At 58.6% G+C, this 56,104-nt stretch carries 57 protein-coding genes (1 of these 57 cut by a window edge); 28 read left to right on the top strand and 29 right to left on the bottom strand.

All coding sequences use genetic code 11. The annotated features are described in order from the left end of the window. Nucleotides 1-543: the 5' portion of an IS110 family transposase gene (locus PQU92_RS14155; protein ID WP_272748900.1), read on the bottom strand. The gene continues 399 nt to the left of window position 1, outside the view; only the first 543 of its 942 coding nucleotides appear in the window; the start codon lies at nt 541-543; its stop codon lies off the left edge, out of view. Nucleotides 544-784: 241 nt separating this feature from the next. Between PQU92_RS14155 and PQU92_RS14150 the strand changes: the two genes are divergently transcribed. Beyond that, complete coding sequence (locus tag PQU92_RS14150) at nt 785-991, top strand: LysE family transporter (protein ID WP_272748899.1); 207 nt, start codon at nt 785-787, stop codon at nt 989-991. 28 nt (nt 992-1,019) lie between these two features. On the opposite strand, the gene PQU92_RS14145 is transcribed toward PQU92_RS14150, so the two are convergent. Both PQU92_RS14145 and PQU92_RS14140 read right to left on the bottom strand, forming a co-directional pair. Continuing rightward, a complete protein-coding gene (locus tag PQU92_RS14145) occupies nt 1,020-1,433 on the bottom strand; it encodes a hypothetical protein (protein WP_272748898.1) in 414 nt (137 codons plus the stop codon). A gap of 156 nt (nt 1,434-1,589) precedes the next feature. Then, on the bottom strand, nt 1,590-1,973 hold the full coding sequence (locus tag PQU92_RS14140) for a hypothetical protein (protein ID WP_272748897.1): 384 nt from the start codon (nt 1,971-1,973) through the stop codon (nt 1,590-1,592). Nucleotides 1,974-2,193: 220 nt separating this feature from the next. Here PQU92_RS14140 and PQU92_RS14135 point away from each other — a divergent pair, with 220 nt between their 5' ends. Further along, a complete protein-coding gene (locus tag PQU92_RS14135) occupies nt 2,194-2,547 on the top strand; it encodes a hypothetical protein (protein WP_272748896.1) in 354 nt (117 codons plus the stop codon). A gap of 3 nt (nt 2,548-2,550) precedes the next feature. Here the strand turns inward: PQU92_RS14135 and PQU92_RS14130 are convergent, their stop codons facing one another. The 19 genes from PQU92_RS14130 to PQU92_RS14040 all read right to left on the bottom strand — a co-directional run bounded on the left by PQU92_RS14130 (nt 2,551) and on the right by PQU92_RS14040 (nt 21,167). Then, nucleotides 2,551-5,493, bottom strand: a complete 2,943-nt coding sequence (locus PQU92_RS14130; RefSeq protein ID WP_272748895.1) for a conjugal transfer protein TraG N-terminal domain-containing protein — start codon at nt 5,491-5,493, stop codon at nt 2,551-2,553. Nucleotides 5,494-5,502: 9 nt separating this feature from the next. Further along, complete coding sequence (locus PQU92_RS14125; protein ID WP_272748894.1) at nt 5,503-6,888, bottom strand: conjugal transfer protein TraH; 1,386 nt, start codon at nt 6,886-6,888, stop codon at nt 5,503-5,505. Nucleotides 6,889-6,898: 10 nt separating this feature from the next. Then, nucleotides 6,899-7,819, bottom strand: coding sequence for a conjugal transfer protein TraF (locus PQU92_RS14120; RefSeq protein WP_272748893.1), 921 nt, complete (start codon nt 7,817-7,819; stop codon nt 6,899-6,901). A gap of 4 nt (nt 7,820-7,823) precedes the next feature. Beyond that, nucleotides 7,824-9,647, bottom strand: coding sequence for a conjugal transfer protein TraN (gene traN, locus PQU92_RS14115; protein WP_272748892.1), 1,824 nt, complete (start codon nt 9,645-9,647; stop codon nt 7,824-7,826). Beyond that, the gene (gene trbC, locus PQU92_RS14110) at nt 9,644-10,375 is read right to left on the bottom strand and encodes a type-F conjugative transfer system pilin assembly protein TrbC (protein WP_272748891.1); all 732 of its coding nucleotides are present in this window, start codon (nt 10,373-10,375) and stop codon (nt 9,644-9,646) included. The genes traN and trbC overlap by 4 nt, the downstream gene beginning before the upstream one ends. Continuing rightward, nucleotides 10,365-11,375 carry a conjugal transfer pilus assembly protein TraU gene (gene traU, locus PQU92_RS14105; protein ID WP_272748890.1) on the bottom strand — a complete coding sequence of 337 codons (1,011 nt, stop codon included), beginning with the start codon at nt 11,373-11,375 and terminating at the stop codon, nt 10,365-10,367. The genes trbC and traU overlap by 11 nt, the downstream gene beginning before the upstream one ends. Further along, on the bottom strand, nt 11,372-12,004 hold the full coding sequence (gene traW / locus PQU92_RS14100; RefSeq protein WP_272748889.1) for a type-F conjugative transfer system protein TraW: 633 nt from the start codon (nt 12,002-12,004) through the stop codon (nt 11,372-11,374). Before traW ends, traU begins: the two co-directional genes overlap by 4 nt. Then, nucleotides 12,004-12,510, bottom strand: a complete 507-nt coding sequence (locus tag PQU92_RS14095) for a S26 family signal peptidase (protein ID WP_272748888.1) — start codon at nt 12,508-12,510, stop codon at nt 12,004-12,006. Before PQU92_RS14095 ends, traW begins: the two co-directional genes overlap by 1 nt. Beyond that, complete coding sequence (locus tag PQU92_RS14090) at nt 12,494-12,967, bottom strand: TrbI F-type domain-containing protein (protein WP_272748887.1); 474 nt, start codon at nt 12,965-12,967, stop codon at nt 12,494-12,496. The genes PQU92_RS14095 and PQU92_RS14090 overlap by 17 nt, the downstream gene beginning before the upstream one ends. Next, nucleotides 12,951-13,268: a purine-cytosine permease-like transporter gene (locus PQU92_RS14085; protein WP_272748886.1), complete on the bottom strand. Its 318-nt coding sequence runs from the start codon at nt 13,266-13,268 to the stop codon at nt 12,951-12,953. Before PQU92_RS14085 ends, PQU92_RS14090 begins: the two co-directional genes overlap by 17 nt. Next, nucleotides 13,249-15,996, bottom strand: coding sequence for a type IV secretion system protein TraC (traC, locus tag PQU92_RS14080; RefSeq protein ID WP_272748885.1), 2,748 nt, complete (start codon nt 15,994-15,996; stop codon nt 13,249-13,251). The genes PQU92_RS14085 and traC overlap by 20 nt, the downstream gene beginning before the upstream one ends. Then, nucleotides 15,993-16,439, bottom strand: a complete 447-nt coding sequence (locus PQU92_RS14075; protein ID WP_272748884.1) for a TraV family lipoprotein — start codon at nt 16,437-16,439, stop codon at nt 15,993-15,995. The genes traC and PQU92_RS14075 overlap by 4 nt, the downstream gene beginning before the upstream one ends. Beyond that, nucleotides 16,432-17,247: a DsbC family protein gene (locus PQU92_RS14070; protein WP_272748883.1), complete on the bottom strand. Its 816-nt coding sequence runs from the start codon at nt 17,245-17,247 to the stop codon at nt 16,432-16,434. The genes PQU92_RS14075 and PQU92_RS14070 overlap by 8 nt, the downstream gene beginning before the upstream one ends. 7 nt (nt 17,248-17,254) lie before the next feature. Next, complete coding sequence (locus PQU92_RS14065; RefSeq protein ID WP_272748882.1) at nt 17,255-18,583, bottom strand: TrbI/VirB10 family protein; 1,329 nt, start codon at nt 18,581-18,583, stop codon at nt 17,255-17,257. Further along, nucleotides 18,583-19,296 carry a type-F conjugative transfer system secretin TraK gene (locus tag PQU92_RS14060; RefSeq protein ID WP_272748881.1) on the bottom strand — a complete coding sequence of 238 codons (714 nt, stop codon included), beginning with the start codon at nt 19,294-19,296 and terminating at the stop codon, nt 18,583-18,585. Before PQU92_RS14060 ends, PQU92_RS14065 begins: the two co-directional genes overlap by 1 nt. 4 nt (nt 19,297-19,300) lie before the next feature. Beyond that, nucleotides 19,301-19,900: a type IV conjugative transfer system protein TraE gene (locus PQU92_RS14055; protein ID WP_272748880.1), complete on the bottom strand. Its 600-nt coding sequence runs from the start codon at nt 19,898-19,900 to the stop codon at nt 19,301-19,303. After that, complete coding sequence (traL, locus tag PQU92_RS14050) at nt 19,901-20,182, bottom strand: type IV conjugative transfer system protein TraL (protein ID WP_013481206.1); 282 nt, start codon at nt 20,180-20,182, stop codon at nt 19,901-19,903. 155 nt (nt 20,183-20,337) lie between these two features. Continuing rightward, nucleotides 20,338-20,643 carry a hypothetical protein gene (locus PQU92_RS14045; RefSeq protein ID WP_272748879.1) on the bottom strand — a complete coding sequence of 102 codons (306 nt, stop codon included), beginning with the start codon at nt 20,641-20,643 and terminating at the stop codon, nt 20,338-20,340. 122 nt (nt 20,644-20,765) lie between these two features. Then, a complete protein-coding gene (locus PQU92_RS14040; protein ID WP_272748878.1) occupies nt 20,766-21,167 on the bottom strand; it encodes a hypothetical protein in 402 nt (133 codons plus the stop codon). 13 nt (nt 21,168-21,180) lie between these two features. Here PQU92_RS14040 and PQU92_RS14035 point away from each other — a divergent pair, with 13 nt between their 5' ends. The 4 genes from PQU92_RS14035 (at nt 21,181) to PQU92_RS14020 (ending at nt 24,601) form a co-directional block, all read left to right on the top strand. Beyond that, on the top strand, nt 21,181-21,606 hold the full coding sequence (locus tag PQU92_RS14035) for a hypothetical protein (protein WP_272748877.1): 426 nt from the start codon (nt 21,181-21,183) through the stop codon (nt 21,604-21,606). Between the two features lie 197 nt (nt 21,607-21,803). After that, the gene (locus tag PQU92_RS14030) at nt 21,804-22,172 is read left to right on the top strand and encodes a hypothetical protein (protein ID WP_272748876.1); all 369 of its coding nucleotides are present in this window, start codon (nt 21,804-21,806) and stop codon (nt 22,170-22,172) included. Continuing rightward, a complete protein-coding gene (locus PQU92_RS14025; RefSeq protein WP_272748875.1) occupies nt 22,150-23,007 on the top strand; it encodes a transglycosylase SLT domain-containing protein in 858 nt (285 codons plus the stop codon). Before PQU92_RS14030 ends, PQU92_RS14025 begins: the two co-directional genes overlap by 23 nt. A gap of 403 nt (nt 23,008-23,410) precedes the next feature. After that, the gene (locus PQU92_RS14020) at nt 23,411-24,601 is read left to right on the top strand and encodes a helix-turn-helix domain-containing protein (RefSeq protein WP_272748874.1); all 1,191 of its coding nucleotides are present in this window, start codon (nt 23,411-23,413) and stop codon (nt 24,599-24,601) included. Nucleotides 24,602-24,819: 218 nt separating this feature from the next. On the opposite strand, the gene PQU92_RS14015 is transcribed toward PQU92_RS14020, so the two are convergent. The 3 genes from PQU92_RS14015 to PQU92_RS14005 form a co-directional block, all read right to left on the bottom strand. Further along, nucleotides 24,820-26,034: a replication initiator protein A gene (locus tag PQU92_RS14015; RefSeq protein WP_272748873.1), complete on the bottom strand. Its 1,215-nt coding sequence runs from the start codon at nt 26,032-26,034 to the stop codon at nt 24,820-24,822. 829 nt (nt 26,035-26,863) lie between these two features. Continuing rightward, on the bottom strand, nt 26,864-27,223 hold the full coding sequence (locus PQU92_RS14010) for a RepB family protein (protein ID WP_272748872.1): 360 nt from the start codon (nt 27,221-27,223) through the stop codon (nt 26,864-26,866). Nucleotides 27,224-27,233: 10 nt separating this feature from the next. After that, a complete protein-coding gene (locus PQU92_RS14005; RefSeq protein WP_272748871.1) occupies nt 27,234-27,908 on the bottom strand; it encodes a ParA family protein in 675 nt (224 codons plus the stop codon). A gap of 485 nt (nt 27,909-28,393) precedes the next feature. Between PQU92_RS14005 and PQU92_RS14000 the strand changes: the two genes are divergently transcribed. The 6 genes from PQU92_RS14000 (at nt 28,394) to PQU92_RS13975 (ending at nt 37,662) form a co-directional block, all read left to right on the top strand. Then, entirely contained in the window at nt 28,394-29,278 is an 885-nt protein-coding gene (locus PQU92_RS14000) for a DUF7146 domain-containing protein (RefSeq protein ID WP_272748870.1), read from the top strand. Nucleotides 29,279-29,453: 175 nt separating this feature from the next. Further along, nucleotides 29,454-31,508 (top strand): ParB/RepB/Spo0J family partition protein, encoded by a 2,055-nt coding sequence (locus PQU92_RS13995; protein ID WP_272748869.1) that lies wholly within the window; start codon nt 29,454-29,456, stop codon nt 31,506-31,508. A 141-nt stretch (nt 31,509-31,649) separates the two neighbouring features. Beyond that, entirely contained in the window at nt 31,650-35,879 is a 4,230-nt protein-coding gene (locus PQU92_RS13990) for a strawberry notch-like NTP hydrolase domain-containing protein (protein WP_272748868.1), read from the top strand. 99 nt (nt 35,880-35,978) lie between these two features. Then, nucleotides 35,979-36,857 carry an ArdC family protein gene (locus PQU92_RS13985; RefSeq protein WP_272748867.1) on the top strand — a complete coding sequence of 293 codons (879 nt, stop codon included), beginning with the start codon at nt 35,979-35,981 and terminating at the stop codon, nt 36,855-36,857. Between the two features lie 192 nt (nt 36,858-37,049). Beyond that, the gene (locus tag PQU92_RS13980; RefSeq protein WP_272748866.1) at nt 37,050-37,418 is read left to right on the top strand and encodes a hypothetical protein; all 369 of its coding nucleotides are present in this window, start codon (nt 37,050-37,052) and stop codon (nt 37,416-37,418) included. 70 nt (nt 37,419-37,488) lie between these two features. Continuing rightward, complete coding sequence (locus tag PQU92_RS13975) at nt 37,489-37,662, top strand: hypothetical protein (protein ID WP_272748865.1); 174 nt, start codon at nt 37,489-37,491, stop codon at nt 37,660-37,662. 149 nt (nt 37,663-37,811) lie between these two features. Here the strand turns inward: PQU92_RS13975 and PQU92_RS13970 are convergent, their stop codons facing one another. Then, nucleotides 37,812-38,621, bottom strand: coding sequence for a hypothetical protein (locus tag PQU92_RS13970; protein ID WP_272748864.1), 810 nt, complete (start codon nt 38,619-38,621; stop codon nt 37,812-37,814). Nucleotides 38,622-39,093: 472 nt separating this feature from the next. Between PQU92_RS13970 and PQU92_RS13965 the strand changes: the two genes are divergently transcribed. The 4 genes from PQU92_RS13965 to PQU92_RS13950 all read left to right on the top strand — a co-directional run bounded on the left by PQU92_RS13965 (nt 39,094) and on the right by PQU92_RS13950 (nt 43,238). Further along, nucleotides 39,094-40,020, top strand: a complete 927-nt coding sequence (locus tag PQU92_RS13965; RefSeq protein ID WP_272748863.1) for a DUF2493 domain-containing protein — start codon at nt 39,094-39,096, stop codon at nt 40,018-40,020. Between the two features lie 114 nt (nt 40,021-40,134). Continuing rightward, nucleotides 40,135-41,379 carry an AAA family ATPase gene (locus PQU92_RS13960; RefSeq protein WP_272748862.1) on the top strand — a complete coding sequence of 415 codons (1,245 nt, stop codon included), beginning with the start codon at nt 40,135-40,137 and terminating at the stop codon, nt 41,377-41,379. Further along, nucleotides 41,379-41,924 (top strand): hypothetical protein, encoded by a 546-nt coding sequence (locus PQU92_RS13955; protein WP_272748861.1) that lies wholly within the window; start codon nt 41,379-41,381, stop codon nt 41,922-41,924. The genes PQU92_RS13960 and PQU92_RS13955 overlap by 1 nt, the downstream gene beginning before the upstream one ends. Nucleotides 41,925-41,987: 63 nt before the next feature. Further along, nucleotides 41,988-43,238, top strand: a complete 1,251-nt coding sequence (locus PQU92_RS13950) for a HEPN/Toprim-associated domain-containing protein (protein WP_272748860.1) — start codon at nt 41,988-41,990, stop codon at nt 43,236-43,238. A gap of 392 nt (nt 43,239-43,630) precedes the next feature. Here the strand turns inward: PQU92_RS13950 and PQU92_RS13945 are convergent, their stop codons facing one another. After that, entirely contained in the window at nt 43,631-44,383 is a 753-nt protein-coding gene (locus PQU92_RS13945; protein ID WP_272748859.1) for a phosphoribosyltransferase family protein, read from the bottom strand. Nucleotides 44,384-44,597: 214 nt separating this feature from the next. On the opposite strand from PQU92_RS13945, the gene PQU92_RS13940 reads away from it, so the two are divergent. The 8 genes from PQU92_RS13940 to PQU92_RS13905 all read left to right on the top strand — a co-directional run bounded on the left by PQU92_RS13940 (nt 44,598) and on the right by PQU92_RS13905 (nt 49,847). Continuing rightward, nucleotides 44,598-45,170, top strand: a complete 573-nt coding sequence (locus PQU92_RS13940) for an Xre family toxin-antitoxin system antitoxin (RefSeq protein WP_272748858.1) — start codon at nt 44,598-44,600, stop codon at nt 45,168-45,170. Next, nucleotides 45,167-45,643, top strand: coding sequence for an RES family NAD+ phosphorylase (locus PQU92_RS13935; RefSeq protein WP_272748857.1), 477 nt, complete (start codon nt 45,167-45,169; stop codon nt 45,641-45,643). Before PQU92_RS13940 ends, PQU92_RS13935 begins: the two co-directional genes overlap by 4 nt. 72 nt (nt 45,644-45,715) lie before the next feature. Beyond that, complete coding sequence (locus PQU92_RS13930; RefSeq protein ID WP_272748856.1) at nt 45,716-46,138, top strand: antirestriction protein; 423 nt, start codon at nt 45,716-45,718, stop codon at nt 46,136-46,138. Between the two features lie 759 nt (nt 46,139-46,897). Then, the gene (locus PQU92_RS18920) at nt 46,898-47,785 is read left to right on the top strand and encodes a restriction endonuclease (protein WP_272748855.1); all 888 of its coding nucleotides are present in this window, start codon (nt 46,898-46,900) and stop codon (nt 47,783-47,785) included. Nucleotides 47,786-47,854: 69 nt separating this feature from the next. Next, nucleotides 47,855-48,370, top strand: coding sequence for a hypothetical protein (locus tag PQU92_RS13920; protein WP_272748854.1), 516 nt, complete (start codon nt 47,855-47,857; stop codon nt 48,368-48,370). A 261-nt stretch (nt 48,371-48,631) separates the two neighbouring features. Further along, nucleotides 48,632-49,030, top strand: coding sequence for a single-stranded DNA-binding protein (locus tag PQU92_RS13915; RefSeq protein WP_272748853.1), 399 nt, complete (start codon nt 48,632-48,634; stop codon nt 49,028-49,030). 53 nt (nt 49,031-49,083) lie between these two features. Then, entirely contained in the window at nt 49,084-49,266 is a 183-nt protein-coding gene (locus PQU92_RS13910; RefSeq protein ID WP_272748852.1) for a hypothetical protein, read from the top strand. 254 nt (nt 49,267-49,520) lie between these two features. After that, entirely contained in the window at nt 49,521-49,847 is a 327-nt protein-coding gene (locus tag PQU92_RS13905) for a hypothetical protein (protein ID WP_272748851.1), read from the top strand. On the opposite strand, the gene PQU92_RS13900 is transcribed toward PQU92_RS13905, so the two are convergent. Next, nucleotides 49,844-50,617, bottom strand: coding sequence for a hypothetical protein (locus PQU92_RS13900; RefSeq protein ID WP_272748850.1), 774 nt, complete (start codon nt 50,615-50,617; stop codon nt 49,844-49,846). The two genes, PQU92_RS13905 and PQU92_RS13900, sit on opposite strands and share 4 nt — an antisense overlap. A 66-nt stretch (nt 50,618-50,683) precedes the next feature. Here PQU92_RS13900 and PQU92_RS13895 point away from each other — a divergent pair, with 66 nt between their 5' ends. Then, complete coding sequence (locus PQU92_RS13895; RefSeq protein ID WP_272748849.1) at nt 50,684-51,301, top strand: hypothetical protein; 618 nt, start codon at nt 50,684-50,686, stop codon at nt 51,299-51,301. Next, on the top strand, nt 51,298-51,465 hold the full coding sequence (locus PQU92_RS13890; protein WP_272748848.1) for a hypothetical protein: 168 nt from the start codon (nt 51,298-51,300) through the stop codon (nt 51,463-51,465). Before PQU92_RS13895 ends, PQU92_RS13890 begins: the two co-directional genes overlap by 4 nt. Before the next feature lie 1,055 nt (nt 51,466-52,520). Here the strand turns inward: PQU92_RS13890 and PQU92_RS13885 are convergent. Next, complete coding sequence (locus PQU92_RS13885; protein WP_272748847.1) at nt 52,521-53,348, bottom strand: oxidoreductase; 828 nt, start codon at nt 53,346-53,348, stop codon at nt 52,521-52,523. A 130-nt stretch (nt 53,349-53,478) separates the two neighbouring features. On the opposite strand from PQU92_RS13885, the gene PQU92_RS13880 reads away from it, so the two are divergent. Next, complete coding sequence (locus tag PQU92_RS13880; protein ID WP_272748846.1) at nt 53,479-54,363, top strand: AraC family transcriptional regulator; 885 nt, start codon at nt 53,479-53,481, stop codon at nt 54,361-54,363. A 481-nt stretch (nt 54,364-54,844) separates the two neighbouring features. Continuing rightward, nucleotides 54,845-56,023 carry a tyrosine-type recombinase/integrase gene (locus PQU92_RS18915; protein WP_368407116.1) on the top strand — a complete coding sequence of 393 codons (1,179 nt, stop codon included), beginning with the start codon at nt 54,845-54,847 and terminating at the stop codon, nt 56,021-56,023. The last annotated feature ends 81 nt before the right edge of the window (nt 56,024-56,104 follow it).

Genomic DNA, 56,104 nt, shown 5'->3' with positions numbered 1-56,104 from the left:
ACTGGCGAGACCTAGCAAGGCTTTATCAATCGATGCGAGCTGGAGGTTAATTTGACGCAATCGGGCGGCATTTTGTGCGAGGAGAAGGTTGGATTTTAAGGTCTTACGCCGCGTCAGAGTGGCCGTTCGATCTTTAGACAGGCTGCGGCGCGCGACCAATAATTCTTTCATTTCGTCAAGTCGTTGATCGAACGGTTTTGACGGCTTGGATTCAAGCGCGATACCCATCCGTGCGAGAAGTGCCGCGTCCACGCGATCTGTTTTTGCGAGTTTTCCAATGGCCTGCGCAAATCTACGCGCCCTGTAGGGATTGACCTTCGTATACGGCATCCCTCGCGCTGATAGCGCCTGTTCGAAGCTCTTATGATAGGCGCCGGTAGCTTCAAAAACGATGCGAGCGATGGCTCGGTTACCAAGCCAATTAAACAGATCAACAAAGCCAGTTGCTGTGTTGGTCAGTCGTGTTGCTTCTCCGGTTGGCAGCATAAATACGTCGAGATGGTCTTTCGAAACGTCGACTCCAATGTTAAAAATGACGGTCATTTCCACTACCTTTTCTTGTCGTCCGGGCCCTACGCCCAAGTATCCGTTCAGGTCGAAAGGAAATGGCGGAGACGATCTTACTCAGCGGCGGTTCTGATTACCAAGAACTGACACGATCCGTTCTCCGCCCGCCGCCGCTTGTGTTGCGGAGCACTGCGGCGGCGGTCACATCTTGCCAGAGGTGACGCCAAAATCATAAGACAAGAACTGACCCTTAGCCCGCCAAGTGGGTCAGTTCTCAGTGGAAATCAACACGCAGTTTCCACAGTTTGCCATCTTGATCGTGACATTCGCGATGATCGAGGCCTTTTGGTACGTCGTTTATGGTCTGGGCGGACAAAAGCTTGCGACGTATTTGAAGCAGCCGTCACTGAACAAGCTGTTCAACCGCCTCACCGGCACCCTATTTTTTGGGTTTGGGGTCATGCTTCTGAAGGCAAAACACTGAAGTCTGGCGGCTACGGCAGGGCACGACGTTAGGACGGTATATTTCGGGCGAGCAGCCATGCACGCGCCTCTGCCGCCGTTTGAACAATCTTGAATTCTCGGCCAGGCCACAGTTCCTGGTAACCGTCCATGCGCTCAAAAATGAGTGGGTTGATCGAAACGATAGCAACGCCTCGGCCATCATCCTTGCGCTCAACAGCCTCCATCCAGATATCTGCGAACGACTCCAACTGTTCCCAAGGAACAAATCCGTCGAATTCAGACATGTCAGCTATGAGATCATAGTTCCACGGCTCGGAAAGACCTTGGAATGTTTCCAGTATAACATTAGGCAAATTAATATTCGGATTTAAACTGGGGTAGCGAATTTCAACAACATGATGGTCGTGATCAACATAAACTTGGTACTTTGAAAGTTCGGCAACATCTAATCGATCAATCATCTAACTGTCTCGAAATCATTAGCGAGAACGCGCCTTACTTTATCGTTATGGTTGCGGCCGACGGCGTGTGAACGCTAACAGTTCCATCCGCAAAATCTTTCACCTATTGAGTGAGTTATCTCACTGGATACCAAGATTACCCGCCGTACACGCCGGCTACTTCCGACGCCGCTTGATCATTTCGCCTTTGGAAAGGCGGAACCCCGCCGGCAAGTTGATGACTGCCCCTCCGTCATCGCATATCTCACACACGCATTGCACTGCCCCAAACGCGGTAGCCGGTGCCAGTTGAACAGCATCGAGGATGAGACCTCCGCCCTTCCCGGCTGAGGCAAGCTGCCAGTCTGCTTCGCTGTCGGGTACGATACGAATACGCGCCCGACCTGTAGTCTCTGCGAATTGAATTTTGGCCGTCGCCACGCGCCAGCCGAGCTTGTCGACGAGCGGTTTGCCGAAGCGAATGACGATACGGTCCAAAAGGCCAGTGACCTCGACCTTGGGTTTCAGGTCTTCGTTAGAGACGAGATCGAGCCAATCCATTTACACTCCCGAAAATAGAGCTTCGCATATGCGGCAACTCATTCGATCTGCACAGAAAATAGATGTTTGTGAAACGAAATCAATCACTGCTTGATTGGCATGATAAAGCACGATCGAGAGGTTTTGATCAAGAGCGAAAATGATAAAAACTCGCGCTTGAATAGCAGCGCCAGTCCGTCTATATCTCGGAACAAGTCAAGAACCGATGGGAGGGGCCGATATGACCGACGCAAACGATCCGAAACTGTCTCCAGAAGCGGTCAAAATGCTGAACGAGATGGCGGCTGCCCGTACGTTGGGTGTCAATTTGAGCCCGGAAGCTCAAGCCAATCTCGAAAAGCTTTCGAACTTCCACCTGACGCATACCTATCAAGCGCACAAAAACTCTTACCTGATTATGGCTTTAGTTTTATTGGGATTGGGAGCAGGAGCCATCCTTTTCGGTTTGGACTCAATTCTGCGAGACCCACCGACTGATCCCACCGCAGTAACCGCACTTGTCATAATGGGAATGATCCCGGCGGGCTTCGTATTTGGTGCCCGGCATTTCTGGAAGCTGTACCAAAAGCTGTAACGGTTAATTGTCCTTATTCTTTGTTCGTTTGGACAACGTTCGCACCGCATGGAGCGGAGTAAGACCTGGGATAGCAGCCGAGATTGGTGAATCGACAACTTTCTCAAACGTCTCTCGCCCATTATCCACGATAGATTGCTCCGTATCAATGGATTGCCCTTTCAATCTGTTCAACTCGCCTTCCACCCCTCCGCGGCCGCTGCGGACATGTGTCCCGGCGGTGTTCATCATCTGATCAACACCGCCAGCAATCCCACTCCAGCTTAAATCTCCCGAACCCGACGGCGCTTCGCCCTCGACTGCTGGTGTGGCTTTCGAAGTGGATTTTGCTCGGGAACGGCGGGGCGTCCCTGCTGCGCTTGCAGACGTACCGCCATCACTCTGCATCGTTTCGATTTCTCTGGCTGATCGATAGTCCTTGTCGTCCAAGGAGCCGGCTCGCCGTAGGTCTCGCTCGACCTCGGCACTGTCAATTGGCTTCGGCTGCGCGACACCCGTCCAATCGGCCCTGAGGCTCGTGTCGCCAATCTGGTCTGCCTTCCAGTCGAAATACTCCATGCCGTAGGCGCGCCCTGTCTGAAGCGCCTGCGGGGAAACGCCGGCGGCGATTTCGCTTGCCGACATCCGGTCGATTCCCTTCGTGTTCACCAGCCAATCGTAAAAGGCTCGGGTCTCGTCCGACGAAATCGATTCCCCGGAATTCTGGACGTTCGATTTTTCGGCGCTCAGACGGTTGCCCGCGTTTTGATAGGCGTCAGCCGTGTCACTGATCGACCGCGTGCTGGTCCAGGTCGTGGCATCGACGTCTCGCCCACCTTTCCCGGTCGCGCGGAACGACGAATACGATTGCTGGGCCTGATCGGTCGCAATACGCTGGTAGGTATCGGTCAGGGACTGGTTAAACCGTTGGTCCAGGCCAGCGTCTCGACCACTGGACTTCGACTCCGTGCCCGTCGTCTGACCCGTCTTGCTGGCATTGGCGGTGACGGAAGCACCCAAATCCAGGCCTTTTAATTTTCCGCCAGGTGCGCTGAGACCCGCCTGAGCGCCGACGCCCATGCTGCCGGCCGCGATCTGTGCTTTCGCCTCAGACTCGCTCTCGCCGTATCGGGTCTGGCGATATTTCACGGCCTCATCGGCGATGGAGAGCATCTGACCGATTTGCGCCTGATGGCCGCTGTTATTGGAGTTCCGCCATTCCTTTCCCTGCGACCAGTTTGAGAAGGCCTCTTTAATCTGAGAATTTGCCACCGAAGAACCGACCTGCACCGAATGGCGAAGGCCTGTGCCGGTGTCCTGGTAGGATTGGCTCGTTCGTCCAAGGCTTTCCGACCAGCCCTGGTTCGACAGGAGGCCCGTCGCCATCTTCGAGGTGTTCGCCACCATGCCGGTTGAACCGTTCGCACCGTAGAAGGTCTCGTTGCCGTAGCCGTCGACGACACGGGCATTGCCGTTGTCGTGCCGAGCGCTGGTGACCTGCTGGTTGCCGTGGACGTTGTTGAAGCTCGCCGTATCGAGCGTGACATTGCCGTAGCTGAAATTCCCCGTCGTCTGCGAGGATGCCGCCGATTCCGCGCCGGACCTAAAATTGCTCAGCAGGGTCTCCCCCTGCGCACCTACCGCCATGGCGCCCTTGGTCAGCATCCCAGCGATCACCGGGATCATCAGCATCATCGAGCCGGCCAGCGCGCAGACGTCATCATTGGCTTTCGACACCGCGTCCATGTTCATCAGGTTCAGTTCGGTTCCGGACCCCGGCAGATACATCGCCTCGGTCGAACGATTGACCGCGTTGAACATCATGATCTTATGCAGGATTACATACATCGGCCCCCAGAGCTGGAGATATACGAAGCCCGACAGATACCCCTTGATCATGCGCGGGCCGATTTCAGGGAAGAGGAAGATCGGGAAGATGGTCGGGAATATCCCGATGAACAGCAGATCGATCAGGATCTTGAGGTTCACGACGGCTTTTTCGCCGATGACGCCGAGCAGCTTTTGCGCGTTGTGGGTCTGAATTTCCGCCTGCGCAGACGCCAGAGCATCCGAGGTGGTTGGACTGTTACCCAGGCCGTCCTTCAGCATATTGGCGATGACGGCCTGGCGCAGCACATCCGTCGAGTTCTGTGACGCCACGCCCATGGATGTGAGCATGGCGCTCGATGCGCCGGCATTGCGCGTTGTCAGGCTGGCCTCAACCGCATAGGGATCAACATTGCGCTGAATGACTTTCTGCACATTGGTAAGGTCGGCCGCGATCAGCGGCGCCAGAAGTCCGCCCGTGCCGTTACCAACTTCGTCACAGGTTTTGATCTCGCTCGCTGCACCCGAATAATAGAGCATGGTGCGAGCGGGGTTCGGACTGGCTGAGATGACACCCCATAGATCGCTGGATTTGTTGAGCGCATCCGGTGCGATCGTGCCGTCGAGGATGTCGTAGAAAACGCAGTCCTGAATATAGATCTTCAGATTGACGTAGAGCTGCTGATCAATCGGGCGCGCCTCGGCGATCCGCGAATAGAGCTTCGCGCCGAACACCATGCCGTAGCGGGAATATTGCAGGTCGGCCGGGTCAGCAAAGGCTGTCTCTGTCAACTGGATGACCCGGTCCCCTACCCGGCTGACCAGAGAGGCGGTGACTCCGACACCCAGAGGCACATTCGCAACGTTCGCGTAGGTGACCGATGGATTGAGCTTGTCGGTGACCTGAATCGTCACCTTCGGCACCCACATGACGCCGTAGATGATCGCGCACATGATGTACCATTTGACGATCTTGCCGAGGTTCACATCCCAGATGGCTTTGATGATGCCGAAGATCAGGCCGAGAATCATGGCGAGCCCGATCATGGAGCCCGCCGCATCCATGCCCGTCATCAGGGCCACGGCGCTGAAGATGCTGCGATAAAGCTCGCCGCCGCCATAAACGGGTACTTCCCACATGGTTCGGCCCTAGTTCTTGAAGGTGCTGGAAAACATCAGGCTTTGCGCGATCCGCGAATTGCCCTCGGAGAAGATGATCTTCTCGACCTCGCGCGTCTTGGCGATGATCGACTCCATGGCGACGATCCGGTCCTGCACCAGAGCCTGGCGCTGGAAGAGTTCCTGCCGCACGGACTGGACATTCTCCTGCCAGTCGACCAGCAGCTTCTCGTCGACACCGACGAGGTTCTGCGACGCCGCCGTCATTTCGGCCATGTTCTGCGACATCCAGGTCAGGACGAGATCGAGGGCAATGACGTCCGAATAGCGCTCCATCTCAATGGCCGCGAACCCGCCCTGATAGGCGACCTGGACGCTCGCCATCTTATAGACGGGCAGGCTCACCAGTCCGAGGAAGGATTTCTCATCCTCGGACAGGGCCGTGCGAGAGCGGATCTTGTTGACGATCGAGACCAGCATCGCCGACACCCGGCGCTTCAGGCTTCGGTTCACGTCGAGCGTCACATCCCGGGAGTATTTGGTCACCTGCGTACATTCAGTGTTGGCACATTGGTGAACCCGATAGGTGCCGCCATCGAGGAACTTGGTTATCATGCCGTCCTTGTTGGCATCGCCCGGAATGACGTCGATGGAGGTCACCCCGCCGTTCGAGCCGATGACGACTGTCCCGGTCAGGGTCATCATGGTTAGGGCCAGCTCGGTGTCGTCGCGAAACAGGGGGTGCTTTTGAATGGCCTCCCAGGCGACATTGCGATTGACCGGCTTCTGATCCGCCGCGGCCGTTGCCGCTGTCGCTTCAGCCTGACCACCCACCCCGCATTGTTCCTTAGCCTTAGCCCAATCACTGAACAGACCACTCGTCGTGCCGACTTCAGTGCAGGATTTCGCCTGCGCGGCCTGTATCCGGTTGACCGTACCCGCCACCAGATTCTGCGCCGCCTCGCAGCTATTGATATTGACCCCATTGAGGTCCTGCATCTTCTTGAAGGCGTCTTTGATGTTCGAGCCCAGCAGTTCCGACAGCGAGTCGACCGCCATCTGGAACAGCAGGCCCAGCGCGTTTTGAGCAATGGCCTTCATTGTGGCGACGATCTGGTCGGAATTGATAAAGCTGAAGCTGCCGCCGTAAATGTCGATGCCGCCACAGCCCGATTTGACCGACGGCACGCCGACCGAGGCAATCTGAGTGTTCATCTGCGGTGCGCGGTAGCTGTAGTTGCCGAGTGTGTAATACCCCGCTGCTTGTCCCTGATAGACCGACGGTCCTGAGCCGTTGGTTGCCGTCATGGAATCCGACCAGAAATCATCCATGGCGCCGTCGACATCGGCCGTCGCCGGGGTCGCTGCCAGAAGCGTCAGGAAGATGCAGGCGCCAGCCTTCAGATGTGCTCTCACGATACCCCTCCTAAAAATCCTTGCCCGGCTCGGTGGCCAGGGTCACAAAAAGCCGGTCGGCCAGTTCATCGACCGACAGCACGCCGGCGCCCATATAGGTCAGGCACCCCTTCGGGTTACGGCACGGCCGGAGCGTGATCGTCTTGCCATCGGTCACCCGGAACGAGACTGGCTTGATGCCGTCCTTGCCGGTCGCGGTCGGCTTCTGGAAAATCATGTAGGCCGGCGTCACCGCCGAGGTCAGGCCCCAGGCTTTGAGCTGCCCCTTGTCGATCTGCGCATCCGGGAAGTGCGGGTTGGCCCCGCCGTCAGCCGAGATCGCCCTGACCGAAATCCCATACCGGGTGGCAAACTCGCGCACGATCGGGGAGGCGACGCGGCAGGGCCCGCAGTCGCCACGATAGACATAGAAGATGCCGATCTGGTCGTAGGCGGCGCGGAAGAACAGGTCGCGGTCGGTATTGCGCGCCTGAAGCCACTCGGCCTTTCCGGCCGTGTTGATCGGCCGCTGCAGGGTGTAATCCTTGTCAGGGTTCTCCCAGACCATGCGCCGCCACGTATCGGCAAACGTGCCGCCCTTCTCCAGGACCATTTGCTGATAGGCGTAATAGCGCTGAATGTTTTCGGCCGACGGGTTCCAGACGGCGATGAGGCGCGCGTCCTCCATGTCCTTCTTAAACTGCTCAGCCGCCACGAGATCGGGATGTTTGGGTGCGTCGTCACCCTTTGCCGTGGCTTTAGCCCTCGGCTTCGGTTTGGGCGCAACCGGCACTTCGCAATAAAACCACTGCCCCAGTCGACGCTCGCAATAGTCCGTTCCCGCCGCAGGCTCTGCAGGCATGGGGTCCAGCGCCTCTGAAGTTTGGGCGTGCGCCATGGCAGGGTTCAAAAATGCAATGGCTATGGCAAGGTGGTGAGCGAGTTTATTCATGGCGTCACTTCTTCGGTGAACCCGAGCCGTTCATGGCTTCGATGGAGGTGGTGATGGCGGTCACTGTCGAGGCCTTGTCGGTCTCGGCCAGCTGACCCAGCTTCTCGTTGTAGAAGTCTGAGAAATCGACATTGGTCAGGTCGAGCTTCTGGAAATCTTCGACGCTGAACCCGGCGCAGTTTGGCGACTTGGCGCTGCCCCAGCCGATGCCGAGTTGCTGGTGCCCCGCTTCCTGAATGATCCGCGCCAGGCTGTTGCCGTAACAGCAATAGGTCATGCTCTTTTGCAGACACCCGAACAGGCTATCCTTGCTGCAATAGGTGCCGACATAGTGGCAGGCCTTCTTTTTCTGGCTCTCCATCAGCTTCAGCTCATTGGAGTCGCATTCCGCCAGCCCGACATCCGTGCCCCAGCCGGAATCCTTGCAGCAGTTGGCGAAGCCCAGCACCGCCTTGCCACAGCGCAGGTCCTGCCCCTTGAAGATGGACATCTCCGCCTCGTAGGTGTTCGAGGCGGCTTTTACGGCATTCAGGGCCGATACCGCCGAGGCAATATCCTGATCGGGATCATCGACGGCTTCGATCGTCGTCGTGCCCATGACCCAGGAAGCGTCGCACACCGAGGCATCGACCGGGGTGGTCACCGCCTTCTTGCACTCGTAGACATTCTCCCAACTCTGGCAGGATGCATCACCGGACGCCGTCGCGTCGATACAGTTTCGCGTCTTGAAGCTACAACTGGCGTCGGGCGTGCAGTTACTGCCAGTGCCCGTGATGTTCTGGCAGGTGTAGCTGAAGGCCGTCGAGAAACAGGTGTCCGCCGCAAAGCCAAAGTGTGCCATGATCTCCGGGAACATGCTGGCGGTTTGTGTGCAGGTCTGGCTGCGCAAGGCGCAGGTCGGATTGGCCAGCAGAGCGGTACAGCCACTATCGCCCGTACCCAGATCCTCGAAACCGCCGGCATCGCACAGATAGTTGCGCTCTTCGCGCTCGCAAAACCCTATACCGAATTCAGATCGGCACAGGGACGACTGAAGGGTGCAGGCCGAGGTCTCACCGCAGGTCTCCTCGTACAGTCCAATATAGGTCACCTTCGACCGGCCGGTGACCACGCGGTTGCAGACGGTCGACCAGTCTGGACCGGAGCCATAAAGCGCAAGGCAACTGCCTGACCCTGTCAAATACCCGCAGCCATTGCTGGCGTCCGGCAAACCGTGGTGCATGATGGCGCGCTGACAGTGGTGAATATAGCGATAGCCGTCCGGCACCGCCCCATAGACCCCCGTCAGGCGGCTGGTGATGCAAGCCTTGGTGACTGGGTCTTTCTTGCGGAAGCCGCGTGTTACGGAGCAGCTGAAGTCGCCCTCCCCGATCATATTGCCGCTTTCGCAGGTGTAGAGGGTCGTCTCCGTGGATGACGTCGTCTGCAAATGGCAGGCGTTAGAACCGGACCCCGCCGCGCTACCTGCCGTCGCCGTGGGGTCGGCGTTGATGGCCAGGGCGTTTTTCACCCACTCCGCATTCTCATCGATACGGTTGGCGCCGAGGAAGCTCTGGTTCGACTGGATGACAGGCGTCAGGCTGTTGGACGTCGAGGCGACCATGCCATTGGCGTTCAGGTCCTCAGGCGCATCATCGGATCTGGCCTGCACGTCCGGCGCGTCACCCTGATAGCCCGGCAAGGTCTGGTATAGATCACTTGTATTGGTCGCGGCATTCGAGGCGTTGAGCGCCGCCCCGAAATCCTCGCGTTTGGGTGCCTGCGCGATTGCGAAGCTGAGAGGCAGGGCAAGGGATAGTGTAGCAGCGATGAGCAGGAGCCGGTTCATAGCGGGCTCTCCAGCCGATCCATGGCTGTGCGCGCGGCGCGCGGCGCGGCGTCGCCCTTCTCCGTCAGCACCTTCAGCGCCGTGGCCAGAGGAATATTGCCCCTGACAAGATCAAAGGGCACATCGGTTCGAACGCACTCAAGCCCGCCGTCTTCGCACGACGCCACCGGCCCGTTGGCGGCCACGAAACTCGGTACGCGGTCGATCCGGTATTGCTGGAAAACGCGCGGATCGATCAGGACGCCCGCGGCCTCCTCTTCGCTGAAGGTCTTGAGAAGAATCTGGCGCGTCGTCTTGAAACTGCCGCCGACAAACCCCCGGATGACGAGGACGGCGCCGGCCTTCTGCGCATCCGCCGACAATTGGCGCAGCGCTTCGCGGGGCATGGCCAGCGAAACGGCCACGTAGACAACCCCGCCCTCGACCTCGGCTTCGGTGTCGAAAAAGTCTATGTCGTACTGCTTGCCCAAGTAGGTCAGGCCCGTTCTTAGCCGCTCGCGATTGCCATTGGCGAGTTGGACGGCATCCTGCGTATAGCGCTTCGTTTTCTCCACCGTGCTGGAATCGAGGCCGGTCAGATCCGCCTTTATGGCGTCAGACCGCGCCTGCGCGTTCTTCACCAGATCCTCGATCTCGAAGCGATTTTCCTGAGCGGGTGTAGGACCTGACAACAGGAGAAGCGCGCAGACGGCGCAGGCAAGGGTTTTAGACTTTGGATCAGAGCGCACAGCAGTTCCTCTTCTTCCAGACGAGGTATCCGATGTCCTCCCCCTTCACCGGAATGACCTTGAGGTGTTCGTATGGCACGGTCGACTTGCCAATGGCGGTGCAGCTGAAGAGGTTCTTATGGGCCACCGGCGTCACGAGCTGAAACCGGTACTGGAGCTTGTCCATAGTCGGTTGAGGGATGGGCTGGCAAAGCGACAGGCTGCCGCGTGTCCCCCAGGCCAACAGCTCCCGGTGCAGCTTCGCCTGAAACTTCTCGGCCACATGCAGCGACCCGGTCAGCGGCCCATAGTCACCCGCCACCTGCCCCGTCATCGGGTAGAGACTGCCCTGACAGCCGGCACACCAGAAAAGCTTTTGGATCGGCCGACCGACCGTTGTCGCCGCCACGCAATCCGCGCTGCAGGCCAGCTGGGCAATCGGGTTCGCAAACAAAAACACCTCGGGATTGATGATCGCGCTCAGCTCGTCGGAATTCCACAGCGGGTCGAACTCAGTCATGTAGGCGATATCGAAACCCGACGATTCCATGCAGACGAAGTCGGTCAGGATCTGAAGCCAGGCGAGCAGCGGGTAGACATAGTAGTGGGCATGATACGCCGTGCGCGCCGCCCCGCTCTGATGCCGGTATTCACTCTTGCCCGCATAGCCAAAGCCGGGGCTGATCGAGAGCCCGCCGAGGTTCGGAAAACAGAACGGCTTTTGGGTAACGTCCATAAGACGCGACGGCTCCCAATAGCCGATGGTCAAGCCGATACGCGGGATCGGCGTGCCGCAGGCACAGATGGGGCTGGGCGGATTGGGCGCATCGATGCGAACCCCCTTCCCCCGCCAGATCGGCACCGAGCCGATGGTCAGAGGGAAGATGCAGTCCCAGCAGGGCGCGGTGATCGGGTTGACGAAACGCCCAGTGCACACTCGAAGGGCATCGGCGGGCGATGCCGCCGCCGCCCCTGAAAACAGGAGGCTGACAAAAATTGTCAGTAGCGCCACCCACCTCATAGCGCCACCTCACGGACCCTAAGCGCAGTCCCCTCCTTGGCTACGGTCGCGGGCACCTGCGTGATGCCGAACTTGGTGGTCAGCGTGCCAAGCTGGTCGAAATAGAACACCTGCTTGCGCGCGCGCATGGTGGCCATAGGCGAGCCATTGACAAGAACCAGAACCGTGCGGTCCTGACCGAACTTTTTGGATTGCGAGACAGCGAACTCGACCTGGCGCGCATCGCGCCCATCGATGAAGACCAGAACCTTATTGTAGGACGGCAGCCGCTCCAGCGGATTGATCCGCTCACCCCGACGGGCGAATACCCGCCCCTTGTCGTCGGCTATATCCTCCGGCACGACGATGGACGGATCGTAAAGCCAGGTGCGCGCCTTTACCGTGGTGACGATGCCGGGTACCGGTGGCGGGTTCTCGACCCTCTTCCGGGTCGCCTCAGCAAACTTCCGGTTCAACTCATCGATCCGGCCGTCCTTTTCCGCCTTCCTGAGCTTCGACAGAATGTCTTTCAGCAGATCCGTTTCGATGATCTCGAAGGTCGGGCCATAGGCGCCAAGATCGCCTGCCTGTGCGGGCAAGCCGGCGCAGATCGTCACCGCGATGAAGAGCGAGGCGCGCAAATGACCCATCACAGCACCGGGTAGGCTTTCCCGACCAGCCTCTTGCGGTCGATCAGTCCGATCAGCGCATAACGGCTGTCGAAGGAATCCTTATGAGGGGTGACGACGAAATACTTGTCGGCGGGTATTTTGCCGCCCGGCGACATCGCCACCGGATTACCCGTCTGATCATGGGTCTTGGCAATGCCTACCAGACGCCCACCGATCCAGAATTCGCGGCCGCGCACTTCGACGACGTCACCCGGCACGCCGACGACCTGTTTGGCGAAGCGAAACCCCGCCGGGTAATAGGGGTTTGGAGGGGCCACAAAGGCATAATAATCGCCGCGCCGCGGCGCGACCTGGTTCTTGTTCACCCAAAAAGCCCAGTTGGGCAGACTGTCGGTCTCGTTCAGGAAGAACTGGTAGTCGGACGCGATCGCGCCGCCCAGCTGCGAGACGGCAAGTGCCGCCGCCACCGACCAGATGATCTTCGCCGAGCGGCTGATCTTCGGGAGCCTATTGCGCAGGGACATCGGCGACCGTCCCCACGGCACGCGATTTCGTCGCTGCCAGCTGCGTGTTCAGTGAAGCCGCAAATTGCGGGGTAAGGTCGACATCCTCGCCTTTCAGCACGCATTCGCGCGCCAGCAGCACCATCCCACCGTCCGCTGTCAGGCGGTTAATCTCCTTCTGGCCTTCGGCCATAAAGAGCTGGGTGCGTATCTGCAGGGCTTCCGGTGATATGGTGGGATCGCTCGCCAGAGATTGGGCATAGTTGCGCGCGAGGCTGGTCAGACCGATGGTCGCGATGACCGGTCGTGTGTCGGTCATAACCCGGAACCACAAGGCGCCAGTGACCACCATGTTGATGGCCAGCAACCCAATCAGAACGTGCTGTCCACTCAGGCGCGGCAACGCGACCTTGCGTTTCGGAGCGAGCGTTGGCACCGTCGAGGGTGTTTCGGCTTCAGCTTCAGGGGAGGCTTGCATCAGGCTTCCTTTTGGTTCGTCGGCTCAGCCAGACAACGGCGAACAGGGTCAGATAGACAGCGAGGAGGAAGAGGTTGACCGGCTCGCGGGCGACGGACGTTGCGGCCACGTAGTGGCGCAGGAAGTTGGCCCATTCGTGCATCCAGGAATCCACTCGAAAACCGAAGACGACGAGCGTCAGGCCTATTGAAACAGCAAACGCGATGGCCCCGGTCTCCAATTGGTGAAACAAACCAGACCAGCTCAAATCGGGTAGATACCGGCGGGTCGCGGCCAGGGCGTTACAGAGATGCCTGCGCATGATTGCCCTCCAGTTCCCCGAAGAGGCGGTGCGCGAAAATCCGGCGCTCCCGGCTGGACATGGCGCCATAGCGCTCGATGAACGGCTTCAATTCGCCGTCACCCATCAGTAGCTCGGCTTGCCGTATCTGCGCCTTCGACCAGTGGGTCTCAATCGGGGCCTTGAACGCGACAGAGCGAACAGCCTCCTTGGCGGAATATCCGGCACTGACCAGACGCTCGATCGCGTCGAGCACTTCAGGCTTCGTCGAATATAGCGCCAGCGAATAAGGATCGAGCACGAGGCGACCGATGAATTTGGTACCGGCACCCCGGATATAGGCCTCTGAATATTCCCCTTGGGACGTAAACAGCGACCGGATCAGCTCAAGCTCGGCCTCGGAAGCCCGAAGGATACCTTCATTGGCAAAGGCATCGACGGATTCAGGCTTGAGCTTCAGAATGATGTTCCATTCCGAATTCTGGATACAAGCGCGACCACCCGCCGTTCGCTGGTAGTCTTCCAGGGACTGGGTGCCGGTGATCAGCGCCCCGCCCTCTTTCCGGCAGCGCCGCGCAAAGCCTTCGATGAACGGACCTGCCGCCCCGTCGCCCAGCAACTGCCAGGCTTCGTCGATGAACAAGGCCTTCTTCCGAGCGCGGCCGCCATGCTTCATACGCTGGCGGATAACCATCAGCAGCGAGAGAATGACGACCGCGCGCAGATCCTTCTTGGATTCGAGGGGGGAAAGCTCGAACACCGTGAAGGGATTTCTGATCTCCAGATTGGCCTGGCCGTTATAGAGTTTGCCGTAGCTGCCCCGCAGCCGGTAGGGTTCCATGGCGATCGCCATGGCGCGGCCCGGATCGCCGAAATGGGCCTCCAGATAGACCGCGACGTCCTCGATGCCGCCGTCGGCGCGCTTGGTGTCGAACACATCGACGACCGCGCGCTCGATCATGCCCAGCTCTTCTTTCAGGTAGACATCATCCCCCTTGGCCATCTGCAGCACGGTATATTTAAGGGCGTTGATCGACTCCGACCGGTACTCCTCATCGAGGTCGGCTTCCTGATAATCGACCAGCGAGAACGGATTGATGTTCAGGTCGCTGGACAGATTAAATTCGATGAACTGCCCACCCTGGATCTTGCAGGTGTTGCGAAACGAATATCCGTCGTCGAGCACGATGACATCGGCGCCGCGCCCGCGCAGGCCCCCGGCCATCTCCTGCATCAGGACCGATTTCCCCGACCCCGATGCGCCGATAACGGAGACATTGTGATTGCCGCCGCCCATCCCCTCCTCCTCATTGGAGAAGGGTGAGAAAAAGAAGGGCTGGCCCCGACGCCCGAGGAACAGCATGTCAGGTCGCTGAAACCCGCGGAACTCACCCTGGAACGGCGCGAGCATGGCCATGCAGCTGGTCGGCATCCGCCGCAGACGCTTATGGGCCTTATAGTCATCGGCCAGACCGTCTCCCATAGTCAGCGGCAGTGCCGCGAGCAGCGTCTGCAGATGCAGGACATCGGAGCGTGACAGCTCGAAGCCCCCCCCGCCCCAGACCGCACGTAGCTGGCGCTCGGCCCGGTCGGCGTCGTGCAGCGGCGTGATAGAGATGGCGAACATGCCCATATGGCAGAGCTTGGCGCCCATTGAGACGGCCTGGTTGGCCGCCGTCCAGTCATCCGCCGCACGCTGGATCGCTGGGAAGAACTTGGCAGTGGGCGACGCGGCCTGCTGGCTCGTGCGCATGGTTTTCATCTCGACCGTGGTCCTGCTCTCGTCGAGCGTCATAGGCGAAAAATAGAGCACGGTCAGATTCGAGCCGATGTTCTGAAGCTGATTGTTGAAAAAGTCGCCGATGAGCCTCGCCACAACGGCCTGCGAGGCATTTTCCGGATAGCGGACCGGCGAAAAGGCCCGAAACTCCCAGCGCTCCCGACGGCTATCCTTTGGCAGAAGGTCCTTGTCGTAAGCATCTCCGGCATAGGCCGTCGTGGCGACCAGCCGGTCGCGATATTGCGTGACGGTCGTGTCGCGCCTGACAATCTGCTGGTTAAGCCAGTCCTCCCGATCATAGGGTATGGCGTCATATACTGTCGATGAGGTCGGATTGAGCACGGCAGCGCAGAACGACAGCAACTGATCCGGCATCAGGGTGAAGGCCGCGCCCCCCATAGATGCCAAGGTGCCCTTGATCACCTCGCGCAACTCCGCCAGGGCGTCGCCGGCGGGCCCGCCCACATCGCCCTTCACCTCAATGGCCAGGATGACGCGGTAGTCGCGCATGCTGAAAGGGGCGGACTTCGAAAACGATGCCCAGATGCCGTTCATCAGGTGCTGACGCCGGTGGCGCGCCAGTTCCTCGAAAATCTCCCCACCCGCCGACCGGCTACGCGCCCAGGTGTCGACAATGTGCCCGGTACGCGGCGACGCATAGTTGATGATCTGCACATGCGCGCCATCGGGCAGGGCGTCATTGAACACCTGCGCCAGAAGCGCGTGCTGAGCGTCGGTCACGCCCAGCAGAGGGATCAGTTCCATCACGAGGCCGACGGTCGCGTCCTGTACATAGAGCTGGCGAACCTCATCGAATGACCGATAGGGCAGATAGCCGGATAGGCTCGGCGGAAACTCGCGGCTGATGCCGGTATCGACGGAAGGCATGTCGCCGAAGATGCGCTCGGCCACCAGCTTCTGCGCGCCTCGAAACACCTCCCGCCTGACCGCGTCGAAGTTCAGGTTCATGGTTTCGCCCCTGAACCGACTTTGGGGTTTTCGTCGACGTTCAGATCCGTACCGGGTTCCGGTGCGGCGGACTTGGCCGCAGGTGGCGTCAGCCACCATTGGCCCCGGCGCACGACCGCGAATATCTCGCTGCGCGCATGATAGTCGCCCTGGGCATCGACATAGGGCGCCACGACGACGCGCATGACCTGGTCGCCGTCGCGGCGCGGGTCGAAGTCGCGCGTGGCCGTGCCGGGCGCATTGGGTTCCCACCAGCGGGCCGGTTTCGCATCGAAAATGACCGCGTCGCCCGCCGGTATTTGCGGGCGATCTTTCCGCGAGTCGGTGTCGGCAATCGTGGTGCAATGATCGCCTTCGGCGATGCAGGTCCATTTGGTCGAGGTGTTGCTGGACGCGCAGGCGCTGAGTAGCAAGGGAAGGAGGACGATGAGGCGCTTAAACATTCTTGCCCTCCAGGAAGCGGATGAGATCCGGCAGGGGCAGGAAGCCCGCGTTGACCGTTCCGTCGGCACGGATGATCGCCGGCGTCCCGTTAATGCCGTTGGCCTGCGCGAAGCGCGTGTTTTCGGCTATGACCGCGTCAAACCTCGCGCAGTCGGCACCCGTCTTGATCTCGCCACCGGTGTAGGCGGCTTCCGCCGCCGCCGCCCGGTCGCCTGCGCACATGACCAGGCGCGCCTTCTCCGCCGATTGCGGGCCCAGAATGGCGATGGGGTATTCGGTGATTTCGATGTTGGTCGTGCCGGCCAGCTGGGCGAAAAGCTGGTGGCAGTAGCCGCAGCTATAGTCACCGAACACGGTCATCTTCAGCGGCGCACCTGGATTATGGATGACGGCATTGGCCTTGGGCAGGCTGACGCTGAGCTTGCCGGCCGCAGCCGTTTTCACCGGGGTCTCGACGCGCTGGCCTTCAACCGAAGTTGTGGCCGCGTCGACCGCCGCCAACTCCTTCAGCCGCTGATCGGTCAGGTCTTTGCGAGCCTTCAGGTCGAGGACTGCACCCACCACGACATAGCGTCCGTCCCGGGTCGCATAGAGGAGGTTCTTCCCCATCACGACCTCGCACAGGCCGATGGCGGTTTTGCACGAGACCGAATTGACTGTGCTGTTGGGAAAATGCTCGGCGATGCGGCGTTTGACGGTCGCTTCCGTTGCCGCTGGCTGCAAAGTGGTAACGATGCCGACGGCGGCCAGCGCCCCAAGTCCCATGACTGCTGGCAAGGCGTACCTGATGTTCAGTATGCGTCGCATAGAGCACCTATTTCTTTGAGGTTTCTTTGAAGCGGAAGCCCGAAAGGAAGACGATCTCGACGTCGATGCCGGTTGGCATCTCGATGACCGGCTGATATTGCTCGGCGCGCTTGATGTAGTAGTCGGCCAGCATGCCCCCGGCGTTGCTGACACCAGACCCGACCGAGGCTTGCCCGATCTCACTTGAACTCAATGGACGCGCATTGATGATCGAGCCTGCGTCACTTTCACCGAACCGGCCGGAGATCGTGCCCTGCACGTTCTTCTCCATCGCCTGCCCCAGACCCCGGAAAGTACCCGCGATGAAGGCCTTGGAGGCATAGTCGCCCTCACGGCGCACGACCTTGCCGCGAACGCCGGTCTTGCCCTTGTAGGTGACATAGCCCTCGACCGGCGAGGTTAGGAACTTTCCGTTTTTGCCTTCGCAGGTGATGCGCTGGAGTTTGACATAGACCTTCTCGGACGACAGCTCGGCATAGGCGGCGCCGTTGATCGTGCAGCCGCGCAGATCCGACGACTGGAACTTGCCGTCCATGCCGACTCCGAAAGCTTGAGACCTGATCCGCAGCAATACGGGCTTGGGGTCCGAATTGCCGCTCACGCCGGTCTGCATATCGACACCCACCAGCACTCTCGCGGTCGCGTAGGAATTGGGTGGGACATATTCACTCGGGTCGAAGGTCTCGATGCGATCGGTGACCGCACTCCCCTTCAGCACCGCCGGTTGGGCCCCGTTCTCGGTTCCCTCGGATGAGGTCGTGTTGAGCGACACCGTTTTGAAGGAACGCCGCGGACGCGCCGTGCCGGCGGCGTCAGTTTGGAGCGATGGTGCCGGATTTGGGGTCGGGGAAAATCCGGCACCATCTGCCGTCTCGGCGGGGTATCCGCGGGTAGGATGCGGATCGCTGCCACCTCGACGATCTCGTTCCGCCTGAAGCATTTGATAGGCTTCTTCGCGGTCCTGGAGATTGCGAGAATTGAGGGTGTCCCTCTCAGCGCTGAGGGCCGCGTTCTCGGCTTCGAGCTGACGCAACCGCGCGTCCATGTCCGAGCGTTCGGACTTGAGTTGCGCATTCTCTGCCGTCGGCGATATCGGCACACCGCTGGCGACGCTCGCCGTGCCCTTGATGCGAACCGCCTCTTCCTTGGTCAGCTTCTGCTTCGGTTTGGGGTCAGGCGGAAACACGGTGCTGTAGACCGCAAAGCCGCCAAGGACAGCCGCCACACCGATGATCGACGCCCAAAGGAGCGTCGAGTTCTTCTTGGCCTCCGCATTGGGCGAGACGACGCGCTCGTCGGTCGCCTCTTCGGCGGGCGGAGTCGAGATACCGTCCATCAGCGGGCCTCCTCGACGATGTAGACGCGGGCCTCTTCGCCCGGCGACAGCAGCTCATCGGTGATCCCGACGGCCAGCACCTGCCGGACCAGAAAGCCATCGGCGCTCAAGGTCTGCGGCACGGTCGATATGTTTTTGAAATGCAGCACAGTTCCGGCGATGCCTTCGGCATCACACCGCTCGATAGTCCAGACCCGGAAGTTCGAGGTCTGGGTCGGTTGTGCCCGGCCCTGCCGGCAGACCACACCGCCCGGCCGATCCGGATTGAACATGAGCTTGACGAAGGCGGCCATGGTCTCTGGATAGCCGTTCCGCTTGAACTGAAGGGTGACCGGGCTGGTTGCTGACAGAGTGCCTTCAAGCTTCAGCTCAAAGGTCTTGGCGGTGTCGTCGACCGGGTGAAAAGTCGCCTGCACGGTCTTTCCGCTTTCCGTCGTCAAAAATGCCGAGAAGGTTTGGCCAGACGTGTCGCCGTCGAAGCCCACATAGACGTCGCCGGTCGTCTCATCCTTTTCGATCAGGAGTTCGGCGCCGTCTCCGCCCTGTACGGTGCGCACCGTCGCAATGCGTTCGCCCTGAATGTGGACGCGCGACATTTGCGACGAGGAAACCTGCAACAGCACCTGGTCACCCTTGACATTCAGGGTCTCGGCGCCGGCTGACGCGGCCATCATCATCGCGGCGGCGCCGCCGAGCAAAAGGGATCTGATCATCGCCCTATCCTTCCGTAAGCGTTTGAAGTGGTTTCACCTTTTCACCGCGCGCATCTTCCGGCGTGATCTCGGTGAAGCTTTTCAGGCGAACCAGCTGACCGTTCTTGGAAAAGGTCAGTGCATAGATCTTGTTCTGGGCATCGACCTCGCGGCCCCCGGCCTCAATCCGGATCGTGCCGCGGATCTCGACATACATGGTCTTGGGATCGACATAGAAATCGTTGGGAAACCAGGATTGCGAACGGTTTTCCCGGATGGCCTCCTGACGGTCACGCACCAGTATCTTATGCATCTCCTGATAGGCCGTCGGCTCCATGATCTTTTGCGCTTCCCGCTGAAAATAGAGCAGGGTTTCGGGAGAGCGATTCAGAAACAGGAACGAGACATCGCGGGCGAAGCGTTCGAGATAAAGGGGATCGGCCGCCCCATAGGCGTCGATGGAGACTTCCGCGGGAATGGTCGGTATGATGAGGGTTCGAGATTGTCCCACCAGCACCATCGAGAGGCAGGCATTGGTCACGATGCTGGCGGCGGCGACCACGGTCATCACCGAAAGCCGCGAAGCGTAGAGCTTGCGCTCCTGCTGGGTCTTGGCAAAGTCCATCTAACCCACCATCAGACGATGTTGAGCCGGCGGGGTCTTCTTCAGGCCCATGACCTCATAGGGCAGAATCCAGAACATCAGCCAGAGCAGGCGCGTGAGCGAGCCGCCCTTCTTCAGGCGGCGCAGCAGCCAGAAGGCGGTCAAACCCGCGACGAGACCGATCAGAAAGTTGGCGACAATCGTCAGAATGCCCAGAGGGACAACGACCACGACCAGCTCATCCGGTGTGAAAATGAAGTATCGCTCTGGCTCGTCCAGATACTGGGGAATACGGGTGTCCATTGAGTTTCCTACCCAAGACTTTCACGAGTGGGGTCTCCGACAGCCCCTGTCGTGTCAGCACGCGCTTCGATCGCGCGAGGGGAACCTGTGGGCTCCCCCCATTCCGGTGGATTTCCGTGGCCTGGACCTCTTCACCGGTTGCGCGGCGAAGCCAACTAGAAGATAGCGGAGGTCAGGGCCGTGACGATGCCCGGGCCGGTCGAAGCCGTCAGACCGATACCGGCGGCACCGGCGATCAGGCGCCAGTCGAACTTCATGACCAGACCGACGAGCGCGCCGGCGACACCGGCGACCGCGGCCATCTTACCGAGGGAGCCTTCCGCCCAGCCGGTGAGTACGGTCGTCGTTGCATCGAAAGTCGTGTCCGTACCGGCCTGAGCCGCAACCAGTGCGAGGCCGGTAACCGCGACCACGCCGAGTGCAGCGGCAAGGTCGGTTTTCAGCATGAGATGCTTCTTCATGGTATATCCTTCGGAGAAGTGAGATGAAAGGCGCGCAAAAACCTTAACGCCTTTTAATAAATTCACTTTTCTTAGGATGACGTCAAATAGACCACGAAGGACCGATAATAGAGCGTGAAAAATTATTTTAGATTTTGAAAGATTATTTTTCTCGGACCAAAGGAAAGTTTCAAAATCAAAAGAAATCTTTGCAAGCCGGAAAATTTTCTTTCGATTCTGGAAACAAAAATAATTTTGTTTCGCTTTGGTGCCTTCTTCGAGACCCGCTGCCAAAATCCGTGTCTTGCCAATGACATAGATCCTGCGGTTAGGTAGGAGCGCCCCGTATCAAGCGGCGATTGACTTGCCCTCATGTGCAATTGACGATATTCTTCACCAGCCTTCCACTTTCCTGGATCAGACATGCCGCGTTCGACAAAATCCGCCGAAAACAACGCTGCCGGAGAGCCCGCCAAGGCGGTACGAACCTCGACCCCGGCTCGGCCGAAAAAGCAAAAGAAAGGGTCGCCAGGGCCTTTGGCCAATGGGCGCCGGGTCGTGCTGAATCTGATCAGCGATGAAGAGTTCAGCAATGTCATTGAACTTGGGCTGGCCGAGTACATTGGCCGATACAAAAGACCCGCTTCGACCAAAAGCATTCTCCCGGAAGCCTTGTGCTACCTCCTGAGCTTTTCTGGCGATGAAGTCTGGCAACGGATATACGACAAGTACACTTACGATCAGCAGAAGAAGCAGGGTGTCAACTTGACCCCGGAGCTGAACACCCGCCTTGAAGATGCCGTCGAACGCATTCGGGAATCGACCCGCGATTCCTTCATCCAGTACAAATGGAACAAGCGGACCGTCGGCGTGGCGGCGCTTTATCTCTACTGCCTCTATCTGATCGTTCACAACGGCAATAAATACGTCATTCCGCCGGAACAGGTCGCGGAACTGGTGACGGATGGCGCACTCGCGACCTGAGCCTTAAAATGCGCGTCTGGCGGACAACGTGACCCTTGCCGTGCACGCGCCCCAAATATCTACATCGTCCGGTATTAATCTCAATATTTTCAACATTATCACCTCGCCTTGGGCGCTAGTGATGCGACAAATCAATCACCGCTTGATTTGATTGCGAACCTATGTCACTTATCCTCGCGTGAGGGAGGGGTGGCTACATGACCAACAGTTCTCAAAACGCCTTCTCGGGAGATGATACGCGCCTGCGTCTCTCTCGCGTGCTCAAGTGCCTGGTTAAGATGCGGTCGGCGTCTGACCCCGATGCTATGCACACGACCGCAATCTGCAACCATATGCGAATATCTCCGCCGACCCTGAAAAAGCTCCTCAGTGGCGATGTCGGCAAAGTCGAGCACCTGATGGCGCTTACGCACTATCTTGCCGTCAAAAATCATGAGGTATTCCTGATCGCGGAATCCTACACCAGCAACGAGGACCTCACCTATCGGGTCTCGTCGCTTATCCAGAAAAGCGTTCCTGGCGCCAGCAAACTTAGGGTTAGCCATGTCCAACGGCGTCTGGCTTAGCGTTACATTCGCGATTGCCGTTTTCACGTCTGGCCGGGCCGAGAGCGCGCCGCGTGATCCGATCGCATTTCAACCTGAGGCCTTTTCCGATTTTCTAACCGAGATGAGCATCGCGCCTGACGTTCGCGTAGCTATAGCGGGGGCACGGCTGGAGCGCCTCAAGGCTTTTAACCATGTGAGAAAGCCCATAGGCCGTCAAAGACGGTTTAATCTGGCGCGACGGTTCGAAAACGGCAAGACGACCCTGTCAGTTGCCCAGATGGCGAACCAGTCCCTGGTGCGGGCCACCGCTGTTTCATATTCCGTTGACCCTGCGTATTTCCTTGCCTTGGCCCATAGGGAGAGCCGTTTCGATCATCTGGCAAGAGCGCCGACCTCGTCAGCCTCGGGCCTGTTCCAGTTTACAGAGAATACCTGGCTTTGCGTTCTGCGTCAGTACGGCGCGGCGTACGGGATCGAGGAAGCTTCAGCGATGTCCAGATCGTCAAGCGGTCGATGCCGACCGTCATCGGTGCTTGCCCGGTGGCGGTTGCTGGCGCTGCGTTACGATCCCAAGCTAAACGCAGCGATGGCCGCTCTGCACACGCGAGACAACGCCGCTGAACTACGCCAACTCCTGGGTCGCGGGCCCAGCGCAGTGGATCTCTATGCCTTCCACTTCTTCGGAGCCGATGAAGGCACCCGCTTTTTAACGGCAAGCCCTTCCCTCCCCGCACCTCTCATCACCCCGCGCGCGGCCAGCAGCAACCGGTCTTTGTTCTTTGATCGCCGCGGCCATCCCAGATCTGTCTGGGAAGTCCGGCGCCAAATGGAGGAGAGCTTCTACGGCGTCTGACCTTCGACAAGGCCTCATGGTCTTTTGTCGCCCACTCAAATCAATCAGTGATTGATTTGAGTGGGAATCGTTTCAGTATCGGGTTTCTCCCCGGCACACGACCGGCCAAAGGCCGGTTGGGCAACAGAGAAGCGTAACTTTCTGCTTTCGGCTGCGGACGAGAAAAGTCTCCGCCGCCGGGTATCTCGCCGGCGCCCGCGTCAAGGCGCCTGTCACCATACGGAGGTCCGGACAAAGAAAAACCGCCACAACAGAGCTGCGGCGGGGGAACAAAAATGGCCTAAGCCATCGAGTTAATTCACACCTAAACTATAAGTCCCCCTCCCCTGCCCTGTCAACGAATATGCGCTCAAAATGAGCCATGGCGGAGCTTTGCCTGACGCTTCCCTCATAAGGATATTCCATGTACGGCAAAACCGGGCATCGAACCGTCACGCCCAATAGTCTGCGGGGCGAGCATCTCGCGCAAACCTATATCGGCCTTCCTGACGGCGTCACCTATCATCAGGCGCTGAAACTCATCCGGCGCTATGTCAACGGCACACCGGACCTCAGTCGGCGGGCGAAACTTCTGATGCTCGCCCTCCTCCAAATACAGGCCAAGGCTATACTTATGGCGGACAGCGGTATGGGTTCGGATATGACCGCCTTCACCGTCTTCGCCAAAAATGAAACTCTGGAGCACATGCTTTGTATGGCCAGGCGCACCGTCCAAAAGGCACTCGCAGAGTTACGTGACCGAGTGCTTGTATGGTGCAACGACGCGCCTGACCGAAATCGGTCGAGATCAAACGGGATCAATCTATTACCTGCATTCGCCCGGACCTCGGAATTGGCCATCGCCGAAGCCGAACGCGCCGGCCGCCGGTCGGCCCTCACCATGATCCGGAGGCAATATTCGACCCTGAAAATCGCCTTGGAAGGCCTGCGGCTGTCTGCACACGGCGCGTTGGGCTCAGAGGTTGAAGCCCTAATCCGAACATGCGATGTCGGCCGCAGGCGAGAGGATAGTCAAAGCGGGATCGAGCCCCTGATCGAGACCACCAAAGCCGTGGACGATTTGAAGCGCCGCATCGCTATCGGCATCGATGTAGGTAAAGACGAGTCACCCCAGGGTGACTCTCACGACGCCCAAATGACGTACAATCCGAAGATCATCTCTATAGATGTAGTGGACGAACAGACGACCTCAGAAACGGTATGTGAGCCCGACACGGCTGAAATAGCCGGGCGTGCCGGCGTCCTGGGACCGGACCCAGAAACCCTCATTCGAAATGTCGAGAACGCTTTCGAGGCCAAGGGGCTACCCCTCCTGGAAACGAAAAAGCTTCCACCCGGTTCCCGCTTGAGGCTCTACGGAAATGCGGCCGCGGCGGACATTCGGCTCAAGGCTGCAATCGTTCACCAGCTCCAGCACCGCTTCGGAGAGATTGGCGCGTCCTATCTGTTGATCCAGGCGGCCTGTGATCCAGCCGTCCGCAACCGGGCGGGCTGGGCCAGGTCATTCCTCAGAGAAGATTTTGCCGATCGCGTCGTGGATACCAGGGGCGCCTTCTTTCGATGGCGGGTGTCGTCAGAGGGAGTGACGGCCTGAATTCACCTATCCGCGGATCAGAACCCATAAGCCAATAGCAGCGCCAGCAAGGCCTAGAATCGCGAAAAGGATGAAACCTGGATGTAGCCCACGGCGGCGCTCACCCGCAAAGGGCGCAGCGTAATCTTCCCGAAATTCGATCGGGCAATCCTGCTGTCGTTTGGGTTCCGGGGCTGGCATTGCCCACTCTTTAACACAAAGACATCCCCAGAAACAGGCTATCGTTTTGGGGATTGCCCGGCTCGGAATTTACAATAGCCGAGAAAGGCGGCATCCGGATTTTTCACCGGCTCGCCGACCTGCAAGGACATATCCCGCCATTCCGCTTCCAGGGCATACACATCGTAGCCGGGCGCCACAGCCTTCGCCTTCTCGTAGGTTTCGAGGCTTACCCGAAGCTTGCGCTCGGCCGCAGGCGTCCGCGGCAAGCGCGTGCGCAGCCGCTTGGTGAAGACGATATTCGATTCCTCAATGTGTATCTTGTAATCGGGAAAGTGGTCGGAGCGCTCGTTTTCCTCGACAATGTCGCGGACCATCCGCCTGAATTCCTTCATTGACGACTGTGCCCCGGATTTTTTGTGGCAGACCTCGAAGGATATCGGCCATTGCGTCTGGGTGCCGCAGTGCTTTCGAGCCAGCTGGTAGAGCTTTCTCTCAAGCGCACCGCGCAGGCGGAAATAATCGCGATGAACCGTCAGCACTTCCTTCGCGTCGACCGCGCGGTAGAGCCAGTCGGATATTCTGACCTCGACTTCCAACATGCGATCGCTCTTTTCCTCGCGAACGATCGTGAAATGGTCGATGAGCGTGAAGTTGTGATAGACCTTTTCGCCGCCGGTCTTGATGTTCGTACCGATCCGGGTACCCGCCAGGCGCTCCAAACCGTCTCTCAGCGAATTGTACCCAGACCCGCCCGTCGGACGGTTTGTGTTTTGAAGAAAATCGAGTGCGGTAAATCGAATGAGCTTTTCTGTGGGCAGGCCATCATTCATCGCGCGCCGGAGATGGCTCATCAGATAAATCAGGATGTCGAAATCATAGATATTGGCGAGGCCCTTAACGCTTGGCGTGACCGTTACGACGACGTCGCGGTGTTCGTATTTCCGGATCTTGAGGTCGGGCTTCATGCTCAGGCTGAACAACGGGTGTTCGAGGGATGCCATGTCGCCTTTAAAAGTCAGGTCCCCCACAGGCTCGACGAGGAAGAAGAGATCCGGTGCGTGGCGCTCGGGAAGCAGCGCTGAACGCTCGGCCTTCCCTCCCCTGCCCCTACCCGCTTTTGCGGGTTCTTCCGTCTCGGATGGGTCAGCGGTCTCCTCCTCAAGGGACGGCAGATCCTCTTCAGCAAATAGCGAAGCCTGCTTTTCAATGCGCAGGAACTTGCCGCTGACCATGTTGATATCTTTTTTTCTCAACTTTGCCGGCGCCATCATTCCACTCGCGTTCAAGCCTATAAAATCTTCGTCGTTCTACCCACCCAATCTTCGTCGTTCTTCCCACCCGGTGGGCATTCTGGCCCAACGCAGGACGGGCAGCCAAAGAAACTCGGGAATCGGTGCAGATGTTTTCGTCGTTCTGCCCACCTTGCGTACACTATTTTCGTCGTTCTGCACACCCTATTCGAAAGCCTCGTTTGAGACGGGCAATCAGAGTGCTTGTAAGAACTTGAAATAAGGAGCGTTTTTCAAATTTTCTGATCAACGGGTAGCAAACATCGATTCGAGCCTTCGGTAAATGCATTCTTCGTCGTAGTACCCACCCACCGAATCAGTTTTCGTCGGACTACCCACCGCGATGACGCCAAACCGCTATTAAAGCAGTGGGTTAGAATTAACATTTAGAATAAACCCAATGGATTCAATTAACTGACAGACCGAGTTGACAGATCATGCCGGCAATTTTCGTCGTAGTACCCACCTACGTCGGCATATCCGAGTCCCCCTTTAGGTACGATCGGTGCCCAAAGAGTCTCTGAAATAGACTCATGCGGTATTATAATGCTCAGAACCGGCGCAAATATCAAAACCGTTAGAGCATCGTCGGACTGCCCACCGTCATTCGTCTATCAGCCCACCGGCATACGTCATAGTGCCCACCGGGGGTATGATCATTCTTAAATAGATACAATCAGATAGAGGTCAGTTCAGGGACCGTAACAAGACTCTAACATATATATAACAACGAGGGCTCGGCAGGAAGGGCTGTGGATATCTCCTGGCCTACTCCCAAAAAAAGACCCACCGGATAGGTGGGCCGTTATGTCTATTCGTACTGGGCGACCAACTCTTCAAGAAGGTCTGCCTGGGAGATGCCCCGCTCGACGCATATCTCATCAAGCCTGGCTTTGACACTGGGTTTCATTTTGCAGTTAAAGGCGACGCTCCGGATCTCTTTCGGTGGACGGCGTTCACGCAACGATAAAGCCTGCCCCTGCCCCTGCCCCTGCCCTTGCGGCGAAATTACCGGCGGCGCCCGGTTGGGTTCCGGCGGGGATGAAGGTCCTCCAGATGCCGCAAAGCCGTTATTTTTAGCCAGTTCCGTAAGCTTGGCGTCGTCTTCCTCGATCGGTTCGCGCTTGATCGACGGCGGACGCAAGGAGGCGCGTGACATGGGTTCATTCATTGGTCGTCTCCTAAGCGGCTTTCTTCTGCAGTTCGTCGTGCATCGCGGTAATTAGGCGCGCGATCTCCGATTCAGCCTTGGCAGCCGAAGGCACGGCGTTCCCTGCCCTCAGCTTGTCCAGCGTCGATTGATAGCTGAACATGGCCTTGTAGGCATCGCGCTCATGGACAGTGCCGATGACACGAAGGCCGTTCGCCACAGCCTCTTCCATCGTCGCGGTCATCTCCTTCGAGCGAATGGCCGGCGGAACACGGTTCCAGACGATCCAGCAGTGCCTGTATCGTTTGCTTTCACTGTTCAGAGATTCCACGTGATCATATACGCGCTGGGCATCCCGTAGGTCCTGAAAGCTGACGTTCGACGGTACCAGGCAGAAGTCGGCTGCCTTGATCGCTTCCGCGAGGCCCCAGTTGGCCGATCCTTCGACATCGATGATGATGACGTCGTATTTGTCGCGCTGAGCTTCGACCGCCTTGGCAATGTCCTCTGAACGTGTCGAGATCACGCTGATGTTCGAGCTTACCGTCTTCGGATTATACCATTCATCTTCAAGTCGACGGCGGGTGTCTGCGTCAATCAGCAGCACCGAACTGCCGTTACTGGCGTAGACGCCACCGATGGCGACAGCGAGCGTGCTCTTGCCGCAGCCACCTTTCGAAGAAGCACAAGCAATTATGAAGGTCATGCCTATCGTCCCTATGAAATGCAGACACTTTATCTGGTCTTGCAAAAGGTAAAGTACTTTATCTTTATAACGTCATTAGCTTGCGCGTTTCTTGTGCCGGAGCGATACCGCAACAATACAATCGCTTTATGTGGTCATCACATTTAGCAATACTTTCAAAAGTCCTGCACAACATAATGATCTTTCGACACACCACAGCTTTATAATGCCATTATAATGTATGGTAAATTACCATCACAATATAATGAGAATGTCAATCACTTCTGAAAGCAATTTAGCAATACGGTCACTTCATAACGCCAATCACAAGCTAGTGACAACAGAAAGCTATTGATGCGGTAATGTAAAAGGTAAAGTGCTTTATAAAGTGCATGATGATGCACTTTACGACCGAATTGCCCAGTCGACCGACTTAGATCACGACCGACCATAACCCCCTGAAAGAACGGAGACAGGGTCTGAAGGCTGTGAATGAGGAGGGACCTATGTACAGCATCGTTAAAAAGCTCGGCGGCGAGATTTACGCCGGAGGCAACAAAGCCATGATTCCGGGCCCCGGACACAGCCCCACAGACCGGTCGATATCACTTTTGCTCTCACCGAATGGAAAGATCCGCGTCCACGCCTTCAGTGATCACGACTGGCGAGACGTCATGGACTGGTTGAAGGCCGAGGATCTGGTTTCCGACGACCACAGGCTGATCGACCGACCCCAACCAGGGCGCACGTCAATTCCTATGCGTTCGGACACTGAGAAACGGGCAATGGCAAGACTGATCTGGGAGGCGGGGCAGCCGATATCAGAAACCCTTTCACAAAAATGGCTCACCGTGACCCGTAGAATTTCCAGACAGGTCGATTCACCCGCATTTCGGCACGCGCCAAACGCACCCTTGAGCGCCTATGCCCCGGATTGCCGCCAATTTCGAAACGCCTTCCTGGCTAAGGTCACCAACCGAGACGGCACGCATACAGGCACCGAGATTACATATCTCGATCCAACAGGCCGAAAGGATACCCGTCTGCACATTCCTCGAAAGCTCGTGGGCGGCAAACCCCCGGGCGCGACCGTTCGGATCGATGAGCCCGACTCTGAGATCGTAATCGCAGAAGGGATCACTTCAGCCCTGTCGGCCAGTCAGTTCTTCAGCTTGCCATGCCACGCGCTTCTAGGCGTCAAATCATTCCCAAGCTGGCGTCCACCCGAAGGCGTCCGGAGAGTTGTTATCGCAGCGGAACCAGGGGCCGCCGGGGAGACGTTCTCAAAGCGGCTGGAACGTGCGCTCCTGGGCGAAGGCTATGCGTGCCATCTTGAATTCCCACCCAATGGCCACAGTGACTTCAATGCGTACTATGGCGGACGAGGATGACGATTCACGGCGCCAGTACATACCCCGCGAGCTGATCATGGAGGCGAAGTTGCAGGGCAGGGGGCAATGACTGAAACACCGGCGCAGGGGTGATGGCGTTTGAAAGAAGGAGAAAGGGCTTTTCAGGGTAGATCGGGTCTGGGGATGGGCCTCAGCCGATCTGGGAACCTCGAAAATGACCTCAATCGCATCTAAACCCTCTATCGCCCTGACCGTGGCCCAACTGGTGCTGTCCTCTCTTAATTTGCGGGCAGGGGAGGGGGCAGACGATGGAATCCCCGAACTGGCCTCCACCCTCGCACCCGGCGCGGCGGGGCAGTTAATACCGCTGTTCGTAAAGCGAGCCGATCAGCCCGATATTTACGAGATACTCGACGGGCGCCGCCGCTTCCTGGCCTGGTCCTCCCTGATCGAAGCCGGAAGGCTTGCCAGCGATCATCTCGTGACCGCTATCCTGTGCGAGACCGACGACGAGATCGCCCAGGCGGTCGTTATCGCCAATGCCATGCGAAAAGAAATCCAGTACGCAGACATTCTGCTCACGCTCAACAGGCTGATTTCCGAGCACTACGGCTTCGACGACATCGCCCGCAGCCTGGGTATGGAGGTCAAGGAAATCCGCAAAATGTCGGTCCTCGGCCAGCTCGACATACGCATCCTGTCGGCGTTTAAAGCGCAACGTTTCCGCCTCCCGCTCCTGCGTCAGATCGCTCGCATCAAGGACGCCGAGAAGATCGAGGCCCTGATCGAATTCATCGAGGAGTCTGAAGGTCCCATTCAGGACTATAATATCCGCGAGCTCTTCGACGAAGGCCTGTTCGCCACTGACGTCCTTCTCCATGCCGTACCGCTTTCGGCTTACCTCGCCAAGGGCGGTCGTATCGAACAGGATCTGTTCGAAGAATTTCCCGACAAGATCCTCGATCCGAAGATCGTCGGCGACCTGTGGAAGGCCGCTATGAAGCCTGTGATCAAGGCCCTGAAGGGGGCAGGGCTCTCCGTCGAGTTTTCTCTTAACCTGCCCTACGGAACGCCGGATGGCTTCAAGGAACTGGGATGGGAATACAGGCGTCTAAGCCAAGGTGATACCGGCCGCATCGCCGAGCTGAAGGCAGAGGCCGAAGCTCTGAAGGCGGATATAGATGAGGCCGGGACACAGGGCGAGCACGGCCGGTTCATCGATCTCTGCAAAAGTTACGCAGCCAAGGCGCTGGAAGCCTTCAATGCGGAAGCAACCCCTCTGATCGCCAAGGCCTGCAAGGCGTGCGTTGGCGCCAAGGGGGAGGTGAAGGTCAGCTTCTATGTCGATAAAGGCGAATATCAGGCCCTGCTGACCCGTGATGCGGAGGACGATGATCTCACCAGTACAGCCGGTTCGTCCTACAGTCACGGTCCGACGGTCGACGCCACGCCGCTCCCGAAATCCAATCTCCGTCCCGACGTCACCCTCTATGGTCACGCCCATCACCAGCGCGCTACGACGCTTGCCGGCCGTTCACTGGCGCGCAGTCTGATCGACACGCCGATGGTCGCGCTCGACGTCCAGCTTTCGGCTCAGTTTCAGCAGGTTGTGCTCGGCCGCAGCCATGACGCCTCGAAATATATCCTCAAGGTATGCGCAGGCGCCCGTATGTCAGGCCTGAAGGACGTCGATACACCGCTCCTTGCACCGGTCATCGAGCGTCTGAGCAAATACAAGGCGCTTTACGAAGACACCGGCCTTCACCCGTTTGAATGGGTCTCATCCCTCTCTCCGAGTGAGAAGCTCGATCTGCTGGCCCATATCACGGCCGCGCAGGTGGATATGTCGGAGTTGCGAACCGACTATGTCCGCCAGGATGCCCGCGCCGAGGCCATCCTGATCGCGCGCACCATCGGCCATGAGTTCAAATCTCATATGGAGGTCGCCGCGGACTACTATCTGGCCTTCTCGAAAAAGGCTCTGCTGGCCATCCTGGTCAAGATGGGTCTCGATCCGGAAGAATATACGCATCTCAAGCGCGGTCAGCTGGCTGAAGCCATCCACGGATTGGCCCATGAACGCGGCTATGTGCCCCCGGCGCTGAATTTCCATCAGGACGATTATCTCGAACTGGCGGCACCTGACGATGGCGATGAAACCCTGTCTGAGAGCGATGACGAGACCGGTTCGACCGCCGAATCCGAATTCGAGCCTGAGTTCGATCCCGAACTGCAAGCGACAGACGGGGAGGCGCCATTGGCGGCGTGAGGACGGCCCCCGCAAGGGGGCCTTTTTCATGCGCGCGAACTAAAAGCGTGCAGGCGGGAGCGGGGGAGGGGAAAGAAGGAGGAAAGGGAGGTGAGGGGCGGATGCCTGATGACCAGGCACGTCAGAAAAAGGATTTCTACAATGACCCTCTCCCTCTTTGCCGCCACGCCCTCCAGGTTCGATGAAGCCGCAGCTATCCTCGGTGCCGGTCGCTCAGTTTTCCCGTCCCTTGCCCGCGGTCGCAAGATCGAGGCCGGACTGATGCGCGACATCATGGCCTTCGCCTTCGGCGGCACCGATGCTGACGGTCGCTGGACCTGGAAGCAGGCCTATGAGGCCATTGAAGTGGCTCAGGTTATCAATGCCCGCCGCCTGCAAAGCCAGTTGGGCCGTCTGGAAGACTCGCCGGCGGAGACGATACGCCTCCTGGCCACCTACACCAACCTTGGCATGACCCACTCTCGTCGGTCTGAAGAACAGGTGGAGTTCGACCAGTTTTCGACGCCGCTGGAGATATCCGCTCTGGCGGTTCTGGCCGCGCAGGTCAGGGCGGGCGATCAGATCCTTGAACCCTCCGCTGGCAACGGGATGCTCGCCGTTCTGGCCGAGGTCGCCGGAGGGCGCCTTCATCTGAACGAACTGGCTGAGACCCGCCATGGCGTTCTGAAGGGGCTTTTCCCGCAGGCTGGCCATTCCGCCTTTGACGCGCGCCAGCTGAAGGATCGCGTGTCGACCTCCGGCAGCTTTGATGCTGTGGTGATGAATCCACCCTTCACTGACCTTGACGACCACCTGCGCGCGGCTCTCGCCTGTCTGGCCGACAACGGCCGCGTCGCCGCCATTGTGCCCGCTGGATACTTCGATGGGACCGAGATCCGCCGCCTGGCCTCTGTATGTCAGATCCGATGCCGCCTATTGCTGCCGACCAATGCCTTTTACAAGCACGGAACCAGCGTCGACACCGGGCTGTTGGTCTTTGATCGCATCAACGGGGATGGCATCCTGCCTGACCGCGTCGTATCCGAGACGCTCGATGAGGCCATCGCGGCCGTCCAATGCCTTCCGGCCCGGACCAATGCGAAACCTCGCCTGTTCCGAACGGTGTCTGCGACGGTCACTGATACCCCGTCGCTGCGACCGCTCGCCTCGGGCCGCCTCCGTCTTTTATCGACGGTAGCTGAACTCGCTTACCAGCCAAAGGCATGGTCAGGCCAGACCCGTGATGTCGGGCTCTACTCGGCTTATCAGGTGTCACGCTTCACGCCTGATCGGGAGCGCCCGCATCCGGCGGTGCTGGTTGAGTCCTCCGCCATGGCAACGACACCGGCGCCAGAGGTCAGCTACGTCCCGCGGCTGCCGGCCTCAACCATCGCCAGTCATATCTCCGAAGCCCAGCTTGAAGTCGTTTTATATGCGGGTCAGGCCCATTCCAAGGTCCTACCCGGACGCTGGAAGCTCGATGACGATGGTCAGGGCTTCTCGTCGCTGAAGGACGACGATGAGAGCGGGTTTGCCCTGCGGCAGGGCTTCTTTCTCGGCGATGGCACGGGCGTCGGGAAGGGGACGTCCGTATCCGCGATCATCGCTGAGAACATGGCCCAGGGGCGCACCCGTGCAGTCTGGGTTTCGAAGAACGACACCTTGATCGAAGATGCCCGCCGGGACTGGCTGTCGGTCGGTGGCGACGTGAACGATATTGTGGGTCTGTCGACCTACAAGTTCGGCGCCGCCATCCGCATGGATCGGGGCATCCTCTTTACCACCTATGCCACACTGCGACAGGCCGCGCGAAACGGCAAAAAGTCGCGTCTGGATCAGGTTGTCGAATGGCTCGGCGAAGATTTCGACGGGGCGCTGGTCTTCGATGAGAGCCACGAATTGGCCAACGCTGCGTCAGGCAAGGGCAACCGTGGCGTCAGGAAGGCGTCGCAGCAGGGCCTCGCTGGATTGCTGCTGCAATATCGGGTGCCAAATGCCCGCGTTACCTATGTGTCCGCGACCGGCGCGACGGAGCCCGCCAACCTCTCCTACGCCCCGCGTCTGGGCCTCTGGGGCAGCGCACAAGCGCCCTTCCTGACCCGTGAGGACTTCATGAAGGCGGCGGACGACGGCGGCATCGCATTTATGGAGTTGGTGGCCCGCGAATTGAAGGCCAAGGGGCTCTATCTCGCCCGTATGATCAGTTTCGAGGGTGTCGAGATCGATGCGCTGCGCCACGAACTGACAGAACAGGACGTCGCCATCTGGGATGCATGGGCCGGCGCGTTCCAGACGATCCATAAGAATCTCGACAAGGCGCTCGAAGCGACCAACATCGTCGGTGAAGAGGGTACGAACTCCGGCCAGCACAAGTCGGCGGCCAAATCGGCCTTCGCGTCAACCAGCCAGCGGTTTTTCAATGCCCTCCTGTGCGGGCTGAAGGCACCTACTATCATCCGCGATATGGAACAGCAGGTCGAGGCGGGCCATTGCTGCGTGGTGCAGTTGATCTCTACCAATGAAGCGTCGATGGAGCGCCGCCTGAATGAGGTATCTCCGGCTGACTGGAACGACCTCAACATCGATCTTACCCCGCGCGATTTCGTCACCGAATATCTGACCAACGCCTTCCCCATCCATGCCATGCAGGAGGATGAGGACGACAACGGCCAAAAGACGGTCAAACCTCTTCTCGACGCCGATGGACGCGCTGTGGTGTCTCAGGAGGCTCTGGCACTGCGGGAGGAGGCCCTGATGGGGCTGGCGCTGCTTCCGGCGGTCCCAGGCGCTCTGGACGCGATCCTGCACCACTTCGGGCCGGAGAGGGTCGCTGAGGTGACAGGCCGGTCGCGCCGAGTGGTCATCAAGAACGGCAAACAGGTGCTGGAGCGACGCGGCACGACCGCGAACAAGGCGGAGACCGACGCCTTCAACAACGGCGAAAAGCTCATTCTCTGCTTCACGGCGGCGGGTGGCACGGGGCGCAGCTACCACGCGGATCGGCGCTTTTCGAATACACGCCGCCGGTGCCAGTATCTCGCGGAACCGGGCTGGCGCGCCGATGTGGCCATTCAGGGTATCGGCCGGACCCACCGCACCAATCAAGTTCACGCGCCGATATTCCGCCCCGTGACGACCGACATCAAAGGTGAAAAGCGCTTCCTGAGCACCATTGCCCGGCGTCTGGACAGCCTGGGGGCCTTGTCGAAGGGTGAGCGTCGCTCGACGTCGAACGGAATGTTCAAGGCTGAAGACAGTCTGGAGAATGCGTTCGCCCGCCGTGCACTGGTTTCGTTTTTCCAGGCCATGTATGCCGGCCAGATCGAATGCATGTCACTCGCCGACTTCGAAGAGAAGACGGCGCTTCAGTTGCGGGACGGGGACGGGGTGCTGAAGTCCGCCGAAGATTTGCCGCCCATCTCGACCTTTCTGAACCGTCTTCTGGCGCAACGTATTCAAGACCAGAACGCGCTGTTCGACGCTTTTGAGACCCGGTTACGCGGGATCATCGAGAAGGCGGAGGCCGCGGGCACGATCGATAATGGCGTCGAAGATCTGGTTGCCGACGAACTGGAGCTGATCGAGAGCCGGGTCGTGCGCGTTGACGAGACGGGGGCTGAGACCCAGATGATCGAGTTCAAGGTCCGCTACAAGCGCGACTTGTACGATCTCGACTATGCCCGCGGCGTCATCCGCGACAATCAACGTCAGGCCGTTCCCGTCATCAATACTAAGACCAACCGTACCGGGCTCCTCATCACCGGCCTCACGACCACGGACGAGAAGGATCTGCTCGTACCGGCGGTCCGGATCTATCGTCCCAACGGATCGCGAACCATGGCGTCCCTGACGACATACGAGGAATCGAGCTGGCAGGAAGCCGAACTATCGGCGTGGGAAGCCGCTTGGTCGACCGAACACGCCGAACTTGATCCGTGGGATACGAACCGCCTCTATCTCGTCTCAGGGCTTCTGCTGCCTGTTTGGAAGCATCTGGCTAAGGGGTACACGCGGGTCAAGCGCCTGAAATCGCCATCGGGAGAGCGGTGGCTCGGTCGTATCCTCAATGAAGCTGAGGCCCTGGCCTTCCTCCGTGTGCTTGGTCACGACGTCACGCGCTCGATGCCGAATACCGCCGATCGTTGCCGCGATCTGGTCATGCGCGAGCGCGCCTCTCTGTCGCTGTCCCCCGGTCTGCACCTGAAGTCATCCCGATTTATGGGAGAGAAGCGTTTGGAGATCGCCGGTAACCGCGCCGAATTCCCGACGCTGCGGGCACTCGGCTGTGTCATCGAGCTGCTGCACGGCGTCCCGCGCGTGTTCGTGCCCGCGAATGACGATGTGCTGACCCGCATCATCGAGAAGTACCCGGTCACTGACGTCGCGATGTAGGGGACGTACGGAGGATTGGTTCGCGCGGGCGCAGAAAGGAGGAAGGGAAGGGACGTCGAAGGTGAGCCTCCACGGGGAGGTGAAAGAAGGAGATTTCCAGTGAAACCCAACGCCCTCGACACCCTGCTCGCCGAACTGATCAACCGGATGGATAAGGGCGAACTGCCCTGGCGACGTCCGTGGAAACACCAGTCGCAGCCCCAACTCCCGACCCGGGCCGATGGCCAGCCCTTTTCCGGCACCAATCTGTGGATGCTCGCCATGCAGATGGCTATGCACGGCTGGTCGAACCCCCGGTTCTATACGTTCCACCAGGCCAAGGAACTGGGCGGCTTCGTCCGTAAGGGCGAGAAGGGCTGCCCGGCCATCCTCTACAAGCAGACCGCCGTTGAGGATGATGGTGGCGACGACCCCAAAATCCTTCGATTTTTGAAGAGCTATATCTGCTTCAATGCGGAGCAGATCGAGGGGCTGCCGGAGGCGTGTTATCAGGTTTCGGCCCCGGTGCCCGTCAATCCGGATGCCGTAAATGCCTTCTTCCGCGGAATAGACTTTAGTCTGCTGCACAAGGGCGATATGGCGTTCTACAATCCCGAAGGCGATCAGATCGTCATGCCGCACCCGTCTCAGTTCGAGGATCTGGATCGTTACAATGCCACCCTCGGACACGAGTTGATCCACTGGACTGGTGCCAAGCACCGGCTCGACCGCAAGCTCGAAACCTATCGCTACCAGGACTGCCGGGCGCGGGAAGAACTGGTCGCCGAACTTGGCGCCCTGCAGCTGGGGCTGCTGATCGGGTTGCCCGTCGAAGAAAAGCTGTTCGACAATCACGCCGGCTACCTGCAGTCGTGGGTGCGGATTCTGAAAGATCATCCGGCCGAGCTGATCAAGGCCAGCGGCAGGGCTTCAAAAGCCGTCGATTTCCTGATCAAGGTATCTCGACAGTCCACACTTCCGGACGTCCTGGTGGCGTGACGGGGTTACAACAGGGCAGCGCCTTCACGGCGTTTGCCCTTTTCATAGGTGCAAACTTCGGGCATCGCGGGAAAAAACCCGATTCCCAACAGGGGTTTGTTAGATTACACAAGTGCAGACAGTGCAGTTCTGAGGAAATGATTCTCGCCACTGCCTCTCTGACACAGACACAAATGTTGCGGACTAGGCCCAATGGACGTCGTCAAGCTTAGAGAGTGGATTAAGGAAACCAGAGACTCTGAAGGGGTGAACTGGTATTTGCGAGATGTCACGAAAACTCACGAATACAATAAGATATTCAATCTGATCGTCTACAACGACTCAGGTGAAGTCGTGCATACCGTGGAATTTATCGAACCGCGCCGGGGGCTCATTCCAGCGAAATTCATTTTCCGCATTGCTGACGCCCGCGAGCTGGCCGGTATCAATTCCGGCTTTGTGCATGCGGTGAGCCAGGATCTGACCCGCAATGCGCAGGAAATATTTCGCCTGAAGCGACAAGATTGGCTTGAGAGCGGCAAGAGGGACTGGACGGAGATTCACAGCCCGGCCAAGGCCTGAGCGCGTCAAAGCGGCCACAGGGAAGGAGAAAGACAGGGACAAGGCGATTGCACCATTTGAGGAGGTCGCCTTGCAGAGTGTTTCCCGATCCCAATTTTCCGTTTGGGCCGAGCGCCTGACGATTGTCGCCCTGACGACGTCGTTTCACCATTTCCCCGTTCCGACGATTGCATTGGTGGCGCTGATGCTTGCCGCGCGCGTCGGGCGGCTGAAGCCGCCACCTGAATTTCGAGACTGGCGCTGACGCCGCTCGGGCAGCGCCCGCGGGATACACTGAAGGTAGCCAGAGCGTCGTGATCGTAGTGCGCGGTTCACGTCGCGACGCTGGACGCACCGTAGCGATGAAACCCTACAAGGCCACGGACTGTCCGGCGAACGGATCGGACCGTGGCCTCATTCGTCTTGCCCATTTGAATTACGCTCGCGCTGACGCAGACGCTTGACGTAGTCCCCGTCGAACAGTTCATCCGGGTCGCGATTGAGGACGCAGCTGCCCAGAATGGCCACCGTGCTATCCGTAAGCGAGAAAGTCGATGGATGGAGCTGTGCGTGGTTTTCACCCTCGTCGCGCAGCCGGGAGAAGAGGGCTTTGAAAAAGTCCGCATCGCTGGACCTCGGCCCAGTAGTGGCAGCCGCCGTCGTCGGATCAGCCGGACCTATCTCTGCCGCCTCGGCATCGTCTGCGATCACCTGAACGACCTCGCTAAGGCTTGGCCAGTGTTTTATGTCATACCGATTCTTCAGTTGGGCAAGCGGCTTCTGTACCCAGACCGTGAATCGACCATTGTGAATAGCCGCATCCTCGATCACCTGGCAGATATCCGTGTGGGTCTCGCTGCAAAACCCGGAATGCGCGTTAAGCTCGGTGCGTTCGTCGAGCAATTGGGCCAGTTCGTCTGCCACCTCCGAGATTTTACGGTTCACATCCCTAAGCTGGGCTCGGTCGCAGCGTGACTTGGCGACCTTGGCGGTGTTCCATTCGGCGCTGACGCAGAGCAGGCCGTCGAAGACCAGCCACAGCGCATCGTAGTCGCCCTTTAGCTTGCGGTGCAGCTCTTCATAGGCCGGTGCCAGTTCGAGCCGTCGACTGAGCATCACGCCGATCATTTCGTTGTGGTCGGGAGATATGCCGCCGTCGAGATTTCGCGCCTTGATATCGTGCAAAACCGTCTCGCACGCTGTTGTGGTGTCTATCTTATCCATGTCCATACTACCTTGTTACCGTCGACACCTCGGAGCGTAAACACACCGGCGCATCATCGCGGTACCTGAACGCAGATTCTTTGCCCGGCTTCAGGTACCCGATGCGGGCGGCCTGCGTGATGCGCGCCGTGCGAGGGCCGCCGGGTATCGCTGTGCGGGCTAGGCGTGTGCGGCTCGACGCCTCGGGGGAGGGGTTTGCATGGGACGCTATGAAACACGTCGCCGGGGCCTGTCAGAGTTGCGTGTTTCGGTCGGGAAATCGGGTGGGTTTCTGTGACGCCGTAGACCGGCCCTCAGTTCTGAAAACCCTGCCACCGTGCCGAGCCTAATGCGCGCAAGGGGCAGGCGCTGTCGCTTGTCGCCTTTGGCGACCCCTGCGCGCGGCTCAGCCGGCAGCATCGGGATTTCAGAGGCCAGGTCAACGGGCCTCACCTTCATTCGATTTCCCATTCGACCTTCAAGGATCACGCACATGTCTCTTTTCGGCGCCCCCACCACCTCTTACGATCACGTCACCGGCCTTGCCAACGATCCCCGTCCTTTCCCTTCCGAGGGCGAAGTCGAGCATCTGGGTCACGCCCTGATGACCGAAATCCTGGACACCTTCGGCAAGGACGCCATGGAAGATTACGCCAGCATGATCGCCCACTGCATCATCGGGGGCATCCACGCCGCCCAGCAGCGCATCGAGCGTGAATATGACCGCGCCACCAATGAACTGACGGGCCTGCACAGGGAGTTCGACGGCAGCGAGGTCAAAGACAGTCAGATCCAGGATGCCACTGACCGCTCGCGTGTGTTCGAAGCGGTTGCGGTTGTGCTGGAGACCTTCCGCCGCTCCGCTGAACGCACCTACGAAGTTCAGACCGGCGATGTCTGGACGCCCTATCGTGGCTCGACGTCAAATCGTCTGACGACCTTCGCGGTGATGGAAGCCGGCGAAACCCTGCGCCGTAAGCGCCAGCACGCTCAGAAGGGTGCCGAGCCGACGGCCAAATATGTCGTTTTCCGCGGTGTGCAGGCTGCCAATACCCAGGCCGATGCCGAACGCATCTTCGCGGCGCTCGATTATGCCAAGGCTCAATGCCCGGACATGCAGCTCGCTTGCACCGGCAATCTCGGTTCCGAAAAGATCGCCATGATGTGGGCGAAGAACAACAATATAATCGTTCACAAGTCCGATTTCTCGAAAGCGGCCGGTCGCCGAGCGCCCTTCGTGGCCAACGACACCCTGCTGAACCTGAAGCCGGTCATGGTCTTCTACATGCCGACCCCGGTAAATCCGCTGAACGAACGTGATGCCGAAGCGTCGGGGATCGTCCTCAATGTCGCGCAGAAAGCTGCCGAGCGCGGCATCTTGACCTTCAAGGTGGCGGCAGCCGCGAAGATAGCGGCCTGACGGCCGCTAACCCCCGCTCACGCGGGGGTTTCTTGTGTTCCCTGCCGAATGAAATGCCGAGATTGACAAATTATTGTCGAAGTCGCATTTATATAGGCTTGTGGAAGGACGAGAATGATCTATCGGGTTGAAATCGAGAACTTCTATTCGGTGCGGGAGCGGCAGGTTCTCGACCTCACCGTGGCCGATAATGTGCGGGCCGACGAAGAGCACCTTATGCCTCTGTACGAGGGGTCTGATCAGCGCGCGCCGAAGATTATCGCCATCTATGGCGCCAATGCGTCCGGTAAGACGACCCTCCTGCGCGCGATCGAGTTTATCGCGGGGTTTGTCTGCAACTCGGCGACACCTACCGAGATCAGTCAGGATATCCATCCCTTCAATGACGACGAGTGCCTGACGAAGCCGACCCGCCTCGCCATCGAAGTCGGTGGGATCATCAATCCGGAATATCTCTCAGAAGGCGCCCCTTATGAAATGGGCACCTTGCGCTATGAACTGGTCGTTCAGGCCGAGCACGGGATGGTGTCGCACGTCATTTCTGAGACCCTTTCCCAGCGACCGGCCCGAAAGATCAAGTGGTCGAAGGTGTTCGATCGGCAAGGCAATGAGGTGGTCAAGAACGCCGCGCAGTTCCGCCTTAACGGCTTCCGCCACCTGCTGAACACCCTGAAACCCGATGCCTCGCTAATCTCGACGTTCGCCTTCTTTACGCATCCGACGGCACATTTTTACGCCAAGGCCTTGGGAAGCTGGGTTTACACCAATCTCAACGTTGTTCCCGCCTTCATGTCCGGCGACCACACCCTGATGCAGCGCCTGAAGGCCGATCCTGTTCTATTGAAGGCCCTGAACCGCGATTTGAGCCGCATCGATCTGGGTATTCAGCAGTTTGCCGTCGAGGATGTGCCCAATCTCGGCCCGCAAGGGCGGTTTACCCATGCCGGCCACACGCGCGATCTGCCATGGGAGATGGAGAGCCAGGGTACGCAGGCCTTCGTCCGCCTGTTTCCGGTTTTGGCCGAGGCCCTGTCGATGGGCGGCGTCGCCTTGGTCGATGAATTCGATACGCTTCTTCACCCGCTGGTTCTCCCCGAAATCCTGCGCTGGTTCTATGATGATCAGGATCGGAACCGCGGAGGCAGCCAGCTATGGATGAGCTGTCATTCGGCAACCTTGCTGGAATATCTGACCAAGGACGAAGTCGTCATCGCGGAAAAGACGTCGCAAGGACGCACACACTTCTACACTCTGGCGGATATGTCGTCGCAGGAAGACAAGGCGCCGGTTCGCCGGTCAGCCAACCTCTATAAGAAGTACCTGTCGGGCGCGCTCGGCGGCGTGCCGATTGTCGGCTGATGCGTGCGTCAGGTCCACATCGAAGGATACTGGTTGGCTGCGAAGGGAAGTCGGAGGAGGGCTATGCCGCCTTTCTGGCCAGACTGAGCCGGGATCTGGGCCAGGGCGTCTATATCCAGCCCAGACATCTGCGCGGTGGAGACAGTCTGGCTCGACTGGAGTGGTTCGAAGATTTCATTGAAAAGGAGGAAGCGCGAACCTTCCCCTTCGATCACAGGTTCGCACTCCTCGATACCGATCGCGATCCGAGAACACCGCAAAGGGCGGCTCAGGCCTATGCGCTTGCCGTACGGATCGGCGTGAGGGTCATCCGGCAAGTGCCCGTGCACGAGGCGGTCCTGCTTCGGCATTTCGAGGGACGAACCCGGCATCAGCCGCCGGATGCAGCCACCGCTATGTCGGCGCTGCAGCGTGAGTGGCCCCAGTATGAGAAGGGATTGCCAGGGAACGACTATGCGCGCCATCTCTCCCGCGATCATCTGGTCCGCGTGTCTGACGTCGAGCCGGAGTTGCGGGAACTGCTCGTTGCGGCAGGGCTGGTGTGAGACCTGTTCATATCGCAGCCGTCGACCTTTTGCCGTTAGGATGGCTGATGTAAGCTGCGTTTCATGGGGTCGATGATTCATCTGAGCGTAGGGCGTCTGGAAATAGACTGGGGCAAGAACTCCGGTTTTACCGACCATGGTTCGTTGTTCCAAAAAGGGGACCAGGCGCTTGTTCCCTACTATTATGTCGACGAGAACAACAAACATAAGGCCGACGGCGGTTACAATCTGGTGCGCGTGGATCAGCCGGGCCTTTCCAAACCGCTCGCCCTGATTATTGATCGGCTGAAGCTTTTAGGGTGCACGGATGCGTGGGCCCGTCAGGAATTTGCCTATTATTCGGGGGTGAATGACTCCGATACGGATGCCTTCACCTATGAGCATCTGGCCCAAGCGCTCAGAACCTGTGACGTTGAGGCTATGTCGGCCGATTATGGTGACGGTGAGGACTTCGGAAAGTTTTTCCGGCGTCAGCTGTTTGATCGGTTGGGACTTGAGCACATTGTCGATGACCCGCTTCATGTACGCCATGCAGCGGCGGAAGCGATGGAGAATCTCAGCGCCTACACCGTTCTGCACTTGCTTGCCGAGAACCCACTGGCGGCCAAGCTGCCGGTGACGTGGCAATATGCCGACGTTTTGGATGGCGGTTGGGCGCGGGAGGAAACGTTTGAGGGCGGGGCTTCGCCTTCTGAGCGCTTCCTGATCGTTACCGAAGGCAGTTCCGACGCCAATATCATCCGTCACGGTTTCGACCTTCTCTTCCCGCACCTGGCCGACTTCTTCCAGTTCGTGGATATGAAGGAGGGCTATCCGTTCACCGGTATCGGCAACCTCTGTAATTTCGCAAAAGGGCTGGTAAGCATAGGCTATTCCAGGAACGTCCTGTTCCTCTTCGACAACGATGCCGAAGGTGTCGCCGGCCACGAAAGGACACGGAAGTTGTCCCTTTTGCCGAATATGCGCGCCCTAAAGCTTCCCGATCTCGATGACTTCAAGCGCTTCGCAACCAAAGGACCGGAAGGCGCGCATTTTTCCGACATCAACGGCAAGGCCGCCGCCATCGAGTGTTACCTGCAACTGCCTGAGGGCGCATTTGTCCAGTGGAACAATTTCAATCGCGAACTCGGTGTGTATCAGGGGGAACTCGTCAATAAAGGTGAGGTCATGCGGGCGTTTCTGGCGCTGGCGGACACCCATAGTCAATATGATTTCAGTCGCATCAGGCAAGTGCTGGAACATTTGATTGCGGAAAGCATAGCACTGGCGGAGAGTCAGGAAATCGCCCAACTGACGCTCGCGCTCGATAGGTAAGCACCCGTTATCTGTTTAGTGTCGGGCAGGGAAGGGGGCGCGTCCTGTCTTCGACAGGACCGGGCTCGTCGCAAGTCAGCCCCGCGATGCGGGTCTTCGCCCTTCGGGCCTCGATCCCTCGCGCGGGTGGCATGGCGAAGCCCCAGTCCGAATAGCAGGCAGAAAAAAAGCAGGCCGTTGAGCCTGCTTCATTCCATATAAATCTGATTAGCCGCTGCCTAATCGTCCACTACTTGGTCTTTACGACCTGGCCGTGAAGCGCTACGCGGGATGCTTCTGATCTTTAACGAGCGGGGCATCTCAAGCACGCTCGCCACCGAAGTGGACCTTATCTCTAACACCGTAAGGGCGGATTGTCAATGTCTAAGCCCCTTCGCACGGGGCCGTTACGGTTAGACGCGCTTCTTCTTGCCCGCTCGACTAAACCATGTGACGCACTGCCGCGGTGCGCCGAAGCCGGCCTCAGCCAGCCTCTTATCGGCAGATATAAGCGTTCCCCCCGTGCTGAGCAAGTCATCGACCAGCAAGAAGCGACTGTCGGCAGCGAGGTCCTCAGGCACTGCGTTCAGAACAAGCGGCGTGAAGTAGTGGCGTACCGAGGTTTGGACGCTTTTTGAGGTGAAGGCTTCCTCAGGACGATCCCGAAGGTGCTGCACCACGTTCCGGACGGTCTTTTCATCGCCGCGTGGGATCGACTTCGGGTCGTTTTCCAGAACCTGGGCAATATCGGCGATGGCCTGCGCGTTGGTTGCCTTGGAGAACAGCCGGGGGACATAGCGAAGCTTCATGTCATAGGCCAGCCGGCATGCCAGCATATCGGCCAGAGTCGAGGAGGAGGGCATCGGGGCAATCACATCGACCTGGCCAGCCAGTTGGGCCTCGATCACGGCCAAAATACCCGGAATGCTCTCGTTCAATCGTTTCAGGCTGCTGAAGGGAATGGTCAGCTCATCGAGCCCCTTCAAAGCGTATATCAGCGGAAAATTGTCGCCGCGAACCTTCTGGCCCCGATCCCGTGACGCCTTGGCCGAGTCGAACAGCCTCTGGAACACGCTGTAGATCGGCAGATGGTCGATTTTATCAAAGGCTGGATTGCCGTCGACTGTGGTGACCAGATGCCCGTTCACCGCGTGATCGACGATCACTACCTTATCGTCGATTATCAGTCCCAACCCTTAGCCCGCCCCGATTCCTGTTGCCTTGCCGCATCGCCTATCACTATTGGACCCGTCGCGCAAACGGCCACGCGCGCAGACTCCGGAGAGTGTCGCTCCCTCGCAACCTGCGGAATCGTACATCTTGCGAATGTACAAAAGCGCATCCAAATGATAGTGTCAAAACATCCATTTGGAGTTAGACATGTCGATTGTCATCAAGCCTTCAACAGGCAAGGCGCGCAAAGTCGGCGCGGTGCCGCGCATCTCCCGCGATGCTTCGACGGGCGAGTTCGTTCATACGCAGGTTCCAACGGTGAATGCTTGGCATCGTTGGGTCGCTACGGACAGATCCAAATATCTATTCTTTTTCCGATGTGCGGCCGCAGAACGGATCGATCTCATCCGACACGGCGTGGAAGCGGTTTCGGTGCGAAATATGTCCGACGACCTGGGCCTCGCACAGAAGGAATTCCTGTCGGCTCTGCGGATTTCGCAAGCGACAGTGAGCCGGAAGATATCGGAGAAAAAACCCCTGTCGCCGCCCGACAGCGAAAAGGTGCTGGGCGTGGCTTCGCTGGTTGGTCAGGTCCAGACGATGATCAGCGACTCCGGTGGAGAAGATGAATTCGACGCAGCCGGTTGGGTCGGTCGGTGGCTGACCGAACCGCATCGGGCGCTCGGGGGAAGCACGCCATTGCAATTCCTCGACACGAATGAAGGCTTGAAGCTCGTTTCGGACTTGCTCTCACGGCAGCAGAGTGGCGCCTACTCATGAGTCACGTGGTGTGGCGAATCGGGACCGTCACGCCCGACTATAGCGCGGATGACAAAACAGGCATTGGCGCGTCCAAGACCGGCGGTCGGTGGAACTACAAGGACACCCGCCTGATTTACACGGCGGAGAGCCGGGCCTTGTGTTGCCTGGAGACTGCGGTCCACATTGAGACTGAGCTGCCGTTCAATCGCTTTCTCGTGGCCTATGAGATACCCGATGATATCTGGGCGGCAAGGCAGGTACTGACGGACACGACGGCACCAAAGGGATGGGATGCTTCGCCTGCCGGTCTTCCCAGTATGGCCTATGGCACGAACTGGGTGAAGTCGGGGGCCGAAGCCCTGCTGGTGGTGCCTTCGATCGTTGTGCCGGAGGAATCCTGCATCCTGATAAATCCTGAACATCACGACATGGCGCGGATCGACGTCGAGATCGTTCGCAAATGGTTTTACGATCCTCGACTGAGGGGCTAGGCGTAACAGGTCGCTAAAAGAAAAAGGAAGGGCTTCCCGAAGGCGGTTCACTGCCTGAAGGAGGCCTTTCCCATGACCGATACCGTCACGACCAATTTACCGACCGCGACCGTGGTACCAGACGACGAGCGGACGAATTTCATTCCGACGATGTTACCCGGGGTGCCGCTTATCTCGGCCGAAAACTATGTCTTCGATATCATGTCCAATCTCTGCCGGGAATATGCGGGTGGATTCTGGAACTATTACCGCACCAGCAATGGCGCGCTTTACATGGCCCCGGCGGGCTACGGCCGGATGCGGCTGATGTGCGACGGCAACTATTTTGACGACGAGATGACCGAAGACGCGGCGGGTATCGTGGCGACATTGTTCGCCATGTCCCATCTTTCGTTTCGGTTCAAGTCGGACGCCCTGTCCGAGAATTATCACCGGCTCCGCGAGTTTGCTTACACGCACCCCGAGACCGAACTGATCTCAAGAGCAATCGACTGAGCGGGTAGATATGACAACCATTGGACACAGGGCTATCGGGCTGGAAAGGCCGGCCTCGACACCGACAATAATCAACCAACGGCATGGCACTTCGGTTTCGATCAGGGGCGGAAGGATCGCAACAGGCAGGCACTACGTGCGTGTCTGAAGGCGGCAAGGGCGGACGAAATGAACAGTCCTAGTCGGTAGGATGTCTCAATACGCAGATGACGGGTAAAGCGCTTTATAAAGTGCTTTACCTTTCGCTTTATGTATTCGCGGCTGAAATGCGAACGGGCGCCCGGAGGGGCGCCCGCCAATGTCGCCAGATTCGAGGGGGGGGGGGAAGTGAGCCCGGCGACACTCCGACTATAGGCAACGAACGCGATTGGTACAAAGGATCGTTGATCACAACCCCGTCAGCACGTTTGAGGTTTCTCCCACACTTCCACCTTTCGCCGGGCCGCCTAGATGAGTGCCGGTGCCGCAAAGGAGAAGGCGTTATGATGCGCCGTCAAGCCGACGATGTCGGTCCAATGGGGTATAGATAGGCCCGAGAGCAGGATCATCATCTGGATCCTCCAGATTATTTGTGCAACGAGCTGTTGCACAATTGGCCATGAAGACCAATCGGGCCTCGCTGCCGCTACTCATACGCTAAACTCCCCTTACTAGGGGTATGCCCAGAAGAGTTTAAAAAAGCGTCACAGGCCCTATGAGTCATGGCGTTGACGCTCTTGACGGGAGTGAGCCAGCCGTCGGATATAGGCCCCGGGGTCGGTGCCGCAGTATGATCAGGTTTCGGTACTCGAAACCCTGGTACGGAAATTTTCGCGCGTACCGCCGTTTGTCACGGCGCCGTTGGCGCTGATCTCGCACATCGGCTTTAGCCAGGTGACAAGATGGACGGTGTTACCTGCACCGGAAGATGTGACGACCGTCGCCAGTTTCTATCAAGATGTTCTGTTCTGGGCAGTGATCAAAGCCTGGGCCACTGTCTTCCAATATCTCGTTCCCCTGATCATGCTGTTTAGCATTGTCCTGTGGTTCAAGGCGTTTCTCGTCCGCTGGCAGGATGAAAAGCGCTTCGCGCGGGTCGCGGCTTCTCCCGTTCACAGCTCTCTCCATGAGATGACCTGGCAGGAATTCGAGCGTCTGGTGGGGCGCGCCTTCGTGTCTATGGGCTATAAGGTACAGCATACAGGCCGGGCCGGGGCCGATGGCGGCATCGATCTGATCCTGCGTCGGGGATCGGAAACGGCCCTTGTCCAGTGCAAGCACTGGAAGGCGAACAAGGTCAGCGTCGAAAAGGTGAGGGAACTGTTCGGTCTGATGGCCGAACGAGGCGCCGCGCAAGGGTATCTCGTCAGCGCCGGCGATTATACCCGCGATGCAGGACGCTTCGCGTCGGGTAAGAATATCACCCTGGTGACGGGTGAACAGCTCCACCGGCTGATAAGCATCGGTAGGTTGCCGTCTGAGGTATCGGTGACGGAGGCCGTTCAGGTGGCCGCGGTGTTCGATGGCCAGAGCTGCCCGGACTGCGGCGGCGCCATGGTGGAGCGCACGGCTCGACGGGGACGCAATATCGGGCAGACATTTTGGGGATGCCGCAAATACCCTCAGTGCAACGGAATCCGCATGGGGGGAGGGCGCCCGGCGAATTGAATGGGGCGCTGCGCGCCAAAGACAAAGGAAGGGCCGGGATGGGTGTCTTTGATCCTGAAGGAGCCTGCCATGGCCGATTATCATTCCCCGTCCGTCGTTGACCCTAAAGTCCCACTCGTCGACATGAGCCCGCTGGAGCAATTGTTGCTGACGCACATCTACGAGTCCGAGCCGGCCGACGGCGGGGTCTATCTGTTTGCTGAGTTGTCGGTCGACACCATGCCGTCGGTGAATGTGGGAAAACTGCGCGTCGCCTATGCCGAGTCCCTCGCCTTCGAGAGCCGGATCTTGCCGGCGGTTAAGCTGTGGATCGACAAGGTCAGTGATGCCGAGGATGCCGAGGAGACCGATTTCGACTTCGACGCCCATCTCGATACCTATGCGCACGAGGTGATACTTCAGGACATCGTCCGCCGTTCGCCCACGGTCTCCTATTTCACGATCGAGACGGCCCACACCTGCACGAAGATGCGGTCGGATGGCTTCGGTGGGAGCGCCAGCCTGATCCATGCCGATGGTATCGAGTTCCAGAGCACGACGGGGTTCCTGGAAATGGCCATATCCGCTCTGAACTTGCCGGACTGAACCGGCGGCGCGGTGGAACCTGCACGGTATCCCCAAATCCGATCCTTGGGCACATCCCTCGGCCGCGTTGGCAAAACCGCGATCAATCATGCCAGGTCTAACCCAGCCGTGCCGAGGCTCAAGGGGCAAGCCCTTCTCCACTCCGTTTCGACCCTTCGGGTGAGCCCCGGCCCTGTGGCCGGGAAATCCCTCAGCATGATCGCGGTAAAGCCGCGAGCCCGAGGGGATGAGCCCCGAGGGTCAGGTTAAATGGAGCTACCCATGAAGTGCAAAGTCCAACTGATCGGCCGCCTCGGTGCAGAACCGGAAATCACCACCCTGCCGAACGGCGCTCAGGTCGCCAACCTCTCGGTCGCCACCGAAGAATACTGGAAGGACAAGCAGGGCCAGGCCCAGCGCCGCACCACCTGGCACCGCGTCAAGTTCTGGTCCGAGGGCACGATCGGCTACATCAGCCGCAACGTCGCCAAGGGCCAGCTGGTCGAGGTCGAAGGCACCTTCCGTTACGAGGAATATAACGACCGCGAGGGCGTAAAAAACAAGGTCCCGGTCATCAACGGCACCAACATCATGCCGCTGTCGTTCAACGAGGGCCAGGGCGGCAACGAACAGACTGCCGGTGGCGGCTCCAGCAACGAGCACGACGAAATCCCCTTCTGATCACACAAGGCCCTCCGGCTTCGGTCGGAGGGCTTTCTTCTGGAGCGACGACCATGACCTTTCCGTCTTCTTTCGAACCTTTCGACGATGTGGGCCCGGATGACGGCGAGTGGGAGCTGATCCTGGAGTCAGCTCGTGCGCAGGACCGGCTGGACGAGCAGGCCGAAGATTACCGCCTTGAGCTGGCCGAGTATTTCGGCATCGCCGAGGCCGACCAGAGGCTGGGTGCCGACTGATCTGTTGCTGGCGGGTATCGGGTCTGGAGGCCTCGGGCCTCCGAACCGATACCCGTGCATCCGGGCGTCGCCTGATGGCCGCACCGCCGCTTCGCTAGACGCGGTGCGCGACGATGGGGCGGCGTGCAGGTCATCCCATCCTACCAGCCATCCCGATCCGTCAACGGCTGCCGCCGTTCCCCTTCGGTGACTGATCGGGGCCCTGGCTGGCAGGGAGGAGGCCTCTTTCACCTCAAGGCAAAAGGAGCCTTTTCATGGTTTACATGGTCGACAATCTCATCGGTTTCATAGGGCATTCGCGCGGGTTCGCATTCCGTTTGATCAGCCGCGACCGGACGATAGACCCAGACATTCATCTGAGCATGCGCTCCGTCATTGCCGAGCAATTGAACGAAGTGACGCTGACGGCATTGCGCAAGATGCACCGGGACCAGGTGGCCGCAGATGCCTTTCTGGAAATCGCCATGCCACATCCGGAGTTTCAGATGACCATCAAGGCCGTGCCGTACCGGGTGTGGCGGGCGGAGCGACGCAACAAGCGTAAAGCCACGCTTTTTCTCAAACGCTTCTGGGAGGACTAGAGAGCGATATTGATGCCGAGATGGGCCGCGAGCAAGGCGAGCGCGGCCTTTACTGCCGTTTCGCCTGCCTGATCGGCCAGGGTCTTCGCAATAAATCTCAGCGCCGGGGTCAGGAGCCTTTCCATTATGGACCGCTCCACACGACTTACCCGGATAAGCACTTTGGACGCGCTGAGTTCTGCACTCAGTCTGTCCTTGTCTTCGCCCAATATTTCTGAGGCCATATTACTGCTGCGGAGGAGCATGATCAGCTCGTCGATCTTGTCATTCAGTTCCAGGATGGCCGGCGACTGCGGATCGATGGTCGCAATCGCTTCATCCGGCTCCGGTTCCACCTTTTCTGCGTCTCGAACAAGTGGCCCAAGATCCCTGAGCAGGTCGCGAGCAAAGGGGCCGACGATGTTGCGATTCAGGGCGTCCAGCGTTTGCGCGACGTTGTTTCCCGCCCGAAAGTGCGCCAGGCCGAAATGGTGCCAGCCATGGGGCTCTCGGAACTGCCGCATGAGCCCGATGAACTGGGCGTCCCGTTCTTGCTTGTCGGTACTGATGAGTTCAGAGAGCTGTCGGCTAACCCCACCCCGCGTAGCCTGTTCGAACCAAGGCTCGAACTTAAATCCAGCGGTCGCCGCATCGATATAGCTTGCGACCGCAGGTTCGGAGTCCAGAAGATCCAGCCATGCCCCGACGCGCATTTCAAACATCTTGGGAGATGCCTGCATGATGTCGCCGAGCTTCTCGTGGTAGGTCCGCTCGAATTCTTCCCGTGTCATGTCTCCCCCGACGCGATGACCCGCGCTATCTTGCTTGTGTATTTAGATGGTTAGCGGGATTCGGCGGTGGGCAGAGAGAAGAAAAACTTCGGTCGGTGCGCCCTGTGTCTGGAATACAAGACGCTGCGTGACAGCCACATCATTCCAGAGCTTTGGTATGCGGGTCTTTATAACGAAGACGGTTACATGAACGAGGTGTCGGTAGACGTTTCCAAACATCCAAAGCGGGTCCGGAAGGGTTATCACGAGTATCTGCTTTGTCAGGAATGCGAGGCCATCATCCAGAAATATGAGGATGAAGCCAAGCGCCTGCGCGATGGAACAGGTCTTTTCAGTCAGGATGTCGCCGACAACTTAGCGGTCATTGGCGGCCTCGATTACAGCCGGTTCAAACTGTTTCAGCTATCTGTTCTCTGGCGCATGGGAGTGTCCGCCAATCCCCTGTTTGCGGCCGTCAGCCTCGGATCCGATGAAGAGGTGCTGAGGCAATGGGTGTTGCACGGGAATCCGGGTGAAGTCGGTGACTACGGGTGCGCGATCGGGTGCCACACCTACAAAGGCCTCCACGCCAAAAACTGGATGATCCCACCTGATAGGCAACCTTTGATTATGCCGCGATCGGGTCGAGAAGGCTGGCGGTACATTACCATTTTCGGGGCTTCAGCTGGCAGTTCTGGCTTATGACTGACGATGAGGTGGATGAGGAAATGAAGATGCTTCTCCTGCAAAAGGACGGGTCATTTCTGACTACCGTGGAAGACATTATGGCAAAGGAAGGCGTGAGGGTGGCGCTGCGCCAGATCAGAGAAAACCTGGCAACTCAAAAAGAACAAAAAAAGAACAAATGACTCGACTCTGGGCCTGACCGGAGTTAGCTTAGGGGCACATTCACTTCTTCAGGTGCGACCTATGTTTGACAGAATTCAGACAACGAACCCGTGTGTCCAATTGCATGATGGTGCCAAGGTGCGGCTCGATATCCGTGGGCATAGACGTCCCATCTTCATCGCCGATCGATGTGGCTTGCACTATGATATTGCAGGTCAGACCTATGATCTGTCCGGAAACCCGGTCGATCCGAAGGCTCCGGCGATCCTCGAAGTGCTCCAATAGAGAGAGCAGGGCGGGTCCGCGCGCCGGTGGGGCGATCCCGCAGGGCGGGCCGGGCTCTTCGCAAGTCAGCCCCGCCGGTGGCGGGTCTTCGCCCTTCGGGCCTCGATCCCTATCGCACAAGCGGCGCGGTCCAGTGAGGGACGCAAACGACGGCTTTTAGGGCTGACATGCAGGCCGGCTTCGCCTTAGCCTGGCCGCCGCTCGGTCTCCGACCTTCGGGCGCGTCGAGTACCGGCTGGTCGCCGGTACGGTCATCTCATCAATGATCGTCCCATCGTACCAGATCACCTCCAATGTCAACGGCTAAGCCGTTTCCCTCCGGAAAGGGCAGGCCCTTTCCTCCGGTGACATTCGAGGGCTCCGATCTGTTCCTCGCTCCTATCATCGATTTCGATAGGAAAGGATCAAGACCATGTTCAACCCACACCCTTACAAAGCGCCTCAGCCTTACGACTACAACGATGCGGAGACCTTGGCTTTGCTTGACGCCATGGAGACACGGTGGAAGCGGGAGCGGAGACAGAAGGAGCGGATGGCGTATTTGCGTCAGCGCAAAAAACGGTAATCGAAGGCGCCCATCAGGATCACCTGGTGGGCTTTTTTTCGTTTCGAGATGACAATCCAGGCGTAACTCCCGTTAGAAACGGACATAGGGACGAGAGCCTTTTCGGGTCTGATCCACACTCGGTTCCAATGAGGGGGGACGCCCGGCCGTGCCGTCTGGGGGAAAGAGGCCGCGAAGGTGCATACGGACCTGCGAAACATCGCTGCGGCTAAATCATCCTCTTAGTCACCCGTCGGTCGACAGGGTAATTGCCTCCCACGCCTCTATCTCATCGCGCAGGCGCTCTATTCTGGCCGATACAAACTTCAAAGCATCGCTTCCGAGCAGCAGTTGCGGCGGCGGATTACCTGATGCAATGAGCCTCAAGACGGCGCTCGCCAATTTGTCCGGGTCTCCGAGCTGATGGCCGCTCTTTTCCTCACGGGCCTGACGAATGGGATCGAACAGATGATCGTAGTCGGCAATTGACCTGTCGGTTCGGACCATCGAACGTCCCGCCCAGTCTGTTCGGAAAGACCCCGGACACAGCGCAGTCACGTGAACTCCGAAAGGTGCCATCTCGGAGCGCATAACCTCAGAGATGCCCTGCAGCGCGAATTTGCTGCCACAGTAGTAGGCGATCCCAGGCATGGTGATCATGCCACCCATCGATGTCACATTGACGATAAACCCACTACGCCGTGAACGAAAACGCGGCAGGAACGCCTTGGCGACGGAAACGGCACCGAAGACATTGACGTCGAACTGCCGTCGCATTTCGTCAAGCGGCGATTCTTCAAGAACGCCTTCATGTCCGTATCCGGCGTTGTTAATGAGAACATCGATCGGGCCGTGTTCGCTTTCGACCTCTTCAACGATTCCCTCAATTCGATCGAAATCTGTGACATCATGAAGTACGGCATGGGCATCGGGCAGCAGTTCCTTGAGCCTTGCTCTCGATGTTTCGGAGCGGACAGTGCCAATCACCTTGTGCCCATTGGCAACCGCGGCCTTCCCGATCGCGAAACCAAAACCGGAATTTGTGCCGGTGATAAAGAAGGTTTTCTGGGACATTCACGATACCTCGTTTGTTGCTCGTCCATTTGACTGATAGTCTCCCAGGGTTTTACAATCGAGGCCAATTCATCTCAAAGTCTTGCCAGTTCCTATGAATACGCAGAGCAGCCATAAAAAGCGCAGTAGGTTGATCGACGTCGCTGGGGCTCTGGCGCCCCATCAGGGATACAATCCAACTGGGCTTCGCAACGTCCGGCTTCTCAGAACAGAGGCGGTTCTGACCGATGTTCCCGTGCTTTATCATGCCGGGGCTGTCTTCGTGTTGCAGGGCCGGAAGCAGGGTGTTCTTGCTGGCGACGTCTACGTTTACGACGAAGACCACTACCTCGCCGTGGCAGTCCCAGCTCCCTTCCGTATGGAATCTGCGGCAAGCCCTGAACGGCCACTTCTGGCTGTTTATTTCGAGTTCGATATGACCGTCGTAGCCGAGATCCTGTCTGCGCTCGACGGTCAGCAAACGGACACCGCGATCCAGGCAAGGAGCCTTGTATCCAGCCGCATGGAGCCCGAGGTTGAAGATGTTCTCTTGCGCTTACTTGTGGCTTTATCCAACCCGGCGGAGACGGCAGTCCTGGGAAACAGCATCCTGCGAGAACTGCACTACCGGATTCTCGTCGGTCCTCAGGGATCAGTAATGGTCGCGGCTCTAAACCGCAGGGGCGTGGCCGGACGGATCACGGAAAGTATCGCCCGCCTGAGTCAAAGTTTCTGCTCTGAGATTTCGATTGCGGCGTTGGCGGGTGAAGCCGGCATGAGCATTCCTTCCTACCACGCGCACTTCAAGGCGCTGACCGGAACCAGTCCAATACAATATGTGAAGGCGTTGCGCCTTCATCGGGCCAGGGCTCTCCTCGCCCGACAAGACCGGACGATTGCCGAAATCGCCATGTCCGTAGGCTATGCCAGTCCCGCCCAGTTCAGCCGTGATTTTAAGCGACATTTCCGGCGAACGGCAGCGGAAGAGGTGAGGTGGGCGCGCCAGAATCTCGGCGAGATGCGCTCCGACTATTGATCTTTATCTGCAGCGATCCATTGGGGGCCCGGATCGCTTTTCCCCTCATTCGGCCGCGGCATATCCGGGATCACGTAGGTCGGGGTTCGCATGTCTGCACGTTCAACATCGGTCGTTTTCCATGTTAACGGAATTGGCTTTTTTTAACATGGGGGCGGGACGTGTTAGCGAAAATGCGCTTTCGTTGACAAGTCGTCGCGGGCTCCCAGTGCGGCACCCCGGATGAATCCGATCGGCCTTCTGAGAGGTGGAAAGTGGCTATACTGTCTCCAGAACACATTTTCGGGGGCTTGACCGCGTAATCCGAAAATGTCCGGTTCTGGACCGGGCCACCGGTAGGATCGAAAAGCCCTTGTCCACAAGCCGTTAGAGCCGAAATGAACATTCTGGACCTTGATCAGAAACAGCCCCCAAAAAGGGTAAAAAGAGAGGTACACCTGACGCCTCCTCTGGAGGTTTAAGTCTCTCTTTTGTACATAAAATCAATGGCTTCGTAGACATTGATGGTGGTCTCGGCCCCCACTCGAAAAGTGGCCGTACTGATGCCCAGTATTCGCAAAGAACAGCGACACAACCACTTAAAGCACGCCTCAACGGCAACGTCGCCCGCCGGGCCGCTACCGGCAAAAACTTTTATATTTGGGACACTGAAATCCCCGGTTTTGGCCTCCGTTTTAGAGCAAACGGCACTAAGCGGTGGATAACTCGATTTTTTGAACGCGGCAAAGCTCGAACGGTCACGCTTGGTGCCGTGGCAGAGATGCCAGCGAAGGAAGCGAGGCTGGCTGCGCAGCAACGCCTCAAGCAGTTAGCGCTTATCGGTCTTCCAAAGAAACCGGCCCACAATCAGTCCAAGGCGCAGACGACCGTGTTCGCCGCATTGGTCGATACCTTCTTGGAAGATCGCCCCTTTGCGTGGAAACCACGAACCGAGAAACGCCATATAGCCTGCATTCGGTCAGCGATCCTTCCGCAGTTTGGCGAGCGTTGCGTAGAGGGTCTGCGGCGCGAGGACGTGATGCGATGGCGGGACACACGTATCGGAAACACCAAGTGCTTTAACATCGAAATTGCCGTTCTCAGCGCCCTTTTTGAATACGCTGAGAAGCTGGGTATTCGTAAGATCGACACCAACCCCGCCCGTGGGATTCCTCGCCTGAAGCAGACAATCCGGGAGCGCTTCCTGACGTTGCCGGAATACCGGCGACTGTTCCAGCGGTTGGACGAGTGCGATGACCAACTTCGGGCAAATTCTATCCGCCTGCTCCTTCACACCGGCGCGCGGCATATGGAGATTGGTGGGCTTCGCTGGGGCCATGTCTCTAGCGGTCGCCTTGAGATTCCTGACAGTAAAACCGGCCCGAAGACCATTCTTCTCAGCCGGCAGGCTCAAGGCATTCTAGCGTCACTGCCACGAGGCGACGATCACGACCTCGTCTTCTCGCCGAATGGCCGAACCCCCGCCTATCTGGGCAAGTTTTGGATGAACTTCCGCTCAAGAGCCGGATTGCCAGACGTCCGCCTCCATGACCTCCGGCACAGTTACGCATCTATCGCCGTGCAAAATGGGATCAACCTCGCTCACGTGGGGAGGCTGTTAGGGCACGCCCTGCCGGAGACAATGAACCGCCCCGGCTTTGCCGGAGGCTCATTGGTTTAAGTTACGCGGCCAATTCTAAAGTGTCGAGGGCAGCGTAGTAGAGTTGTTCGGCCTCGGCTGGTGGGATGTTGCCAATGGGTT

This window comes from Asticcacaulis aquaticus, assembly GCF_028550415.1.
Lineage (GTDB): Bacteria > Pseudomonadota > Alphaproteobacteria > Caulobacterales > Caulobacteraceae > Asticcacaulis > Asticcacaulis aquaticus.
This window is presented reverse-complemented; position numbering and strand designations above follow the sequence as displayed.

Excerpts from the sequence above, each read along its gene's own strand:
- PQU92_RS14045 (WP_272748879.1), bottom strand. The coding sequence starts at position 20,643 with ATGAAGAAGCATCTCATGCTGAAAACCGACCTTGCCGCTGCACTCGGC.
- PQU92_RS14000 (WP_272748870.1), top strand. The coding sequence starts at position 28,394 with ATGTACAGCATCGTTAAAAAGCTCGGCGGCGAGATTTACGCCGGAGGC.
- PQU92_RS13890 (WP_272748848.1), top strand. The coding sequence starts at position 51,298 with ATGACTGACGATGAGGTGGATGAGGAAATGAAGATGCTTCTCCTGCAA.
- PQU92_RS14135 (WP_272748896.1), top strand. The coding sequence starts at position 2,194 with ATGACCGACGCAAACGATCCGAAACTGTCTCCAGAAGCGGTCAAAATG.
- PQU92_RS13920 (WP_272748854.1), top strand. The coding sequence starts at position 47,855 with ATGGCCGATTATCATTCCCCGTCCGTCGTTGACCCTAAAGTCCCACTC.
- traW (WP_272748889.1), bottom strand. The coding sequence starts at position 12,004 with ATGGGTCATTTGCGCGCCTCGCTCTTCATCGCGGTGACGATCTGCGCC.
- PQU92_RS14015 (WP_272748873.1), bottom strand. The coding sequence starts at position 26,034 with ATGATGGCGCCGGCAAAGTTGAGAAAAAAAGATATCAACATGGTCAGC.
- PQU92_RS14090 (WP_272748887.1), bottom strand. The coding sequence starts at position 12,967 with ATGCAAGCCTCCCCTGAAGCTGAAGCCGAAACACCCTCGACGGTGCCA.
- PQU92_RS13910 (WP_272748852.1), top strand. The coding sequence starts at position 49,084 with ATGACCTTTCCGTCTTCTTTCGAACCTTTCGACGATGTGGGCCCGGAT.
- PQU92_RS14025 (WP_272748875.1), top strand. The coding sequence starts at position 22,150 with ATGTCCAACGGCGTCTGGCTTAGCGTTACATTCGCGATTGCCGTTTTC.
- PQU92_RS14030 (WP_272748876.1), top strand. The coding sequence starts at position 21,804 with ATGACCAACAGTTCTCAAAACGCCTTCTCGGGAGATGATACGCGCCTG.
- traC (WP_272748885.1), bottom strand. The coding sequence starts at position 15,996 with ATGAACCTGAACTTCGACGCGGTCAGGCGGGAGGTGTTTCGAGGCGCG.
- PQU92_RS13885 (WP_272748847.1), bottom strand. The coding sequence starts at position 53,348 with ATGTCCCAGAAAACCTTCTTTATCACCGGCACAAATTCCGGTTTTGGT.
- PQU92_RS14020 (WP_272748874.1), top strand. The coding sequence starts at position 23,411 with ATGTACGGCAAAACCGGGCATCGAACCGTCACGCCCAATAGTCTGCGG.
- PQU92_RS13965 (WP_272748863.1), top strand. The coding sequence starts at position 39,094 with ATGTCTCTTTTCGGCGCCCCCACCACCTCTTACGATCACGTCACCGGC.
- PQU92_RS13960 (WP_272748862.1), top strand. The coding sequence starts at position 40,135 with ATGATCTATCGGGTTGAAATCGAGAACTTCTATTCGGTGCGGGAGCGG.
- PQU92_RS14005 (WP_272748871.1), bottom strand. The coding sequence starts at position 27,908 with ATGACCTTCATAATTGCTTGTGCTTCTTCGAAAGGTGGCTGCGGCAAG.
- PQU92_RS14075 (WP_272748884.1), bottom strand. The coding sequence starts at position 16,439 with ATGTTTAAGCGCCTCATCGTCCTCCTTCCCTTGCTACTCAGCGCCTGC.
- PQU92_RS13955 (WP_272748861.1), top strand. The coding sequence starts at position 41,379 with ATGCGTGCGTCAGGTCCACATCGAAGGATACTGGTTGGCTGCGAAGGG.
- PQU92_RS14055 (WP_272748880.1), bottom strand. The coding sequence starts at position 19,900 with ATGGACTTTGCCAAGACCCAGCAGGAGCGCAAGCTCTACGCTTCGCGG.
- PQU92_RS13915 (WP_272748853.1), top strand. The coding sequence starts at position 48,632 with ATGAAGTGCAAAGTCCAACTGATCGGCCGCCTCGGTGCAGAACCGGAA.
- traN (WP_272748892.1), bottom strand. The coding sequence starts at position 9,647 with ATGAACCGGCTCCTGCTCATCGCTGCTACACTATCCCTTGCCCTGCCT.
- PQU92_RS14120 (WP_272748893.1), bottom strand. The coding sequence starts at position 7,819 with ATGAATAAACTCGCTCACCACCTTGCCATAGCCATTGCATTTTTGAAC.
- PQU92_RS14095 (WP_272748888.1), bottom strand. The coding sequence starts at position 12,510 with ATGTCCCTGCGCAATAGGCTCCCGAAGATCAGCCGCTCGGCGAAGATC.
- PQU92_RS14060 (WP_272748881.1), bottom strand. The coding sequence starts at position 19,296 with ATGATCAGATCCCTTTTGCTCGGCGGCGCCGCCGCGATGATGATGGCC.
- traL (WP_013481206.1), bottom strand. The coding sequence starts at position 20,182 with ATGGACACCCGTATTCCCCAGTATCTGGACGAGCCAGAGCGATACTTC.
- PQU92_RS14130 (WP_272748895.1), bottom strand. The coding sequence starts at position 5,493 with ATGTGGGAAGTACCCGTTTATGGCGGCGGCGAGCTTTATCGCAGCATC.
- PQU92_RS14145 (WP_272748898.1), bottom strand. The coding sequence starts at position 1,433 with ATGATTGATCGATTAGATGTTGCCGAACTTTCAAAGTACCAAGTTTAT.
- PQU92_RS14085 (WP_272748886.1), bottom strand. The coding sequence starts at position 13,268 with ATGCGCAGGCATCTCTGTAACGCCCTGGCCGCGACCCGCCGGTATCTA.
- PQU92_RS13950 (WP_272748860.1), top strand. The coding sequence starts at position 41,988 with ATGGGGTCGATGATTCATCTGAGCGTAGGGCGTCTGGAAATAGACTGG.
- traU (WP_272748890.1), bottom strand. The coding sequence starts at position 11,375 with ATGAGGTGGGTGGCGCTACTGACAATTTTTGTCAGCCTCCTGTTTTCA.
- PQU92_RS13935 (WP_272748857.1), top strand. The coding sequence starts at position 45,167 with ATGAGTCACGTGGTGTGGCGAATCGGGACCGTCACGCCCGACTATAGC.
- PQU92_RS14070 (WP_272748883.1), bottom strand. The coding sequence starts at position 17,247 with ATGCGACGCATACTGAACATCAGGTACGCCTTGCCAGCAGTCATGGGA.
- PQU92_RS13995 (WP_272748869.1), top strand. The coding sequence starts at position 29,454 with ATGACCTCAATCGCATCTAAACCCTCTATCGCCCTGACCGTGGCCCAA.
- PQU92_RS13970 (WP_272748864.1), bottom strand. The coding sequence starts at position 38,621 with ATGGATAAGATAGACACCACAACAGCGTGCGAGACGGTTTTGCACGAT.
- PQU92_RS14065 (WP_272748882.1), bottom strand. The coding sequence starts at position 18,583 with ATGGACGGTATCTCGACTCCGCCCGCCGAAGAGGCGACCGACGAGCGC.
- PQU92_RS13900 (WP_272748850.1), bottom strand. The coding sequence starts at position 50,617 with ATGACACGGGAAGAATTCGAGCGGACCTACCACGAGAAGCTCGGCGAC.
- PQU92_RS13990 (WP_272748868.1), top strand. The coding sequence starts at position 31,650 with ATGACCCTCTCCCTCTTTGCCGCCACGCCCTCCAGGTTCGATGAAGCC.
- PQU92_RS13905 (WP_272748851.1), top strand. The coding sequence starts at position 49,521 with ATGGTTTACATGGTCGACAATCTCATCGGTTTCATAGGGCATTCGCGC.
- PQU92_RS13980 (WP_272748866.1), top strand. The coding sequence starts at position 37,050 with ATGGACGTCGTCAAGCTTAGAGAGTGGATTAAGGAAACCAGAGACTCT.
- PQU92_RS13930 (WP_272748856.1), top strand. The coding sequence starts at position 45,716 with ATGACCGATACCGTCACGACCAATTTACCGACCGCGACCGTGGTACCA.
- PQU92_RS14010 (WP_272748872.1), bottom strand. The coding sequence starts at position 27,223 with ATGAATGAACCCATGTCACGCGCCTCCTTGCGTCCGCCGTCGATCAAG.
- PQU92_RS14140 (WP_272748897.1), bottom strand. The coding sequence starts at position 1,973 with ATGGATTGGCTCGATCTCGTCTCTAACGAAGACCTGAAACCCAAGGTC.
- PQU92_RS13940 (WP_272748858.1), top strand. The coding sequence starts at position 44,598 with ATGTCGATTGTCATCAAGCCTTCAACAGGCAAGGCGCGCAAAGTCGGC.